Origin of the sequence: Pseudomonas guariconensis (assembly GCF_040822035.1) — a bacterium.
Taxonomy (GTDB): Bacteria; Pseudomonadota; Gammaproteobacteria; order Pseudomonadales; family Pseudomonadaceae; genus Aquipseudomonas; species Aquipseudomonas guariconensis.
Genome location: NZ_CP162012.1, coordinates 2,662,501 through 2,715,868, shown reverse-complemented (window position 1 = coordinate 2,715,868; position 53,368 = coordinate 2,662,501). Strand labels below are relative to the sequence as shown.

Sequence of the window (53,368 nt, the reverse complement as noted above, 5' to 3'; positions counted from 1 at the left end):
CGAGGTCGTCAAAAGCCGATTCTGTGATGTAGCGGTAGATATGGCGCAGATACAGGAAGCCAAACTGAAAGCCCAGGGTTTCACTGAAGTATGCAGTCGGTGTGAAGAAGCCGTATTCCAGATCGATCGCCTGGGCAGGTCCAGAGCCGTGCAAGGGCAGCATGACGTTAGCCGCCCATAGGTCCATGTGGGAGATGCCGTGGTTGTGTAGTTCATGCAACAGCTCGGCGGTGGCCTCGATGACGGTGCGAACGGCTTGTGGGTTGGCCCGGATGAGCGCCATGCCATCGATATGGTCGGCCAGGGATCGGCTGATGATGAAAAAGTCCTTCATCAGGCCGAGCTTGCAACGACTGTAGCCGTAGCCAACCAGAGGCGGAACCCGGGCGCCGCGACGGGTTGCCTCGCGGGTGTTGATCAGCTCTTCCATGGGCCAGTCGTACATGCCATTGCGCTTGGCCGTGAAACGTTGCATGCGCCACTTTTTCTTGAACGAATCAAGCGGCTCGCGCTTGAAGAACAACGCGCTATCGGTGCACTCGAGCGGGGCGCTCATCCGTTTGGCGCCAGAGGGTTGCTCAATCAGGCGTATCAGCGCTTGTCGAGTGGGTGACGGGACGGGTGAGCGAAAATACAGCGTCGTGCGCTGATGTTTCACGCTGTGGCAGAACTCGTTGAAACAAAACTGAGCATTGCGTAACACGCTTCTTCCTTGATGGTGTCAATAGGCTATCAATTTTCGATTTTCACATTTCTTTCACATTTTTCCTATCCCTGGAACACTTTGGTTTTACCTGTCTAGCCACAACCCAGCCAGGCCATGGATAATCCGGCCGTTCAACGACAAGGTGTTGTATCCGTGGAAACGAAAAGCTTGATGGCCGAAGTGTTCTTCAGCCTGCCCACGCATATCTGGGTTCTGCCAGTGGCGGCTGTTATCGCCTATTTCGGATTGAAAATGGCCGAGGCTTCCAGCAAGCGAACGAATGCGCTTCGGCTCGCCACCTATGCAGCCCTGGTGCTGCTGGCAGTGGTCCCCAACGGCATTCATGCCGTCGCTGCTCCTCCTTTGCAAACCACTGGCGGAGCATTGCTACCTAACTATGCAGGGCTGTTCTATCTCGATGCCTTTTTCGTGTTCGCCGGCTGGGCCATCAGTGGCGTGATTCGCACCCGGACGTGAGCCGTGACAAGTGCGATACTGGCTTTTTGACGGGAGGCTCACAACACGGCGCGAACCTTTTCGAGCCGTTGGAGGTCCAGACCCAGGAAGCCGTCAAATCCATTACATAAGGCTTCGTATTGCCCTGTCGTGCACCGCTGGAAGACAAAGCCATGCCTGAAAGAGAAAAGCGCTACCGTGCCTACCACCTTTTGAGAGAACTCGATTCCTTGACCTCCTCGACCATGAACCAGATCGCCTACGGTCGTGTGGGCGGCGCCGAGTGGAAAGGGATGTGCCAGGCGCACCGCAAAGCCTTCGAGGATTGGATGACGTTCGCCGAATCGTTGCTCGAACCGGGCAGCGACAAAACCCCGGACTCTTCCTGACCTTCACGGCAGGTGCAGCACCGGTTGTCCGATTCTCCCCCTTGACCAGTCGTACGTGGTTGCGTGCTGGCAACCATCCGCTATGGTGCCACTACCAACACACATAAGACTAAAGTCGTAGGAGGCGGCATGAGAATTCGCGGTGACGTGTTCTGGTCCTGGGCAGACCCCACTCTTCATCATCGAACGCATGACGAAACGCTCGACAGCGGCTCGTGTATTGACGTGCAGGTTCGATTGTCACGAACCGGTGCGACGCAGATGTTCATCGGCCTTTACGCACCGTCCGGCATGGCCTTGCATGAGGAGGCGTTCGACTCGCGTCCAGGCGAATCGATGACCCGGGCGCTGGCCTGGGGTGTCGGACGCGCCAGGAGGGTGGCAAGCGACCCGGCATTGCAGTCCGGTGGGCGCGCCAGCAAGCCCGCAGTCGTAGCAGTCTGCGGGGGGCGTTGAGTGGTCCACGCGCATGGGGAGCGTCACCGTCTTTGGGCAGACGGTGACGTCCCGTCACGCAGGTCAGTACAACAGCACATTCACCGTGGCGATCACGGTGACCAGAAACAGCACGCCCGCCGCTATTTGTAGCAGCGTCCCGACCACGCGACCGATCCAGGCCCTGAGGGTGCCTTCAATGGCCGGAGCAGGCGGCACGTGCGCTTCACCGCTTGGCAGGGTACTCAGACGCTCGGTGCGTCCGGTAAGCCTGCTGCCGATCTTGCTCATCAGCAACGCCAGGATGAACGCGACCACGCAACCGATCAGGCCATGGCTTTGGATGGTCTGGTAGAGGCTTAGGAGCAGAAACCAGCATTGACGCAGAAACTCAGCCATGGCGGCCACGTTTGTCGGCATACGGTGGGTTTCGGTTTGCCTTGGGTCAGGGCGCCTTTCTGCCGATGACCCTGCAACAACAAACGCGATGTTTAACCCAGAATAGCTATTACTTTGGTATGTGCCAGTTTTCAGACAGTGGCCAATCGGGGACTGTAATTGACTGATGTCGTTACAGATATCCAATTAACCAGTCCAGCGGTAATTCCCAGGGCAAGAAAGCGGATGCACCAAGCAACCTCGAAGGGTAGAGTGCCTTGCACCAGTTTTTTCAAGCGAGCAGCTCCGATGTCCTGCGCCTTTACCTTCATTCAGTCTCCCGTTGGGACCCTCACGCTGGTTGCCCGAGGCGATTGCCTGGCTGCGGTGTTGTGGGAGCAGGAGCGGGAAAACCGTGTGCGTCTGGGCGCACTGCACCGGGACGATGGACATCCGACGCTACGGGAGACAGCTCGGCAGTTAGGCGAGTACTTTGCCGGCAGCCGCCAGGGTTTCGAGCTGCCGCTTGATTTTGTCGGCACGGACTTCCAGCGCCAGGTCTGGGCCGCGCTGCTGACCATCCCCTTCGGGCAGACCCGCAGCTACAGCGATATTGCCCGGCAGATCGGCAACCCAAGCGCCGTGCGGGCAGTAGGAGCGGCCAACGGACGCAACCCGATTTCGATCATCGCTCCGTGCCACCGGGTGATCGGCGCATCTGGCGGTCTGACCGGCTTCGCCGGTGGGCTGCAGGCCAAACAGTACCTGTTGGCCCTTGAAGGACGAGAGAGCCTCGCGTTGGATCTTTGAGCCCGTTCAACTCATCCAGAGCACGATCAGGCAACCAATCACCGCCGCCGCCGTCCCGACCACCAGGCTGTACTGCCGATGAGCACGCCGCGCGTAGGGTTGTGTTTCTCGCAGGAACTCGCCAGGTGTAGGAGCGTCCGGTCGGTGGCGTAGTCCTTCGGCCATCTCGGCCACTCGGCCATGAATCAACAGACCGACCAGGTAATGAGTGCAGGCATAGCAGGCCAGCGCCGTGGCTAAGTACTTCATGGCGCCAGCGCGCCCAAGGTTATGGCTTGGGCAGTCATCGACGTGGTGTCCAGCAGCACCAGCCCCTGGGCGTGCTCATCCAATGCTGCCAAGAGATTCCCTTGGGGGTCCCAGGCGGCGGAATGGCCGGCGCCGACGAAGGTATCGGCCGGCCCTACACAGTTGGCGAGCAACACCGGCATGCCCAGACGCCGGGCAACGTCCGGGTAATGCCGAAAGCCTTCGTCTATGCCCTTGGTTGTCTTGGCCACGCTGACCATATAGATGTCTGCCCCTGCCGAACGAGCCTGCTCGGCATGCTCGATGAACATCGATTCGTAGCAGATGGCCGGTGCGATGCGCTGGTTGCCCACCGTGAACACCAACGGATGCTCGCCAGCGATGAAGAATGGCAGCTCATCATCGTGCAGGCGCTGTTTGGCATAGAAGTGGGGCGGGGCGCCAGGGCGCAGGATCGGCATACCAATGCAAATCCCGGTGGGGGCCAGCAACGGTAGACCGACGGCCACCGCGATGCCATGGCGGTCACAGAGCGCTTGCAGCGGATCGAGCAGGGAGGTGTCCGATGGTTGCGCCAATTGTTGGGCCAGGGTGGGTTCATAGCCGCTCAAGGACAGCTCGGGGAATACCACCAGCTCCGCCCCGCGTGCGACTGCCTGTTCGACGCAGTAGCGGTGACGCTCCAGATTGCCCGGCAGGTCGCCCTTGCCGGAGGCCAGTTGCACAGCACACAGTTTCATGGCGATTCCATCCATGGAGAAAGCGGGAAGGCTGAGAATACTATCGGCCAGCCCGCCCAGGCCACCCCGCGCTGAAGTGATTCAGGAGGCCGGGTGCGGGGCGAAGCGCTGACGGAACCAGTCGGTGAGCATGGCTTTTTCCGCATACAGGCGATCGCTGCTGCTGGCCTGGCGGCCGGGGCGGCTGAGGTACATCTTGTCGCTGACGCGCTCCTGGGCGTGTTTTTCCGGTTGCCCGGGCTGGACGAGGGTGTAGCTCAGGTCGATGCTGGGCCAGGTGATCTCGCGCATGAAGCGCACATCGTAGGCCCGGCTGTGCCACGGCTCGAAGCGCCCGGCCAGGTCGATGTCGCGCACATCGATGCGCAGTTGCTGCCCAGGTTGCAGATAGCGCTGGCCGAGCCTGTGCAGATGCTCGGTGAGGGTCTTGATGACGTACGCATCAGCGCCCCGTTCGTAGCCATGGCTATCGAGGCTGGCATCGCGGAACTGCTCGGGATGATCGAAATGCACGTCCACCTGCGCGGTTGGTGTGCCTTGTGCCATGCTGTTGGAGGCCAGCAGCATCAAGACATAGGAGAGGGTGGTACGCATGATGCACCTCTACGGGCACGGACGGATCGCCTCTCTATTTTACGCCTGCCGCTGGGACAGCAGCAGAGGGTGGAAGCAATGAGCCGTTTTCGGCGGGTGAGTGCCAATAACCGTGGCCGCGATCTGGCCGTGGGCGACATCCATGGTCATTTCGAGCGGTTGCAGCGATGCCTGGACGAGGTGGGATTCGATCCTGAGGTGGATCGGCTGTTCAGCGTGGGCGATCTGGTGGACCGGGGGCCGGCCAGCGAGCAGGCGCTGGACTGGTTGGCGCAACCCTGGTTCCACGCGGTACAGGGCAACCATGAGGCGCTCGCCATCGCCCACCTGCGCGGTGGCAGAGTCGATCTGGAGATGTACCGCTCTGCAGGCGGGGGCTGGTTTCTCGACCTTCCTCGTGCCGAACAACAACGCTACGTCGAAGGCTTCGCGCAGATGCCAGTGGCGATCGAGGTGCAGACGTCGCTTGGGCTGATCGGCCTCTTGCATGCCGATAGCCCATTTCCCGAATGGTCGACGCTCAAGGCTTTTCTAGAGGCTATGGACGATCCTGAAGTCCGAGAAGTCTGCCAATGGTCGCGTCGACGCCTGCGTGAGGGCGACACCGAGCCGGTCGGTGGCTTGCGCGCCTTGCTGGTCGGCCATACCCCAGTGCTGCGGGTCAAGCAGTTGGGCAACGTCTGGCACCTGGACACCGGCGGCTGGGCCAGCGGCTTTTTCAGTGTGGTGGACCTCAGGACGCTGAGCGTGATCAACCCCAGGCCAGGCGCATGAGCACCGCGCTGGCCAGCAGAATCAACAGCACACCGGAAGCACGCTCCAGCCACGGCAAGACTTGGGCGAAGCGCCGCAGCCCCCGGCGATTGCCGATGGCCACCGCCACCAGCAGGTCCCAGCCCAGCACGATTGTGAACATCCACACACCATAGACGAGCTTCCAGCCCGCGCTGCTGGCTGCGAGCATGCTTGCCAGGCTTGCATAGAACAGAGCGTTCTTCGGGTTGAGGATGCCCGAGGTGAAGCCCATTCCCAGGTTCTGTACCCAGCCGTGACCAATACCGACCTCGGCCGATTGCAGGTCGCTGCGCCCGGCATGGCGCAGGAACAGCCCGCCGATATACAGCAAGTAGGCACAGCCGGCCAGTTGCAACGCGATGAACAGCGCGCTGCCCTCCTGCAGAATGGAGACGCCGGTAAAGGCTATGGCGATGAATACGCCGTTGGCCAGGGCGATCCCCAGGCAAGCACCGCTCGCGGTGCGCCAGCCGGCGGTGGCCGAGGCGCGAGCGACGAGGAAGAAATCGGGACCAGGGGAGAGCAGGGCCAGGAAATGGGCTGCGGCGACGACGAGAAATTGCTCCATGGGTAGGCTTCTGTGGCAAGGAAAGCCGCAGTCTGTCGTCCCAAGCCTTGGGCGGTATTGAAGATAATTGCACGGCGTGTGCTCCAGCGCGCGGAGCGGGTGGGTAGGTTTACCCGCGTGCCCCGACGCCATGTCGATATTGTCCGGGGGTCATGCCCGCGTGCGCCTTGAACACCCGCTGGAAGTGGCTCTGGTCGGCAAAGCCCAGGCGATAAGCCACCTGCGCAAGGTCCTGGCCTTGGCCGAGCAACCCCCGCGCCCGGTTGACCCGCTCATTGAGCAGGTAGGCGTGTGGTGTGAGCCCCGTCGCGGCGCGGAACGCCCGGATCAACTGGTATCGCCCCAACCCGACGTGCCCGGCCAGATGCTCCAGGCTGATTTCGGCCAGCTCGCACGTCTGCAGCATGGCAATCAGCTCGCGCAGGGCTGGGGCGCTCAAGGCAGGGGGCGGGGCAGCATCCAGCGTCGCATGCGCTGCAAAGTCGTGGTCACCGATGAAGGCCACCAACGCGGCTTCCTTCTGCGAGGGTGCCGCGTCGGAAAACAACAATGCATTGAGCTGGCAGAACTGCCGATACACTTCAGCCGAACGCGTGATTCGCGCAGGCGCTCCAGGCTCGGCAGCGCTAACGCCTGACTCCAGTCGCAGGCGTCCCAGCCACTGCGCATCCACATGCACCATCTGATAGCTCCAGGCCTGGCCTGACTCGGGATTGCAGGCATGCACCCGCTGTGCCGGGACCAGTACCAAGGTGCCGGGCGTCAGGCGCGCCTGGCCGTCGCCCGCGCCGGTGAACCAGCTGAGGCCGGCATCTACCGCACCGATGGAGAACGTCGGATGGCTATGGGCCTTGTAGCAGGCGCGGCTATGGCAGGCGCGCCGGCTTTCCACGAAGGGCAGGGCCGGGTCGCGCCAGATTTCGCTGTTCGATAGGGTCATGCAGGGCCTGCTTCGCCGAGTGCCGGAGCACGCAGTCTAAACTGCTGGCCACTGTTCCGGCCATTCACTGCGCCACTGTACTTGACGCAATGCACACCCGGCGCGAGGCTGCCGAGGTCCCGAAGGAGAAGAAAAATGGACCTGTCGAGCTTGCTGCTGTTCATCCCCGCCTGTTTCGCCCTGAACATGGCGCCTGGCCCCAACAACCTGTTGTCGCTGCACAACGCCAGCCGCTATGGCCTGCGCACCGCCTGCATGGCCGGCATCGGCCGGTTGCTCGCCTTCAGCGGCATGATCGCCCTGGCTGCCATGGGCTTGGCGGTGGTGTTGCACACCAGCGAATACCTGTTCCTGATCATCAAGGTGCTGGGCGCAGCGTACCTGTTCTACATCGCCTGGCAGCTGTGGCGGGCGCCGGTGGGTGAGGCGGTCGTGGCGAGTGACCATCCACGGGGTACCTGGCGCCTGGCCCGTCAGGAGTTCTGGGTGGCAGCGGGCAACCCGAAAGCCATCCTGATCTTCACTGCATTCCTGCCGCAGTTCGTCTCGGTGGGCAGTGCCATGCCGGTCGCCGAGCAATTCCTCTGGCTGGGCGTTATGTTCCTGCTGCTGGAATGGGCGGCCATCGCGATCTATGCGGGCCTTGGGGCGTACATGCAGCGCTGGTTCGAGCGCCCAGGGCCGCGCCGGGTGTTCAACCGGGTCAGTGCGTCGTTGTTGGGGTGTGCGGGGTTGGGGCTTTTGGCGGCGCGGCGCTGAGGTCAATCGCGATAGAACGTCTGCACCAGGTGATACCCAAACTTGGTCTTGATCGGCCCATGCACCACGCGCAGGGCCTTCTTGAAGATCACCTGGTCGATGGCGCCCACCAACTGGCCTGGGCGGACTTCGCCCAGGTCGCCGCCGCGTTTGCCCGAGGGGCAGGTGGAGAATTTCTTGGCCAGCACGTCGAAGGCTTCGCCCTTGGCGATCCGTTGCTTGAGCTGTTCGGCTTCGGCAGCGGTCTTGACCAGGATGTGGCGGGCTTGGGCTTTCATGGGACACCTGTGCTTCGGGCAAAAAAGGGCGCCATTATGCCTGATCGCGCAGCTCTGCGCGGTCTCGGAATTGCGCCAGGGCTTCGGGGTTGGCCAGGGCGTCGGTGTTCTTCACCGGCAGGCCATGGACCACGTTGCGGATGGCCAGCTCCACCAGCTTGCCGCTGATGGTGCGCGGGATGTCGGTGACCTGAACGATCACGGCCGGAACATGACGGGGCGTGGTGTATTGACGGATCACCTGGCGAATGTGCTGGCGTAGGGCATCGTCCAGTTGCAGCCCCTCGCGCAGGCGCACGAACAGGACTACGCGCACGTCGTTGTGCCAGTCCTGGCCGATGGCGACGCTTTCGACCACTTCTTCGACCTTTTCTACCTGGCGGTAGATTTCCGCCGTGCCGATGCGCACACCGCCGGGGTTGAGCACCGCGTCCGAACGGCCATGGATGATCATGCCGCCCTCAGCGTTCTGCTCGGCGTAATCGCCCTGGGCCCAGACGCCGGGGTACTGACTGAAGTAGGCATCGTGGTAGCGGCTGCCGTCGTTGTCACCCCAGAAGCCCACTGGCATGGACGGGAAGTTGCGGGTGCAGACCAGCTCGCCTTTCTCGCCGATCACGGGCTGGCCGTGCTCGTTCCACACCTCCACAGCCATGCCCAGGCCTTTGCACTGGATCTCGCCACGGCGTACCGGCAGCACGGGGTTGCCGAGCACGAAGCACGAGACGATGTCGGTGCCGCCAGACATCGAAGCCAGGCACAGGTCGGGTTTGATCTTGCGGTAAACGTAGTCGTAGCTGTGGGGCGAGAGCGGTGAGCCGGTGGACATGATCAGGCGCAGGCTGTTCAGGCGATGGCTTTTGGCAGGCTCGAGGCCTTCCTGCTCCAGGGCGGCCAGGTATTTGGCGCTGGTGCCGAAAGCGTGGATGCGTTCGGCGTCGATCAGGTCGAGCAGACGCTGTGGGCCTGGGTGGAAGGGCGAGCCATCGTACAGCACCAGGGTGGCGCCGACCGCCAGGCCGCTGGCTAGCCAGTTCCACATCATCCACCCGCAAGTGGTGTAGTAGAACAAGACGTCGTCGGCCTTGAGGTCGTTGTGCAGGCCGTGCTCCTTCAGGTGTTGCAGCAGTACGCCGCCGGCGCGGTGGACGATGCACTTGGGCACGCCGGTGGTGCCGCTGGAGTAGAGGATGTACAGCGGGTGGTCGAACGGCAGGGCGGTAAAGCGCGGTTCACCACCGGGTTGGTAGAAGTCGCCCCACAGGCTGACGCGCGGGGCAACGAACTCTTCGCGGCGGGTATGCGAGCGGGTGTAGGGCACCACCAGCAGGTGTTCGAGCTGAGGCAGTTGGGCGGTGACCTGGTTGATCTTTTCGACTTGGTCGATGGTCTTGCCGGCGTACTGGTAGCCGGCGCAGGCGATCAGAAGCTTTGGGGCGATCTGACCGAAGCGGTCGATGATGCCGTGAAGGCCGAACTCCGGTGACGAACTGGACCAGATCGCGCCGAGGCTGGTGCAGGCGAGCATGGCGACCAAGGTTTCCCAGGTGTTGGGCATCACCGAAGCGATTCGGTCGCCGGCCTGGATGCCCAGGGCCTGCAGGGCTTTCTGCATGCCGGCCACATGGGCCGCCAATTGTGCGTGGCTCAGCACCTGGCGCTGGCCGTCCTCGCGTACGGCGACCACGGCGGGGCGGTCATCGCGCCGCATCAGCAGGTGTTCGGCGTAGTTCAAGGTGGCACCGGGGAACCAGTGCGCATCCGGCATCTGTGGACCTTCGCTGAGGGCCTGGGCGGGCGGGGTGTGCCACTGGACGTGGAAATAGTCGGAAAGGGTCTGCCAGAAAGCCGGGCGTTGCTCGATGCTCCAGCGGTGCAGCGCGGCGTAGTCATTGAGCTGGAGGTTGTAGCGCAGGTTTACTTGGCGGCGGAAGACGTCCATCCGGCTGGCCTGGATCTGCGCCGTGGAGGGGCGCCAGAGCACATCGTTCATGCCGAAACCTCCCACTTTCGATGGAATCCAGAGCCTGTAGGAGCGGGCGAATCCGCTCCTGCAGGGGCTGCGCCTAAAGTGCCGATGCGCAGCCAAATGGCTTTGGCTTTTACTCCACTTTAGCCTTTTGTACGTCCGGCGATGCCGACCAGATGCGATAACGCACTTCGATGTCCTTGGGCACGTACAGCACGACCGGCAGCTTGCTGTTGTAACGCAACATGAAGCCTTCACCGACCACCGGCACGAAGGCCTCGGTCTTCTTGCCGTCCGGGCAGGCCATCAGTGTGCTGGCGGGGCCACCGACTTTTTCCAGCCGGTAGTAGCTGTAGCCCCAGCCTTCGAGGTTGTGTTCCTCGAGGCTGCCGGCCAGGCGCTGGCGGTTGCAATCGACGGTGAGGGTCTTGCCGGCGAGGATTTCCAGTTGGTAGGCCGACTCGTCGGTTTGGGCCGGCAGGTGGATGACCTGCCGGGTGAAGCCTTTTTCCGCCTCAGGGTAGGGCGCGACGTCTTTGAGCCCGGCGGCCATCACAGGCGCGGCGGCGGCCAAGGTCAGGGAAACAATCGCGGTCAGTGGGAATGGGCGCATAGGGCCTCCTTGCAATTGAAAACGAATGCAAGACCGCGCCAGATCCCGGCTGCCCCTCACTGGGCCAGCCAACCGCCATCGACGTTCCAGGCGGCGCCACGGACCTGGCTACCGGCCTCGCTGCACAGGAACAATACCAGCTCTCCCAAGTGCTGGGGCGTTACAAAGGCCACGGAAGGCTGCTTTTCGGCCAAAAGATCGTGCTGCGCTTGCTGAGGGTCGACACCGGCTGCGGCGCGGTCGTCGATCTGTTTCTGCACCAGAGGGGTCAGTACCCAGCCGGGGCAGATGGCGTTGCACGTGACGTTGCTGGTGGCCGTTTCCAGGCCTACGACTTTGGTCAGGCCAACCACTGCGTGCTTGGCAGCCACGTAGGCGGCCTTGCCGGTGGACCCCACCAGGCCGTGCACCGAGGCAATGTTGACGATCCGCCCCCAGCCACGTGCCCGCATGCCCGGCAAGGCAAGCCGGATGCCGTGGAAGACAGCCGAAAGGTTCAGCGCGATGATCTTGTCCCAGGTCTGCACAGGGAACTGCTCCACCGGCGCCACGTGCTGGATGCCCGCGTTGTTGACCAGGATGTCCACGCCGCCGAACTCGCGCTCGGCCAGGGCGAACAGCGCCTCGATCTGGGCCACGTCAGACAGGTCCGCGGGGTGGTGGATCACCTTGACCCCGTGGCGGGCGATTTCGGCGAGTGCCGAGGCCGGGTCGCCGAAGCCATTGAGCAGGATATTCGCCCCAGCGCCGGCCAGCACCTGGGCGATACCCAGGCCAATGCCGCTGGTGGAGCCGGTGACCAGTGCTGTCTTGCCTTTGAGCGTCATGCAGATCTCCTTAGACGATGCCGGTGGCGTAGAAGGTGGCGATGACCACGAAAACTGCCAGGGTCTTGATCAGGGTAATACCGAAAATGTCCTTGTAGGCCTCGCGGTGGGTCAGCCCGGTGACCGCCAGCAAGGTGATCACCGCGCCGTTGTGCGGCAAGGTATCCATGCCGCCGCTGGCCATGGCGGCCACACGGTGCAGGACCTCCAGCGGGATGTTCGCGGCGTGGGCTGCGGCGATGAAACTTTCGCTCATGGCCGCCAGGGCGATGCTCATGCCTCCGGAGGCGGAGCCGGTGATGCCGGCGAGAAAGGTGACGGTCACAGCCTCATTGACCAGGGGATTTGGGATGGCGCGCAGGGCATCGGCCAATACCAGAAAGCCCGGTAGCGAGGCGATCACCGCGCCGAAGCCATACTCCGAGGCGGTATTCATGGCCGCCAACAGCGCACCGCTGACGGCGCTCTTGGTGCCCTCGGCCAAGCGTTGGCGGATGGCGCCGAAGGCGCATACCAGCACCATCAGGATGCCCACCAGCAAGGCCGCCTGCACTGCCCAGATCGCGGTGAGCTTGGCCACATCGCTTTGCACCGGCGCACTCATGCCTGGCAGCTGCAACGTATGCGTGGCGCCATACCAGTGAGGAATCCAGTGGGTGAACACCAGGTTCATCACGCCCACCATCACCAAAGGCGACAACGCCAGCCAAGGGTTGGGCAGGGCCAGGTCGTCGGCGGTTTCCGGTTCGTTGCGCAGGTCATTGCCATAGCCTTCGCCGGCGCGCTGTGCCTTGTTGCGCTGGCGGCGCAGGTAAAGCATGCCGACGCTGAACACGAACAGTGTGCCGATCAGCCCCAGCCAGGGCGCGGCCCAGGCCGTGGTGTTGAAAAAGGTGCTGGGGATGATGTTCTGGATCTGCGGGGTGCCGGGCAGGGCGTCCATGGTGAAAGAGAACGCGCCCAAGGCGATGGTCGCCGGGATCAGGCGTTTGGGAATGTTGCTCTGGCGGAACATCTCGGCCGCGAACGGGTACACCGCGAACACCACCACGAACAACGATACGCCGCCGTAGGTGAGCAGCGCGCACACCAGAACGATCACCAGCATGGCCTGGCGTGTGCCCAGCAAGCCAATGGCGGCGGCGACGATCGAGCGCGAGAAGCCGGAGAGTTCGATCAGCTTGCCGAACACAGCACCGAGCAAGAACACCGGGAAGTACAACTTGATGAAGCCGACCATTTTTTCCATGAACACGCCCGTGAAGGTCGGGGCCACAGCCGCAGGGTCGGTGAGCAGGACAGCGCCGAGGGCGGCAATGGGGGCGAAGAGAATGACGCTGTAGCCGCGATAGGCAGCCAACATCAACAGGGCCAGGGCAGCGAGGGCGATGAGCACAGTCATCGAGGGTGTCTCCAAGTCGTTGTTTTTATGGTTGACCGAGGAGATAGCGGGATTCGTGCCAGATTTGTAACGTATTGATTTGTAAGTGTTTTATCGAATTATTGCCTGCAGGTGTCTCACAATCGAGACGGTTGGGGCTGCTGCACAGCCTGTCGCAGGCGTTGCCAACGCCCACAACAGGTGGCGCTTCGTCTCTCTCTGCAGGCGCTGGCGAGGCCTGCAATGGACCGCAAAAACGGTCTTACAACAATGTCTCTAGCTAGAGACTTAGGTCTCTTTACAGAGACTGAACCCCCAAGGCGATCATCTTCTTGTACAGCGTAGACCGCCCCAACCCCAGCGCCTTCGCGGCCTGCGGTACATTCCCGGCGCAACTGGCCAGGGCATCGGCGATCAATTTGCGCTCGAATGCCTCGCACGCCTCCCGATACCCCTCAGGTACTGCACCCGCTGGCGCGACGGGGCTCAACGGCCCCAGCGCCGAGCGCACATCGTCCACTCCCAGGCGCGGCTGATCCGCCAGCAGCGTCGCACGCTCCAGCACATTGCGCAGTTCACGGATATTGCCAGGCCAGGCGTGGCGTGCCAGCAATGCCTGGGCGTCGGGCTCGAGCTCGTACTGAGTGCCAAGCTCGGCCAGGATTGCCTCGCACAGCGCCGGCAGATCGCCCAGGCGTTCGCGCAGGGGCGGTACCTCGATGGGCAGCACGTTGAGCCGGTAGTACAGGTCGGCGCGAAACGCGCCGCTGGCCATGGCCGCCTGCAGATCGATGGAGGTGGCGGCAATGATGCGTACGTCGCTGCGCAGCATCTGGTTTGAGCCGACCGGTTCGTATTCCTTCTCCTGCAATACCCGCAGCAGCTTGCTTTGCAGGGCCAATGGCATATCGCCGATCTCGTCGAGAAACAGCGTACCGCCCTCGGCCAATTGCAGCTTGCCGCTGCGCCCCTTGCGGTCGGCCCCGGTGAAGGCGCCAGGAGCGGTGCCGAAGAATTCGGCCTCCAGCAGCGTTTCGGGAATGGCCGCGCTGTTGACGCTGACGAACGCCTTGTGCGCCCGGGCCGAGGCAGCATGGATGGCATGGGCCAGCAGCTCCTTGCCGGTGCCGGTTTCGCCCAGTAGCAATACCGGGGAATCGCTGCCTGCACCACGGCGCGCCCTGCGCTTGGCCTCCAGGCTCGCGGCGCTGGTGCCGACGAACTGGGCGAAGCTGTACTTGGCCTGGCGTGCGCGCAGTTGCGAGCGGGTCGAGGCCAGTTCCTGCTGCATGCTCGCGTAGCGCTTGAGCAGCGGGGAGAGGCTGCGCAGTTCATCGAACAGGGCAAAGCCGATGGCGCCGATCAGCTCGTCGCGATCGTCATGGATGGGCAGGCGCATCACCACCAGCGGCTCGTTGGGTGTGTCGAGCATGTCCAGCAGGATCGGCCGGCCATTGCTTACCACATCGCGCATCAGGCTGCCCGGGATCACCGCCTCGCAGGGCTGGCCAATGGCGCTGGCCGCATCGGGCAGGCCGAAACGCCGGGCGTAGCGCTCGTTCATCCAGACGATCCGTGCCTGGCGATCGACGATCACCGTGCCTTCGCTGGACTGCTCGATGATCTCGAACAGCGAGCGGATCGCCAGTTGCCGAACCTGGGGATAGTCCTTGAGGCTGTCGCTTTCTTGCATGGGCTGGGCCTTTGAAATGCAGTGGCGGTGATTATGACGACTGTCGGCCAGACTGGCGAAGACCCATCGACCGCTAGGCCCGTGGATCGAACGCCTCACGCAGCGCATCGCCAATGAACACCAGCAACGACAAGATCAACGCCAGGGCAAAGAATGCGGTAAAGCCCAGCCATGGCGCCTCCAGATGCTGCTTGCCCTGGGTCACCAGCTCCCCCAGCGAAGCGCTGCCCGCCGGCATGCCGAAGCCAAGAAAATCCAGGGCGGTGAGGGTGGTGATAGCCCCGGTGAGCATGAACGGCACGTAGGTGAGCGTGGCCGTCATCGCGTTGGGCAGAATATGCCTGAGCATCACTTGCCCGTCCGACAGCCCCAGGGCACGCGCGGCCTTGACGTACTCCAGGTTGCGCCCGCGTAGGAATTCGGCGCGTACCACATCCACCAAGGTCAGCCAGGAAAACAGCGCCATGATCCCCAGGAGCCACCAGAAGTCCGGCTCGACAAAGCCACTGAGGATGATCAACAGGTACAGCACCGGCAAACCCGACCAGACCTCCAGCAAACGCTGGCCCAACAAATCCACCCAGCCACCGTAGTACCCCTGCACGGCCCCAGCGGCAATGCCGATCAGTACGCTGAGCACGGTCAAGGCGAAGGCGAACAACAGCGATACCCGTGTGCCGTACAGCACCCTGGCGAGCACATCGCGCCCTTGATCGTCGGTGCCGAGCCAGTTGCTGGTGCTGGGCGGGCTGGGGGTAGGCACCTGCAGGTCGTAGTTGGGCGTGTCGGCACTGAAAGGGATCGGCGCGAACAGCATCCAGCCGCCTTGGCCTGCGATCAACTGGCGTACGTAAGCGCTGCGGTAATCGGGCTGGAACGGCAACTGGCCACCGAACTGTTGCTCGGTGTAACGCTTGAGTGCCGGCGTGTACAGCTCGCCTTTGTAGACGAGCAGCAGCGGTTTGTCGTTGGCCACCAGTTCCGCGCCCAGGCTGAGCACCAGGATAGCGGCGAACAGCCACAGCGAGCACCAACCCAGGCGATTGCGCCGGAAACAGCGCCAACGACGAAGCGCGACGGGCGAAAACATCAGCGGCCCCTTGCATCGAAATCGATGCGCGGGTCGAGCACGGTATAGCTCAGGTCACCGATCAAGCGAATCAACAGCCCTGCCAGGGTGAAGATGAACAGGGTGCCGAACACCACCGGATAATCCCGCGAGACCGCGGCCTCATAGCTCAGTCGGCCCAGGCCATCGAGGGAGAAGATCACCTCGATCAGCAAGGAGCCGGCGAAGAACACCGTGATCAACGCCTGGGGCAGCCCGGCCAGCACCAGCAGCATGGCGTTGCGCAGTACATGCCCGTACAGCACCCGGCGCTCGCTCAGGCCCTTGGCCCGCGCGGTGATCACGTACTGGCGGGAGATCTCGTCGAGAAAGGCATTCTTGGTCAGCAAAGTGAGGGTGGCGAAGCCGCCGATCACCAACGCCCCGACCGGCAGCACCAAGTGCCAGAAATAGTCGGCGACCTTGCCCAGCAGGCTGAGCTGGTCGAAGTTCTCCGAGACCAGCCCGCGCACCGGGAACCAGTTCAGCGAGGTGCCACCGGCGAACAGCACGATCAACAGCAAGGCGAACAGGAACGAGGGCAGGGCATAACCGATGACGATCAGCGCGCTGCTCCAGGCATCGAAGCGGCTACCGTGGCGCACGGCCTTGCGGATACCCAGCGGTATCGACACCAGGTAAGTGATCAAAGTGGCCCACAAGCCGAGCGAGACCGTCACTGGCAGTTTGTCGAGAATCAGGTCGGTGACCTTGGCGCCGCGGAAGAAGCTTTGGCCGAAGTCCAGTCGAGCGTATTGGCCCAGCATCAGCCACAGGCGTTCGGGGGCCGACTTGTCGAAGCCATACTGGCGCTTGATCTCTTCGATGAGTTTGGGGTCCAGGCCGCGGCTTGCGCGGGACTCGCCATGCACAGTCTCGACCCGCGCCCCCGGCGTGCCGCCACCGATACCTTGCAGACGCGCCACGGCCTGTTCCACCGGCCCGCCGGGGGCGGCCTGGACGATCACGAAGTTGACCAGCAGGATCGCCAGCAAAGTCGGGATGATCAGCAACAGGCGACGCAGGATATAGGCTGTCATGGGCTGGCCTTCTGGCGCTCGGCCATCTGTGCGTTGGTCAGCGGCGTCGGGCTGATCTCCCACCAAGTATCCAGGCCTTCATCGTAGGCCGGCTGGACCTTGGGCAGGCCGAAGCGGTTCCACCAGACGGTCGAACTGCCCGGTGGGTAGTAGTTGGGAATCCAGTAGTAGTTCCATTGCAGCACCCGGTCCAGAGCATGGGCGTGGCGCAGCATGTCGGGCTGGGTGTCGGCCCGCACGAGGCCGTCGAGCAGGGTATCGACGGCCGGGTCGCGCAGCACCATGAAATTGTTCGACCCGGGGTCTTCGGCCGAGGCCGAGCCGAAGTAGTTGTACAACTCGCTGCCCGGGGAGAGCGTGACCGGATAGCCGGTGACGATCATGTCGTAGTCGCGGGCCATCAGGCGGTTGACGTACTGGGCGGAGTCGACATTGCGGATGTTCAGGGTGATGCCGATCTGCGCCAGGTTGCGTTTCCAGGGCAGCAGCAGGCGTTCGAGCCCCGACTGGCCATTGAGAAAGGTGAAGCTCAGCGGCTCACCGTTGGCGTTCACCAACCGATCACCGTCGGGGCGCCAGCCGGCGGCCTCGAGCAGGGCCAGGGCCTGCAGCTGTTGGGGGCGGATGATGCCCGAACCGTCGGTCACCGGCGCGCTATAGACCTGGCTGAAGACTTCATCGGGGATTTGGCCGCGCAACGGTTCGAGCAGTTTCAGTTCCTGGGCGTCGGGCAAGGCGCGGGCGGCCAGCGGGGTATTGGAGAACACGCTTTGCTGACGGATGTACAGGTTGCGCATCATCTGCCGGTTGCTCCATTCGAAGTCCCAGAGCATGGCCAGTGCCTGGCGCACGCGCCGATCCTGGAACATCGGCTGCTTCAGGTTGAACACGAAGCCCTGGGCCGTCTGAGGCTTGGACGGGCCGAGGTGGGCGCGTTGCAGGCGCCCATCGTCCAGCGCGTCACCCTTGTAGCCCAAGGTGAAGGCCGTGGCGGAGAACTCGCGGTTGTAGTCGAACCCGCCGCCGCGCAACACCTGGCGGGCGACTTCTGTGTCGCCGAAATACTCGATGCGGATGCTTTGGAAATTGTAGCGGCCTCGACTGGCCGGCAGGCTGGCGGCCCACCAGGTGGGGTCGCGCTCGAACGTGATGCTGCGGCCATTGTCGATCCGGCCGATGCGGTAGGGCCCGCTGCCGACGGGTCTGTCGAAGCCGGCGCCGTTGGCGAAATCGCGGTGCTGCCAGTCGTGCTCGGGCAGCACCGGGAGGGTGGCGAGGTCCAGGGCCAAGGTGCGGCCATGGGGTTGTTTGAAATCGAAACGCACCTGCCGCGGACCCTCGATCGTGAGCTGGGTGACCTCGGCGAACTGGGTGCGATAGCGCAGACTGCCTTTGTTCATCAGCAGGTCGAAGGTAAAGCGCACGTCCTCGGCGCGCACCGGCTTGCCATCGGCGAACGTCGCGCGCGGGTCGATCTCAACGCGCAGCCAGGCGTCCTCTGGGCCACGCTCCATGCGCCGAGCAATCAAACCATAGACGGTGTAGGGCTCATCGAATGAGCGCTGCGCCAGAGGCGCATACAACCAGCCATCGACTTCGCTGACACCGATGCCTTTATCGATGTACGGCAGGACATGGTCGAACTGCCCGATCTCCAGGGCTGAACGCCGCAGGCTGCCACCCTTGGGGGCATCGGGGTTGACGTAGTCGAAGTGGCGGAAGGATTCGGGATAACGCGGGGCCTCACCGTAGGCAGTGAGTGCGTGGGTGGGGGCGGCGTGGGCTGCGAGGGCCGTGCACAGCAAGAGCAGACCCCACATGCACTGTGGGAGCAGGCTTGCCCGCGAAGGCGTCCGTGCTGGCAACCCGGTTGCCGACGGGACGACGTTCGCGGGCAAGCCCGCGCCCACAGAGGACATCACCGGGACCGCAGGCTCAGTCCTGACGGCTGGTCACTTCGAGCAGGTGGTAGCCGAACTGGGTCTTGACCGGGCCTTGCACGGTGTTGACCGGGGCGCTGAAGACGACGGTGTCGAATTCCTTGACCATCTGGCCTGGGCCGAAGGAGCCCAGGTCGCCGCCTTGGCGGCTGGATGGGCAAGTGGAGTTGGCCTTGGCGACTTCGGCGAAGTCGGCACCAGCTTCGATCTGTGCTTTGAGTTCGTTGCACTTCTCGAGGCTGCTGACCAGGATGTGGCGGGCGGTGGCACGGGCCATGGGGGGACTACTCCTTGGGTGAAAAAAACAAGCCTAGCGCACTTGTTTGGCAAATGTCTCGCCAGGCTTGGTGTTCCTGTCACAAACGCTCGGCCGCCCGGCGCAGCAGCGCCTCGGTGGCGTCCCAACCCAGGCAGCCGTCGGTGATCGACACGCCGTACTTGAGCGGGCCCTTGCCCAGGGCCTGACAGCCATCGAACAGGTGGCCTTCGAGCATCATGCCGATGATCGCCCGGTCACCCTGCAGGCGCTGCTCCAGCACATCCTCGAATACCGCAGGCTGGCGGGCCGGGTCCTTGCTGCTGTTGGCGTGGCTGCAATCGACCAGGACACGCCCGGTCAGGCCGGCCTTGGACAGGCCCTGGCGTGCCTGGGCAATGCTCGTGGCATCGTAGTTCGGGCCCTGGTGGCCGCCGCGCAGGACCAGGTGGGTGTCAGGGTTGCCCAAGGTTTCGATGATCGCCGGGTAGCCTTGGGCATCCATGCCGAAATGGCGGTGCGGGTGGGCGGCGCTGCGCATGGCGTCGCAGGCGATGCCGACGCCCCCCTCGGTGCCATTCTTGAAGCCCACGGGCAGTGCCAGGCCGCTGACCATTTCGCGGTGGATCTGCGATTCGGTGGTACGCGCGCCGATGGCGGCCCAGCTGAGCAGGTCGTCGAAGTAGCCGGCGGCCATCGGTTGCAGCAACTCGGTGGCGATTGGCAGGCCGCGCTCGATCATGTTCAGTATCAGCCCGCGAGACAGCGCGAGGCCGCCATGCATGTCATCGCTGCCGTCCAGGTGCGGATCGTAGGCCAGGCCTTTCCAGCCGACCGTGGTACGGGGTTTTTCGACGTAGGCGCGCATCACCAGCAGCAGTTTGTCATCGACTTCGCGGCTCAGGGCGGCCAGGCGGTCGGCGTATTCCAGGGCCGAACGTGGATCATGGATCGAGCATGGGCCGACGATCACCAGCAGGCGCGGGTCGAGGCCGTCGAGGATGGCGCGCACGGCTTGGCGATGTTGCTGGACTTGCTGGGTCAGGGCAGTGCTCAGCGGCATTTGCTGCTTGAGCAGGTGCGGTGAGGGCAGACGTTGGCTGACGGCGGTGTTGGCAGCCTGGGGTTGGGTCAGGGGCAGGGCGAGGTTCGACGATTGCATGGCGTTTTTCCCTGGGCGGACGGCGGGTTCAGGCCCGCGTGGTCGGCCCTATCGAGGTGTTCGACAGATATTCGGTTTATGACTGCGTGCAGCATTGCCACCAGTGGACGACCGAACGGAGGCGGCAGGCTGGCCCGAACGGGATTGGCTAAATCGCCAGGCGTAGGTGTCGGCGTAGTAATAAGCGATGGTGTTCATGTCTGTTTCCTCAATGTGAATCGGTGTTTTCTAGAAGCCTGAAACGCAAAACCCCCGGTCGGGGGGCCGACCGGGGGTTTGAGTATTCTCGTGTTCGGCGGCCCCTCGAAGGTGGGCGCCGTGTGGGTATCAGCGGCGCCTAGTGGCTAAACCAATACCCAAAATAAAAGCTGGCAACGGCCTGGCAGCCAGCAACGGCCAGCACTGGGCGCGCGGTGCGACCGGTGAGGTTGGCGTGGTTGCGGATGCTGTGGGTCATGTTGCTCTCCAATGAATGAGCCCGAGCTTACTGCACCTCAAACAGGATGTTCAATGACTAAATGCTATGGCTCCGATCATTTTTGCAGCCCATCCAAGGCTCGGTCAGCAAGCGGAGCTGGCGAAGCCTGCGATGGGCCGCATCCCTCTATGAAACTCAAAGGGCGTAATGCTTGAGTTCCCGCGCAATCAGCATTCTCTGGATCTCGCTCGACCCCTCGTAGATCTGCGTGATCCGCGCATCACGGTAGTAACGCTCAACCGGATAGTCCTCCAGATAGCCGTAGCCGCCATGCACCTGGATGGCCATGGAGCACACGCGCTCGGCCATTTCCGAGGCGAACAGCTTGGCCTGGGAGGCTTCGGACAGACACGGCTTGCCGGCACTGCGCAGGCGTGCGGCATGCAGGATCAACAGGCGCGTAGCGTTGATCTGCACCTGCATGTCCGCCAGCAGGTTGGCGATGCTCTGGTGTTCGTTGATCGGCTTGCCGAACTGAATGCGGTCGCGCGAATAGACCAGGGCCGCTTCGAATGCCGCCCGGGCGATACCCAGCGCCTGCGCTGCGATGCCGATGCGTCCGCCCTCGAGATTGGACAATGCGATGGCCAGGCCCTTGCCCCGTTCGCCCAGGATGTTGGCGGCGGGGATACGGCAATTGTCGAGGGTCACCGCGCAGGTATCGGAGGCGCGGATCCCCATCTTGTGCTCGCTGCGGTCCACCTTGAAACCCGGGTTGTCGGTCGGCACCAGGAAGGCCGACAGGCCTTTCTTGCCAGCCTCAGGGTCGGTCACGGCAAAGACGATGGCCAGCCCTGCGCGGCGGGCATTGCTGACGAACTGCTTGGCGCCGTTGATGACCCAATGGCCGTCGACCAGCTCCGCGCGGGTGCGCAGGTTGTGGGCTTCGGAACCGGCCTGGGGCTCGGTGAGGCAGAAGCAGCCGATCACCTCGCCGCTGGCCAGGCGCGGCAGCCAGGCCTGTTGCTGTTCGGGCGTGCCATAAGCCAGCAGCGGGCCACAGCCAACCGAGTTGTGGATGCTCATCATCGCGCCGGTGGCGCCGTCACCAGCGGCGATCTCTTCCACGGCCAGGGCATAGGCCACGTAGTCGGTATAGCTACCACCGAAGCCTTCCGGCACGACCATGCCGAGCAGGCCCAGCTCGCCCATCTTGCGCACCACGGCATCGTCGATCCAGGCGGCCTTTTCCCAGGCCTGGGCATTGGGCGCGATTTCGCCACGGGCAAAATCCCGGGCCATGTCGCGGATCATGATCTGCTCTTCGCTCAGTTCCAGGTCTTGCATCTGTGTACTCCCCGGCTCACAGGCCTTCGAAGAATTGGTTCACCCGCTTGGGATCGAGCCCGGTGAGGGTCGGCGGGTTCCAGCGTGGCTGCTTGTCCTTGTCGATGATCAGGGCGCGCACGCCCTCGATGATGTCGCCGTACTCGAACCACTGACGGTCCAGGTGCAGCTCCATTGCAAAGCATTCCTCCAGGCTCAGGTGGCGGCCGCGACGCAGCATCTCCAATGTAACGGCCATGGCCAGGGGCGAGCGGCTTTCCAGCTGATCGGCGGTGGCCAAGGCCCATTGGTGGCTGTCGCCGATGCTCACGGTGCGCAGTTGCTCGAGCATGCTGGGCACGTCGGGCAGGGCGAAGAAATGGTCGATCACAGGGCGCAAACGGGCCAGCGGGGCATCGTCGAGTGTCTGGGTACCGAGCTTGGCCAGCAGGCCCTGGAGGTCCTTGAGGGGGTGGTCGCCGAATGTCAGTTTGTCCAGGCCAGCGTCCAGGGCGGCGATCTTGTCGCTCTCCAGGAACCAGTCGGCCAGGCCACAGTACAGCGCGTCGGCGGCCTGGATCTGTGCGCCGCTCACGCCCAGGTAGGTGCCCAGCTCGCCGGGTACGCGCGAAAGGAAGTAACTGCCGCCGACATCGGGGAAATAACCGATGGCCACTTCCGGCATGCCCAGGCGGCTGCGCTCGGTGACGACGCGCATGTCGGCGCCTTGGGCCAGGCCCATGCCTCCGCCGAGGGTGAAGCCGTCCATCAGAACCAGCACCGGCTTGCGGTAGTGGTGGATGCACAGGTCGAGGGCATATTCCTCGACGAAGAAGTCTTGATACAGGCTGCTGCCGGCCCTGTAGCTGTCGTGCAGCGAGCGGATGTCGCCGCCGGCGCAGAAGCCCTTGGGCCCTTCGCCGCGCAGCACCACGGCATGGACCTGGGGATCGGCCGCCCATTGGTCCAGGTGATGCTGCAGGCTGCGCACCATGTCGAGGGTGAGGGCGTTGAGGCCGGCAGGGCGGTTGAGCGTCAGATGGCCGATGTGATTGCGGATTTCGGCCAGGACATGGGCCTCGGAATGAGCGTGCGCGGTCATGATCGCGGTCTCCCTGCTTTGTTATTGATTTTCCAAGTGAAGTCTGGAAGTTGCGCTGGAGGATCGCAGGATCCTGTCATGCGAATATGCCATGCACAATTGGTAAATCTGCAGTGGGTTTCTGCATTTTTACCTGATGCGCTGCTTCCAGAGGCGTTTCTCCACAGCAAGCAGGGCCGTCTCAGTCGCCGGTCGCTTGCTTCGGGGTGTTGCCTGCAACCTCGGTTTGCGGCCGTGTGCGGCTGACCCACCAGCCGAACACGGCGGCGGTGAAGAACATGATCAGGCTATAGAGCGCTGCAGGCACGGCCATGGTCGGGTTGTTGAGCAGCGACGGGCTCAAGGCCAGCGCGATGGCCAGGGTACCGTTATGGATGCCGATTTCCATGCCGATAGCGATCGCCTGACGCCGTGGAATGTTCAGCAGACGCGGGACCCAGTAGCCCACGCCGAGGCTCAGCAGGTTGAACAGCAGCGCCGCGCCACCGACCACCGGCGCGTACTGGACGACGGTCTGCCAGTCCTTGGCCAAGGCCAGCGCGATGGTGAAGGCCAGAAACAGCGCTGCCACCAGTTTCATGGGTTTTTCCATCCGGGCGGCGAATGTGGGCGCGGCGCGGCGGATCAGCATGCCCAAGGCGACCGGCAGCAGGACAATGGCGAACACCTGCATGACTTTGGCAAATTGCAGGGGAATGGCCTGGTCCGAGGCCATGAACCAGGCCAGCGACAGATTCACCAGCAGCGGCATGGTCAGGATGGCGATCAGCGAGTTGACCGCCGTGAGGGTGATGTTCAATGCCACATCGCCGTGGGCCAGATGACTGAACAGGTTGGCCGTGGTCCCGCCCGGGGAGGCGGCCAGCAGCATCAGGCCTACCGCCAGGGCCGACTCGAGGCCAAAACCATTGGCGATCAGAAAACACACCAGCGGCAGCAGCACGATCTGGCAGGCCAGGCCGATGATCACAGGTCTTGGGTATTTCACCACCCGGGTGAAATCGGCCAGGGTCAACGACAACCCCAGACCCAGCATGATGATCCCCAGGGCGATGGGCAGGATAGCGGTGAGCAACGGCGAGGCGGTCATGGTGGCATTCCTTTGGCAAGTTCAAAGGAGTCTAGCCGCAAGTTGGCGACAGCCCGATTGCAGGCCAAACGGCGATCACCGAGGCGATTTGCCGCTTGAAGCTTGCCTGCCGCCCCTCTAGCATGCCCGTTTTTACCGAGGATTAGCCCCCTATGCCGTTCCAGCAAGGTCTGCTCGCCAAACCCGTGCCGGCCCACGCCCGTCACCTGTTCTTCTCCCTGCACTCGGTCGAGGCGCTGCCCGCCGTGCTGGACGCCTTGCTGCCGCAAGTCGATGGGCAGAGCTTGATCCTTGGTGTGGGTACCCCCTTGGTCAAGGCGCTGGGCCGCGACGTACCGGGCCTGCGTGCCTTCCCGCAGTTGGATGCCGTGGTCGAGAACCCCAGCACCCAGCACGCCCTGTGGTTGTGGTTGCGCGGCGCGGAGCGAGGCGAGCTGTTCCTGCAGGCCCAGGCGTTGGAGCAGACGTTGGCCCCGGCGCTGCGCCTGGTCGATAGCGTCGACGGTTTCCTGCACCGCGGTGGCCATGACCTGAGCGGCTATGAAGACGGCACCGAGAACCCGGTGGATGACGACGCCGTCGAGGCTGCCATCGTCGCCAGCGAGCAGCCGGGTCTTGCCGGCTCCAGCTTTGCTGCGTTCCAGCTGTGGAAGCACGACCTGAACTACTTCAAGTCGCTGCCCCAGCAAGAGCAGGACAACATCATTGGCCGTCGCATGAGCGACAACGAAGAGCTGGATGACGCCCCCGCATCGGCCCACGTCAAACGCACCGCCCAGGAAAGCTTCGCCCCCGAAGCGTTCGTCGTGCGTCGCTCGGTGGCCTGGGCGGACGAGCGTGGCGCCGGCCTTGCCTTCGTGGCCCTGGGCCATTCGCTGGATGCCTTCGAGGTGCAGCTGCGACGCATGAGCGGGCTGGAGGATGGCATCATCGATGGCCTGTACCGCTTCAGCCGTCCGCTGACCGGTGGCTACTACTGGTGCCCGCCGATGGGCGAGGCGGGGCTGGATCTGAGCCTGTTGCTGCAGGCCTGACGGCAATGGCCGCCGGCGAAGCCCGGCGGCCTTTCGTTACGCGCATCCTCCATCGGTGAATTGCGCCTCTTCGCACTCTCTAGCGGCTTCCCCCTGCACAGAAACAAGCTTGGCGCGCCAAATAAGCGCTCGCCGCTTATTTAATGCCACCGGTCTGGCAAGTGTCCTAATAAAGCGAATCCCCTTAAGTGGCCGTACTCCCACGTTATGTACGGCCCGGCGCCGTGCATCCCTTCAGCCACAAAGGTGAAAGACCATGGCTAACAAAGAGACCAGCAAAAGCGGCAGCCAGGGCGGATCGAAAAACCCAGGCAACTTCGCTAACGACCGGGAGAAAGCCTCCGAAGCCGGCCGCAAAGGCGGGCAGCAATCCGGCGGTGGCCGGTCGAGCGACTCCAGCCGCAAGGGCGGCCGCTCGTAAGCAAGGCAACGCAGTGCCGGGCCTGCCTGGCACTGCGATCAACTGGCCAGGAGGACACGCCATGCGAATAGCTCCAATGCTTTGCCTGTTGGGCGGCCTGACGCTGCTCGGCGGCTGTTTCGATCGCGACGACGACCACCCGGCGAAGGATGCTGACCCCAGCAAGCCTTCGTTGCAAATGCAACAACCTGACAAGTCGGCCACCGAGCCTGCTCCCCAATCGCAACCGATGCCATCCCAGGATCCAGACAATTGATCGCGAGGAGTAAGGCATGAGGGTGATGACCTGCGAGACCACCGTCCCGGTGATGCCGGCCCCGAGCCAGAGCCTGGAGCGGCGCTACCAGGCCTTGTTGGCGGGGCGATGCACCGATGGCCAGCAGTGGCTGGAAGACCAACTCGATCGCGCCGACGCGCTGTCGGATGATCTGCCTGCTTCTCCTGCGCAGCTGGACCACTGGTCCGCCTGCCGTGCCGCCAGCGTGGCCGAGCAGTACGCGCTGTATCTTCAGGCACGGCGTCAAGGGGGGCCGCGCCGATACTTTGCCAATCGATCCCAGGCTTTGTGGTTTTTGCAACAGGTTGCGCCGACCAAGGCTGTCGACGGTGCTTGGCTGCAGGGTGTCCTGCATCATTGGCATGACCCGCGCTACCACGGCCTCATTCGTACCTACCTCGAAGAACTCGGCGAGGGCGACCCGCGTTGTAATCACGTGCTGATCTACCAGCGGCTGCTCAGTCGTGTGGGGTGTCAGGAGCTGTTGCCCTTGCCCTCGGCGCGTTATCTGCAGGGCGCTTTGCAATTGGCTTTGGGACAGCACTTCGATGCCTTCCTGCCTGAGGTGATCGGCTACAACCTGGGCTACGAGCAACCCCCGTTGCACCTGTTGATCACCACCCATGAACTGGCGGAATTGGGCATCGATGGCCACTATTTTCAGCTGCATGTGACCATCGACAATGCCGCCAGCGGTCATGCCCGCAAGGCGATCCATGCGCTACGCCAACTCTGGCCGGGGCAAGAGGGTGAGGCGTTCTACCGACGCGTCCGGCGTGGCTATCGCCTGAACGACCTGGACACCGACACGCCCAGCCTGATCGCCAGCTTCGACCTGGAGGGCGAACTGCTCGCTGCCTTGGAGCGCAAGCGCCTGTTCGGTCAGCGCATGCATTCAGACCATTGCCGGTTGCAGGGGCGCACCCTCAACCAGTGGCTGAGCGCTCCGGGCGCCATGCCGGGCTTGCTCAAAGCGTTCGAGCAGCACGGTTGGGTGCGCCGCGGCAAAGATCCAGCCAACAGCCGCTTGTGGAAATTGATCGAGGGGCCTGACGCGGCCATGTTCGGCGTGTTCAGCGCCTACGAGAAGCAACTGTGGCACGACTGGATCGCCCAGCACTGGGAAGGCAACGCTGTGCGTCGCGTACTGCCAGGCAGTTGGCAGCTCGACTTCGCTCCGGATGATGCGTCGCTCGACCAGGCGCCGGTGCAAGACCTGATTGCGCGCATGGCCGGCAATGGCCACGCCTCGCCCGAGGGGCTGCGCGCCACCCGCGCCTACATCCAGGCCACTGGCCTTGCCCAGGAGGAGCCCTACTGATGCAACTGAACCCGGAACAGGTCCAGGCCGATCAAGCCCTGCTGCAACTGGGGCGGCGCCTGCGCGCGGACGGTTATCGCTTCACCTGCGTGACCCCTGCAACCCATGCCCGCAACAACGCCCGTGAAGGCAGCGAGCGGGCCCGCACGCTGCGCGACGTCTTCGGTTGGAGCCGGCCATTTGCGCCTGGGTTGATCTCGGCCGATGAGTTGCAGCAGTTGCAGGCGGCCCAAGTGTTGACGGGCGAGGGCGATCTGCTGCGCAGCACCGTGCGCTGGTCGAGCCTGGACGACTTGCTGCTGGTGCATTCGGCGTTTCCCACCGACGCCAGTGATGCGGTGTTCTTCGGCCCGGACAGCTACCGCTTCGCCCAGGTCATTCATGACCACCTGCAGCGCACCCCGAAACCCGTGCAACATGCCGTGGACATCGGCTGCGGCACCGGCGTCGGCGCCTTGCTCATCGCCCGTGCCGCGCAGCATGCGCAGGTCAGCGCGGTGGACATCAACCCGCTGGCCTTGCGCTACACCGCCATCAACGCGGCGCTGGCCGGTGTGGGCAATCTCTCGGTGGAGCCGAGCGACCTACTCGACGGTATCAGCGGCACATTCGACCTGATCGTGGCCAACCCGCCTTATATGCTCGATGCCAGCGAACGCGTGTATCGCCATGGTGGCGGGGCGCTGGGCGCGCAGTTGTCCTTGCGCATCGTCGAACAGGCATGTGAGCGCCTCAGTCCAGCAGGCACTTTGCTGCTCTATACGGGGGTGGCCATCGTCGAGGGACGCGATGCCTTGCTCGAAGCCATCCGCCTGCGCCTGGCAGGGCCGCAATGGAGCTGGGTATACCGGGAAGTGGATCCGGACGTGTTCGGCGAACAATTGCTGGAACCGGGCTACGAACGGGTCGAGCGTATCGCCGCGGTGGCCCTGACCGTGACACGCAATGGGTGAGGGCGTGCAGCAGCCTTTGAGTTTTGGCATCGAGGAGGAATACCTGCTGGTGGACCTGCGCAGCGCGCGGGTGCTGGCCACCCCTTCGCTAGCGGTGGCCAGGCGCTGCCGAGAAGTCATGGGCAAGTATTTTGCCGAGGAGATGTTTCGCAGCCAGATCGAAGTCGCCTCGCCGGTGTTCACCCACCTGCACGAGGCGCAGGGCTTTCTGCTCGACAGCCGGCAGCGCCTTGGCAAGGCATTGGCCCAGGAAGGTGTTGGCCTTTACTGCGCCGCCAGCCATCCCAGCGCCCAGTGGTTGCGCCAGCGCGCCCGGACCACACCGCACTATCGCCAAGTGTTCGATGACTACCAGCACGTGGCCCGGCGCAGCCTGTTGTCCGGGCTGCATGTTCATGTGGGCGTGCCCCCCGGGTGCGATCGGATTCAGTTGATCAATCGCTTGCTGTACTGGCTGCCGCTGTTTCTGGTGCTGAGCACTTCATCGCCCTTGTGGGGCGGCCAGGATACCGGCTTCATGAGCTATCGACGGGTGATCTGCGCCGAGTGGCCGCACATGGAGCTGCCGGAGCCATTGGCGGATTGGGAGGCGTACCAGCGCTACCGGGCTTTGCTGGAGCGTACCGGTGCTTTGGCAAAGGAAGGGGACTTCTGGTGGGCGATTCGCCCGTCGCGGCGGTTTCCCACGGTGGAGTTGCGCATCTGCGACGCCTGTCCACGGCTGGAGGATGTGCTGTGTATCGCTGGCCTGTTCCGTCACCTGGTACAAGGCCTGGCGGTGGACCACTACGACGCCACGCCGGTCAACCGTGAAGTGCGCTGGATCACCCAGGAAAACTATTGGCGGGCCAAGCGCCATGGTCGGCACGGGCAGTTCATTGGCGTCCACGATCAGGCGCAGGTGACTGCCGAGGGCTGGCTGGCCCAGCTGCTGGCGCAGTTCCCGGCGGACACGCTGGATGCCCAGCGTGCAGCGCTTGAGGCCCAGCGCATCCTGCGCGAAGGCACCAGCGCCGACCGCCAGCTCCATTGCCTGGAGCAGGCCCGAAGTGGCGGGCGCGATGTGCGCCAGGCCCTGCATGCGGTGGTCGATCAGGTGTTGGCAGAAGGCGCCCAGCAGAGCGCTTCGAACCCCGTTGGCGGGTAAACCTGCGAAGAAGACGCTGGATGTCTAAGCAAACGCCAGAGATCTGGCTTATTGCTCTTTGATGATCGAGATCTTGCCGTTGCGTTCGACAATGGCGTAGCGGATCTGCTCTACCGTCTCGATACCCTGGCTGTCGCGCGCCGATTCGAGGACATCATCCTCGGTCAGGCGGGCCTTGCGCATTCGCCCATGCAAAAAACGCCCGTGCTCGACCACCAGCGTGGCATGGCCATCCAGCACCCGGGCCAGGCGCCTGGAATTGAGCTTGGCCAGTGACAGCCCGACGTCCAGCACGATCAAGGTGGCGATCACCAGCATGGCATTGATGAAGGAAAAGTCTTCGCCCAACAAGGCCTGCTGGGTCGCTTCGCCGATGATCATCAACAAGACGAAATCGAAGGTGGTCAGGTCGCTCAGGGAGCGGCGACCGGCGATGCGAAACAGCAGCATCAAGGCAAGGTACATGCCGGCGGCGCGCAGAATCGAGTCCATGGCTGCCCCCTAGGGATAGATGAAACTGGAAAAGTGCACCACGCTGTCCGGCCCCAGGCTCACACGGCCTTCCAGGCTCCCAGGCGTGTCGGCGCGCAGGGTCAGATACAACGTCGCGGTGCCATCGGTGCCGGTCTCCAGCTGCAGCGCAAGCCCCTGGCCCTCGGACCGGGAGCGCAACGGTTGGGGCTGCAGGGTCTCGAGGCTCGCTTCGCGAAACAGCTCTCCATCCAGCAGGACCTGTACCTGCCCGTTGTGCGGGCCACGTACCGTGATCTTCAGGTGTTCCGTCACGCCGCTGCGGCTCAAGCGCGCGTATTGCACCTGCACACGTCCGTCGGCGCTGCTGGCTTGGCCCTGGCTCAACGGGCCACGGCCAAACAGCCCCGCCAGGGCCAGCAGCATCACCAAGGACAACACGTACCAGCCGACCCGCTCGAAGCGCCAGACCCGCTGCTGCATGGCCATGTTTTCCTCGACCGGCTGGTGCCGTGAGCGCTGTTCATCCTCGGTCATGGTCAAGACTCCGCTCAGGCGCGTTCGCCGCGCAACCAGCGTTCGTGATAGTGCAGCAGCCGCGTCAGGCCATACAGCGCGCCCTGGCGCAACACTTCGGTGCGATCGCCGAAAAAGCGCTGGCTGCGGGTGAACACGGCAATCGATTCATCCTGAAACGCCCAGGCAAAGCACAAGGTGCCTGGTGCGATACCGTCGGTGCCGTCCGGGCCGGCCACGCCGGTGGTGGCGATGGCCACGTTGGCAGTGCTGTCCTTGAGCGCGCCGAGGGCCATTTCCCAGGCCACGGCCTCGCTGGTCAGGCCGTAGCGTTCGATGGTCACCGGGCTCACCCCAAGCAGCCGTTGCTTGGCCTTGGGTGAATAGACCACGTAGCCGCTTTCCAGCGATTCGCCCACGCCGGGATGTTCCGCTAGCAACGCGACCATGCGCCCGGCGGTGCAGGATTCGGCGGTGGTCAGCACCAGGGCGTGTCGTTTCAGGTAATCCAATACGTGCTGCACAGGGTCTTCGCGCATCGGGGTTGCCTCGTTGGAGCCTTTTGCGATGGACGCCGGGCTCGGGCAAATGGTTCAGACCGTTGCGCCTTACCACCCGTCGGTGCGTATGACGGGCCGAACAAACCTTCGATCCTGACGCCGCCTCGAAAGCTTTAGTGACCCATCGATTGGCCAAGTGAGGAGGCGCACCATGCCCAACAAACCCCGCGACCAGTTCAGCATGCAGAACCCGCTGACTCAGTATCCGCACCCTCCATTCCCCGACCAGACCCAGGCCCCACCGGGGCTGGATGCGAGCATGCAGCCCAAGCCCGACCACGGCGAGGACACCTACAAAGGCTTCGGCCGCCTGGCCGGACGCAAGGCGCTGATCACCGGTGCCGACTCTGGGATCGGCCGCGCCGTGGCGATCGCCTTTGCCCGCGAGGGAGCTGATATCGCACTCAATTACATGCCCATCGAGCAGGCCGACGCACGCGAAGTGATCAAGCTGATCGAGGCCGAAGGGCGCAAGGCCATCGCTCTGCCGGGCGATCTGAAAGACCAGCGTTTCTGCAGCGAACTGGTCGATCAGGCCCACGAGCAGTTGGGTGGCCTGGACATCCTGGTCAACGTCGCCGGCAAGCAGGAGGCTCGCAAGGACATTAGCCAGATCAGCCACGAGCAGTTCGATCACACGCTCAAGACCAATGTCTATGCGTTGTTCTGGCTGTGCCAGGCAGCGGTGCCGTTGATGCCGGCCGGCGCGACCATCATCAACACCGCCTCGATCCAGTCCTACCAGCCGTCGGCCACCTTGCTGGACTACGCCACCACCAAGGCCGCCATCGTGGCCTTCACCAAGGCTTTGGCCAAGCAGGTCATCGAGCGTGGCATCCGGGTCAATGCCGTCGCCCCTGGGCCGATCTGGACCGTGTTGCAACCCAGCGGTGGCCAGCCCCCGGAGAAAATCCCAGAGTTCGGCTCGCAGACCCCGATGAAGCGCCCCGGCCAGCCAGCGGAGTGCGCGCCGCTGTATGTGCTGCTGGCTTCCCAGGAGTCGAGCTACATCACAGGTGAGGTGTTCGGTGTCACTGGCGGCAACCCGCTTCCATGAGCCGGCGCGAGTAAACCTTCCCGGCGCCGTGCAGTCCTTGAAAGTAAGGGCCCTGTAGGTGCTTAGGGCCAAGGAGGTGGCTGATGAGCTTCATCTGCCTGTTGCGCGGCTGCCAGTGGGGCGCCGTCCTGACCTGTGAATTCCCCGGGCTGCAGTGCCAATGCTGCGAGCGCTGTGGCGCGTTGCGCTACTGCCGGCCCGGTCAACCGTTTGAACCTGGAACCTAGGAGCTAAGCCATGGCCCGGGCAATCTGGAAAGGCGCGATCAGTTTCGGTCTGGTGCACATCCCGGTCAGCCTCAACACGGCGGTGCGCACCGAGCGCGTCGACTTCGACTGGCTGGACAAACGCAGCATGGAGCCGGTGGGCTACAAGCGCGTGAACAAGGTCACCGGCAAGGAAATCGACAAGGAACACATCGTCAAGGGCGTGGAGTACGAAAAAGGCCGTTATGTGGTCATCAGCGAGGAGGAAATCCGTAACGCCCGTCCCGAGGCGACCCAGACGATCGACATCTTCTCGTTCGTCGATGCCTCCGACATCCCGTTGCAACACTTCGACACCCCGTACTACCTGAGCCCCGACCGGCGCGGCGGTAAGGTCTACGCCCTGTTGCGCGAGACCCTGGAGAGCACCGGCAAAGTGGCCTTGGCCACCGTGGTGCTGCATACCCGTCAGCACCTGGCACTGCTGCGGCCGCTGGACGAGGCACTGGTGATGATTACCTTGCGCTGGCCTGAAGAGGTCCGTGGCCTGGAGACCTTGGAACTGGACAAAAGCGTCACCGATGCCAAGGTCGACAAGCGCGAGCTGGACATGGCCAAGCGCCTGGTCGAAGACATGAGCGGGCCGTGGACGCCTGAGAACTATCACGATGCGTTTCGCCAGACCATCCTGGACCTGGTCGAGGAAAAAGCCGCCAAGGGCAAGATCAGCGTGGTGGAGAAGGGCGAAGGCGCGGCGGTGCAGAAGGGGGCCGATATCGTCGACCTTACCGAACTGCTCAAGCGCAGCCTCGGTGGTGGCAAGAAAGCCGCACCGGAGAAAAAACCGGCCAAGCGTTCGCGCAAGGCTTCCTGAACGAGGGCCGCATCGCGGTCCATCGCAGGCTACGCCAGCGCCCACGACAGCTGAGTTCGCGCACCTTCGTGGCGAGGCCTGAGATGGTGCGCGAAGTGGCCCTCGTCATCCTGGGACCGAACCCTCCAGGCTCGCCAGGTAATCCCCAAACCCTTCTCGGGCCCTGCTATCGCGCCGGCTGCTGGTGGCCACGCTATGTCGGGCCGTCCAGACGATCTGCGCGCCGCTGGCCTCCAGCGCCCGCACCAGTTGTACATCCTCATGGGCGGGCAACGGCGCGAACCCGCCTGCGCGCTCATATGCTTGGGCACATACACCCAGGTTGGCGCCATGGACATGCCGGTGGTCCTCCCTGGCTTCGTAGCGGCTGCGGTAGTGCTGACGCAAGGCTGCGCTTTGCCATGGCTGCCAGCGCTCGACGTGCACGGTGCCGCACACTGCATCGGCTGAGAATTGCAGTTGAGACAGTAGCCAGTGCGCCGGTACCCGGCTGTCGGCATCGGTGAAGGCTAGCCATTGCGCGCCACGTTCGAGCATCCATGCCGCGCCCGTGCGGCGGGCGATGCCGACGTTGCCCGCATCCACCGCCAGGGTTGCCACACCATGGCGGAACGCAATCGCGGCACTGGCGTCGTTGCAACGGTCGAGCACCACCAGTATCTGCACCGTGCGGCCAGTGCGTTCGGCCTCGAGGGCGGCGCGTTTCACCGCGCGCAGGCAATGCCCCAGGCGCCGCGCCTCGTTGTGGGCGGGGATGACTACGCCGATCATGGGCAGGTCTCGTCCAGGTCCACCACGCTGGGCTGGCACGACCAATATTCGAGCAGAAAATCCGCCTCTTCATGACGCAACACTGGGTACAGCGGCAGGTGACGGGCGATCAGCTCGTGCACTTCGCGACCATCCTGCGGGCAGCCGGCGATCGGGTGGCGCCAATGGCAGGCGAGCAAGCCGCCGTCATGGCTGAGGCTGGCCATCGATTGTTCGATTACCTGCAGCCAGTCGGTCGGGTCCAGGTAATAGCCGATCTCGCTCAGGACGATCAGGTCGAACTGGCCGCCGGGCCAATCGCCCGGCAGGCGGCCTTGTTCGACCTGAACGTGGGTGGCAGTCGCCAGGCGTTCGCGTGCAAGGCTCACGGCCGTGGCGTCGATGTCCTGGCACAGGAGCGTGGCGCAACGCTCAGCCAGCAGAATGCTCAGCTCGCCGTTTGCGCAGGCGGGCTCGAAGATGCGCCGATAACACTGTTGCGGCAGGCTGGCGAGCACCAGCTCGCGCTTGCGCCGCTCGTACCAGCGGGTGCGGAAGGCCCAAGGGTCGTCGCTGGTGGCGTACAGGTCGGCGAAATACTGCGCATCGAGGCTCATGGCGACTCCGTTTCCATTCAAAGCAGAACCAGTTCAAAAGGCTGCAACAGGCACTCCAGCAAGGTGGGCTTCAATACTGGCGCTCGTTCGCCGTCAGGCTGCAGTTGGCTCAGGTGCGCGGACAGCGCTTGGCGCTTGCGGGCCAGGCGGGTTTCATCCAGTGCGATGCGGTGAGCACGCGGCCAAGGCAGGCTAGGATCGTCTGCGCGGGCCCAATGCCACGCCCAGATAGGCACCTCGGCCAGTTGTACCTTGCGGGCTTGGCAGGCCTGGGCGGCAGCGCGACCGACTGCTTCGTGATCGGCATGCCCGTCACCGCGCCAAGTCGTCAACAGCAGGTCGTCGGCCTTGAGCAGCTGGCTAAGGTGATTGACCAGAAAGGCTTCGTCGCGGGGCACTGCACCGTCCTTCAGGTGCAGGCGCTGCCAGTCCAGCTGTGCAAGATCAAGGCCCAGCAGCTGCAGAGCCTGACGGCTTTCCAGCGGCCGATGCCGGCGCAGGCGGTGCTCGGTCCACTGGCTGGAGCCGGGGTGACTGGCCTCGCCGTCGGTGACGGAGATCAACAGCAAGTCGTGCTCGCGCCCGGCGAAACCTGCGAGCAGGCCACCGGCCATTAGGATTTCGTCGTCCGGGTGAGGGGCCACCAGTACCAGGCGTCGCCCGGGTGGGCACAGTTGATCGGGCGCGATCCACGTGGCCCGGGCCAGATGCGCGGCCTGTTGCCACTGACGCCAGGGTGTGCCGCTGCTGTTACTGATCGGGTCGTCGGTCATAGCTGCCATGCTCCGGCCGGCACTTGGGCCAGTTGTTGCCCGAGCGCTGCCAGGTCTCGTTCGGCATGGCTCTGGCGCAGGTACACCGGCAGGTCGGCGCTCAACCGGGCGAAGTGGCTGCTGCGGCAAAAGGGTGTGGCACCCAATGCTCGGCCTACATGGTGGATGACCTGCTCGACCGCGTGCTCGACCTGGGCGCGGGTGCGGCGCACCTCGAAGCTGGCGTCGGCGGTCGGCTGCCGGTCGATCCATCCGGCGCATTCGCGCAGCGCAGCGCGAGCACCGTATAGCGCGGCATCCACCGCACCCAGGTGTGCCTGGGCGTGGGCGTCCGGTGTCGGCTTGCGGCAATGCTCGCGCAGGTAATCCGCCAAGGCCTCGGCTGCGCCGTACCAGCAGGCGGCGATCCCCGCGCCGCCGTGCCAGAACCCAGGACGCTGGAGGTATTGCCCGGGGCGGCCCACGGCAATCCCCGGTGCATCGTCGAACCTGATCTCCACGCTGGTCGTGGTGGCCATGCCCACGGCTTGCCATTGTTCCACCTGGATACGCTGGTTGGGATGGGCCAGTTCGATCGCTACCAGCTGCGGTTGGCCGTCATCACCCCAGGCCGTGATCAGTGCCCGGTCGATCTGCAACGCACCGGAACACCAGGCTTTACATCCACCCAGTCGTACCTGATCGTCATGACGGGCGAGGATGCGGGCCCGGGCATCCGGCGGCTCTGCGGCCCACACGCCCCAGACGCCGTCGCCGACCAGGTGCGGCGCACCACATTCGGCGAGGATCGCCAGGGCATCGGTGTGCCCTTCGTAGAGCTTGGCCAGGGCCAGGTCGCAGCCGGCAATGCGGGCGAGTGTCTGCCAGCGCTGTAGCGTGTGTCCTTGACCGGGCAGTGGCAGCAGGTCGAGATGATCGGCCTGCAAGGCCTGCATCAGCACAGGCAACTGGGTATCGAGGTTCAACGCCTGGGGGCGTTCGGTGAACGTGCGCAGCAGGCGGTCGAGGTTGGTCAGGTCGAAATCCTGGACGATGCTCATGTACTGGGCTCCCCCGTGGTGTTCTTCTTCCAGCCGCGCAGGTTCATGGCGCACAGGCAGAACTGCAGCACGATCAAGGCCCAGGCCTGTACTTGCCAACCCCAGATCACCCACAGCACGTTGCTGCTGATGAAGCAGCAGAAGCCCGCCCGGCGTCGACGTGGCTGACGGGAACCGATGCACCAGGCGGCCAGCACGGTCAGCAGCATGGCGGGCCATTGCAGAAGGTCGAGCAGTACCGCCATCAGTTCAGCCCCATCTGCTTGCGCATGCGAGCGGTGATCGACTGGCGTGTCTTGGCAAGATCCGCCCAAGGGTCGTCGACTTCCGCCAGACGCTCGGCCAGGTTGCCGATGTGCCATTGGTTGGCGCCCTTGAGCTGGGGTAACTCCTCGCGCCAGATCGGTACAGACACCGGCAGGCCCTCGCGGGCGCGCAGGGAATAAGCGCTGACCGTGGTCGCGCCTTTGCCGTTGCGCAGGTAGTCGATGAAGATGCGCCCGACCCGGTTCTTGGGGCCGGACACTGCGCTCAGGCGCTCGGGGAAGAGCCGGGCCAGGTATTGGACGATGGCGTGGCTGAAGTCTTTCACCTCATCCCAGCCTGCGCGGCGCGTCAGCGGCACCACCAGGTGCATGCCTTTGCCACCGCTGGTCTTAAGAAACACTTTCAGCCCCAGTTCGTCGAGCAGGGTGAGGGTCAGTTGCGTGGCTTCCAGCATGGCCTTCCAAGGCAGCGCCGGGTCCGGGTCCAGGTCGAGGACGAAGCGATCGGGTTTGTCGAAGTCCTTGTCGGTGCCGTTCCAGGTGTGCAGTTCGAGCATGTTCATCTGCACCGCCCCCAGAAGGCTTTCGGCACTGTTGAGAATCATTGCCGCTTGACCAGCCTGGGCCTTGCTGTAGCTGACCACGTCTGGAATGTGCAGTTGCCCGGCGTTTTTCTGGAAGAACAGCTCGCCGCCCAGGCCCTCTGGGGCACGCACAAGGGCTACGGGGCGATCCTTGAGCTGCGGCAGGATCCACGGCGCGACCTGGGCGTAGTATTCGGCGACCTGGCGCTTGGTCACGCCGCGGCTGGCATCGATCACCCGGTCCGGATGGGTCAGGCGCAGGTCACCGAGCGTGGTCTCGGGTGAGGGCTTGGCGACGCGGGTCTTGGGCATGGCGCGCTCCAGGTCGATGGCGGTGGCGGGTTTGTCATCGCGCAGGCCATGGAACACCGAGTGGCGCACCACGCCGTCACGGGTCATCTGGGCATAGGCGACCTCGGCCAGCAGCTGGGGTTTGAGCCAGTGCACTCCGCGGGCATCGGCACCGGTCGGCGGCTTGGCCAGGGCGGGCTTGTCCACCTCCAGCGGCTTGAGTCGGGCGTGGATGCTGTCCAGTGTGGTGGTGCTAAAGCCGGTGCCGACCTTGCCGGCGTAACGCAGCTGGCCGCTGTCGTTGTCGTGCAGGGCAAGCAGCAGCGCGCCAAAGCCGTTGCGACTGCCCTTGGGCTCGGTATAGCCGACAACCACGAACTCCTGGCGTTGCTTGCACTTGAGCTTGATCCAGTCGCTGCTGCGCCGGCCGCTATAGGGGCTGTCGGCGCGCTTGCCGATCAGGCCTTCGAGCTCCAGGCGACAGGCGCTGTCGAGCAGCGAGTCGACGGGCTGGTCGAAGTCGGCCGAATATTTCACCTGCTCCGACTCACGGCCCTCCAGCAATTGCCGCAAGGTCTCGCGTCGATCCTGCAACGGCACTTGGCGCAGGTCCTGGCCGCCGAGAAAGGGCAGGTCGAACACGTAATAGGTGATGCGCTCGTCATGCTCGGTATCGAAGGCGTTCTGAAGGGCCTGGAAGTCGGCCAGGCCGTTTTCCCCGGCGACCACCACCTCGCCATCGAGCCAGGCGGACTTGAGCTTTAGATCGCGCAGGGCCTGCACCTGGTGCGGCATCTTCGCGCTCCAATCGTGGCCATTGCGGGTGAACAGGCGCACGTCCGACCCCTCGATACGGGCAAGGATGCGGTAGCCGTCGAACTTGACCTCGTAGCGCCAGTCGCCGACCGGCGGAGCATCCACCAGCGTCGCCAGTTGCGGTTGCAGATGGTCGGGCAACTCGGCTTTCTTGGCGTTGGCTACCCGTGTTCGGGGGCTGGCCGCGCGCTTGGCTGGCGTTGCCTGGGCCTTGGCCCGACGCGGCAGCAATGTGCGCTCGCTGAGGACGCTGTCGGGCTGGGCTTCGACGATGCTGTAGTCGCTTTCGCTGCGGGCTTGGTCGTCGTCGGACTTGACCAGCATCCACTGCTCCTTCTTGCCGGCCAGGTGGGTGCGGAACAGGTTCCAGACCCCGGCGAGCTTCTCGCCTTGCAGGCGGAAACGCAGCTTGCCCTTGGCATAGGCACTGCGAGGATCACCCTCCGGCTCCCAGACACCCCGGTCCCAGACGATCACATCGCCGGCCCCGTAGTGCCCTTCGGGGATATGACCTTCGAAATCGGCGTAGTCGAGCGGGTGGTCCTCCACATGGATGGCCAGGCGCCGAACCTTTGGGTCCAGCGAGGGGCCCTTGGGAATGGCCCAGCTCTTGAGGGTGCCGTCCAGCTCCAGGCGAAAGTCATAGTGCAGATGGCTGGCGTCGTGTTTCTGGATGCAGTACTGCAAGGCATGCGCCGGCCTGCCTCGGCGTCGGGTGCCGGCCGGCTCGGGCGTGGCGTTGAAGTCGCGCTTGCGCTGGTACTCCTGCAGGGGCTTGGCCATGGCGGGCTCCGGGAGGTTCGCGGGTCTCTAGATGTGGGAGGGAGCGTTACGCTTGAGAGTTCAGATTTTTTACCGCGGCTGCGCCGCCGGGCAGAAAGTCTGAATCATTGTCCAGCCCCGGCAGTCGACCGCATGAACCCACCTGACGGAGAACCCAGATGCCCCAGCCAGACGATCCGAAAACCAGGACCCCGGTTGAAATCGACGATACCGAGGACCGGATGGGCAGTGTGCGTGAGCTGGATTTCAGCGACCGCCAAGACGAGCGCGAAGGCCGCGCGGGGGACGAGCGCCCGGCCCAAGAAGTCGCCCAGGAATACCCACCAGAACGCGTGGCCGAAAGCGGCATGACCGGCGGCGAAGCCCTGAGCGACAGCCTCCATGAAGACAACGTCACCCTCGACGACCTGAGCCCGGACACGCTCTACGACCAGACCGGCGCCCGTGACCCGCACGAACCCGGTGCCGGCGGGCCGGCAGACAAGACCCTGCGCAGAGTGCAAGAGCACGAGATCGGTGGCGGCATTGGCCTGGACGAGGCCGAACTGGCCCGCTCCGCACCCCTGGATGGCGAGCCGTGGACCGACGAGGTTTCGCCGACCGATGAAGACGATGAAAGGAGCTGACCATGACCGAGCAACGTTGTGCCTGTAATCATTGTTCCTGCACCGTGGATGCCAATGCGATCCTGCAGGATGACAAAGCCTACTGCTGCGAAGCCTGCGCCACCGGTCACCGCAATGGCGAGCCATGCCGCATGGCCGATTGCAACTGTGCCGAGATGGTCCAGCCCAAGGAAACCAACGTGGATAACGCGCTGGACGAAACCTTCCCGGCCAGCGATCCGATCTCGCCTTGACCGTCGTGGGGGCCGCCAGGCGGCCCCCTTGCTCAGGCCGCCCGCCGCAACGCGTCGATCAGCTCAGCCTTGCGCATGGTCGAGCGCCCCGGGATGTGCTGCTTGCGCGCTCGGTCCATCAGTTCGGTCTTGGTCATGTCTTCCAACTGCTGCCCAGGCCGAGGCACGCCACGGCGCGTTGCCGCAGCGCGTTTGGCCGACGATTCACGGGACTTTTGCTTGGCCTGAGGGCTTTTCTTCTGGCCGGAGCCGCCCTTGCGCTCCCCACCGCCCGACTGTTTGTTGACCGTGGCCCAGGCGCGGGACTCGGCTTCGTCCTTGGACACGCCCTTGGCTTCGTAGCTTTCCTCGATGTGCTCGGCCTTGCGTTTCTGTTTGTCGGTGTATTTGTCTTTGTCTCCACGTGGCATGGCGGTTATCTCCCTGGTGATGGAAATCGCTGTCGACTACTACGGCTGAACGCTCGCCAAGCCCCGTCGTTCCTCGGTTTCGACCGACGGTCAATGGGTTTGCCAGATCCCGTCATTGCGTTCGCAGTCGGCGCGTGCCTGGCCCAGGCTCGGTGTGTCGTAGTAGTAGGTGATCACTCGGGCGTCCTTGGGCAGGGCCGGGCGTGTCGAAGGTTGGTCGCGCCCGGCAGCGTTGGGGTTGGCCAACGACTCTTGAGTCAGCGGCGCGATGCAACTACCGACGCTGCCATCGGCGCAGCGGGCGACGGAGCGCTTCTGGGTACTGAGCATGTCCTTGCTCTCGTTGCTGCACGACCAGGCGATAGCTTCGGCGGGCATGTTGCTGTAGCTGTAGCAGGTGTGCCGCTCCACAGGCTTTACCGCGTCGCTGGAGGAGCGGGTGAGCACGTCGCAGGCCTCGGCCAGCGCCTGGGTGCTCGCCAGGCTGGCGAGCATCAACAGCACAAAGGGAAAACGCATCGGACACCTCCCGGCCCGGGGGCCTTCGTCAGGTCTTGCGCAAGGCGGCCTTGCCACGTTGGCGCAGGGTCTTGGCGCGTTTTTCCAGCACCAGGTAGATGACCAACGCCACCAACAAGGGAATCAGGTAGTAAAGGGTGCGATAGCCCAGCAGTGCGGCCACCAGGCTGCCTTGGCCGAGCTGGCCATGCAGCAGCGCGAGGAACACCGCCTCCAGCACACCGAGCCCGGCGGGAATGTGCGCGACCACCCCAGCCACGCAACTGATCAGCAGAATGCCAAGGATCGATGGGTAGAACAGGTCATGGGGTAGCAGCCAGTAAATCAGTGCCGCCATCAACGCCCAGTTGCTCATGCCCAAGGCCACCTGGCACAGCGCCAGGCGCAGGGAGGGCAGGGTCAGCTCGTGGCCACGCAGGCTCCAAGTGCGGCGTTTGGCGAAGCCGCAGGCCAGCAAGTAGCCCAGCGCTAGAGCCAGCAAGGCGATGCCGATCAGTTGTAGCCCGGTGGCGCCTACCGCCCAGTTTTCCGGGAGCTTGACTAGGCGCAGGGCGAACACGCTGCCGGCCAGCAGCATGTAGCCGACCCAGTTGGTCAACAGGCCCAAGGTGAGGATTCGGGTAATGGTCGGTGTGTCCAGGCCCAGCCGGCTGTACAGCCGATAGCGCAGCGCCACGCCGCCGACCCAGGTAGTGAAATTGAGGTTGAAGGCGTAGCACACGAACGCCACCGGCAACACCTGGCGCGCTGGCAGGTGGTGCCCGGTGTAGGCGCGGCCCAGCAGGTCATAGCTGGCGAACGCCAGGTAGCTGGTGAACGCTAGCACCAGGCCTACGGCCAAAGTGCCGGGTTTGTAGGCCAACAGCGACTGACGCACTTCGTTCCAGTCCAGGTTGCGCGCAAGGCTGTAGAGCAGCACGGGTATCAGGACGACGAACAACAGGGTCAGCAGGCGCTTGCCCCAGGTGTGCCAGGCTTTGCGTTCCATCAGGTGTTGCCCTCGTGATAGGTGCCTGAAGCCTGCGCGCCCGGTGTCACCGATTGCAGTTTCTGGCGGTGGGCAGGGAACCAGCCGGCAATCTTCGGGAAACGCCGGATCACGTGGAAGCACAGGAAGATCAGCGGTGCCCGCCACCAATAGCCTCGCACCATGCGCTCCAACGTCACCGCCTTGCAGTGCTGATGGGCCAGTTCGTCAAGGTGCTGGTAAAGCCGCTGGTTGAAGGTGCGGTCGCGGATCAGCAGGTTCGCTTCCAAGTTGAACGACAGGCTCAGCGGATCGAGGTTGCTCGAACCCACCGTGGCCCACTGGTCGTCGACCAGCGCGACCTTGCCATGCAGCGGGCGCTGGCAGTACTCGTGGATCTTCACGCCGTCGCGCAGCAGGTAGTTGTACAGCAGGCGCGACAAGGCCCGGACCCAACGCATGTCAGGCTGACCCTGCAGGATCAGCCTGACCTCGACGCCACGCCGGGCGGCATTGCGCAGCTCGCGCATCAAGCGGTAACCGGGGAAGAAATAGGCATTGGCCACCACGATACGCTGACGCGCCAGACGAAAGCCTTCGAGGTAGTAGGCCTCGATGTCGTTGCGGTGGCGGCCATTGTCGCGCTCCACCAGCACGGCGCTGGCCGGACCGCAAGGGTCGGTGACAGGCCGTACCTGGCTCGGTGGTTCCAGCACCGGGGACAACAAACGACGACTCGACGCATGCACCTGGGCGACCACCGGGCCTGTGACCTCCACGGCGTAATCCTGCTTGGCCATGGGGCCGAAGTCGCCCAGGTGATCGGCGCTGTAGTTGATGCCGCCGATGAACGCCCGCTCACCGTCGATCACGACGATCTTGCGGTGCAGGCGGCGGAACAGGTTGGTGCGCATGCCCGCCAGGCGCGGCTGTGGGTCAAAGGCATGAAAGCGGACACCGGCTTCGGTCATCGCCGAGATGAAGGCGTCCGGCAGGTCGGCCGTGCCGTAGCCATCGGCGGCGATTTCCACGCGAACACCGCGCCGGGCGGCATCGATCAGCACTTGCTGAAGCCGTTGGCCGACCTTGTCGTCATAGATGATGAAGGTCTCCAGCAGGATCTCTTCCCGGGCCTGGGTCATGGCCTGGAACACCCGTTCGTAGTAGGCCTCGCCGTTGATCAGCAGCTCGACCTGGTTGCCATCCACCCAAGGCCGCTTCATAGGCTGATCTGCGCGGCGAGTGGGGCGTGGTCGGAGAGATGCGACCACGGGTATTTGGACAACACCTGGGCTTTGCTCGAGGTGGCGTTGCGCAAGTAGATGCGGTCCAGGCGCAGCAATGGCAGGCGCGCCGGGAAGCTGCGGGCGGGTGTACCGAACGCCTCCACCAGGCGCTGCGAGAGCAGCGCATCGGCCTTGCGCCGCCAGTCGTTGAAATCCCCGGCAACGATCACCGGGGCGTCAGGCGGCAGGCTGTCGAGCAGCTCCAGCAGCAGGCGTACCTGGTTCTGCCGATGGGCCTCGCGCAGCCCCAGGTGCACGCACACCGCATGCACCTCTTCGTGTCCGGGCACTTCCAGCTGGCAATGCAGCAGGCCGCGTTGTTCGTTGCCGGCAATGGAGACGTCGAGGTTGTGGTAGCGGGTAATGGGGAATTTGGACAACAACGCGTTGCCGTGGTCGCCATGGGGGTAAACCGCGTTGCGACCATAGGCGAACTGCGGCCACATGCTGTCGGCGAGGAATTCATATTGCGGTGTCACCGGCCAGGCGGGGTGTCGCTCGGCGTGGTGCTGATGACTGCCGTGGACTTCCTGGAGAAACACCAGGTCGGCACCGGTGGCGCGCACCGCCTCGCGCAGTTCGGGCAGGATGAAGCGCCGGTTGAACAGGGTAAAGCCTTTGTGCACGTTGATCGTCAGCACGTTCAGCTGGCGCACGGCAGTGACCTTGTCGATGATGCAGCGGGGAGCAGGCATGGTCTTGTTCACAGTTCGACCTCCGGTTCCACCCCGGGCTCGGTCACCAGCTCGCCGGCAAGGCCGAGCTTTTCCAGCAGCCGCCGGGCGTCGTAGGGGGCATGGACTTTCTGGTCATTGTCGAAATAGCAGTAGATGTCCCGCGAGGCTCGCTTGTGCGGCGCGCGCTGGACGATCAACTCGGCGTCATCGGGCTGGCCACCCTGGCTCCAAGCCAGGATGCGTGTCTTCCAGCGCCGCAAGGCTCGGGCGGTATAGCCGCTGCTGTAGAGCTCCACGTCCCCGTGCAGGCGCATGTAGACGAAATCGGCGGTGACATCCTCGGCATAGGGCCACTTGCCGGCGCTGTCGGCCACCACCAGCGCCACGTTGTGGGCGCGCAGCAATTCGACGAAACCTTCGCAGAGAAAACTCGGGTGACGGATCTCCACCGCGTGGCGCAGCGGTGCATTGCCGTCGATATCGGTGCCGCCGTTGTCGCGCAGGCGTTCGGCGCAGTGTTTGGCACAGGCACGGGCTGCGGCGCGATCGTGGGGCAACTGTTGGAAAAATTCGGCAAAACGTGCTTCGTCGTACTTCATACTCGCAGGGAACTGCCAAAGCACCGGGCCGAGCTTGTCGCCCAGCAACAATGGGCCTGATGCGAAGAAGTTGGCCAGCGGCTCTTCGATCTCCTTGAGCCTGCGTACATGGGTGATGTAGCGCGGCGCCTTGACCGAAAAGACGAAGTCATCAGGTGTCTCGTCGCGCCAGTTGCAATAGCGCTCGGGCGTTTGCAGGGCATAGAACGAGCCATTGATCTCGATGCTGTTGACCGCACGCGAGGCGAACGCCAGTTCGTCGTCCTGACGTAGGCCTTTGGGGTAGAAGTCCTTGCGCCATGGGCCATAGCGCCAGCCGGAAATACCGATACGGATATCGCTCACGGTGCCTTCCTTCGCTCAGGGTGGTTTTGCGCGACGTGTGCCGCATCACTCTTGATGTGCGACCGGCAAGCCCTGGCGAGGGTTCAGGATGTTTGACGAGTGGCGCACGCTAGCTCAGCAAAGGGTGCAGGGCGCGGAATCCTTCGGCTTCTTCGACCAGCCAGTCATGCACGGCGCGTGCGCCTGGCTGGCTCAGCCCGCCAGGCGGGTAATGGAGCATGTAGCGCTTGTGGTTGGCGATCGGCACGCCGAAGGGCACGATCAGTGCGCCCCGCTCCAGCTCGTCGTTGAGCAGGGTGCGCCGGGCAATGGCCACACCGACGCCGGCGATGGCGGCCTCGATGGTCAAGTGGTTGCGATTGAAGGTGTGTCCACGTCGCACATCCAGGCTGCCGGCGCCGATGCCTTCGAGGTAGAACTCCCATTCGGCATATTCCGAGCTGCCACGCCAGGCGGTGATGTCGTGCAGTAACGGGTAGTGCACAAGGTCTGCCGGGCCATGCAGCGGCGGGCGGCCACGCAGCAGGGCGGGGGAGCAGACCGGAAAGATCTGCTCGTCGAGCAGGGGTGTCGAGAGCATGCCGGGGTAGCTGCCATCGTTGAGGTCGATGGCCAGGTCGAAATCCTCTGGGTTCAGGGCTTGGTTGCTGTCCTCGGCCACCAGGCGCAATTCGATGTCCGGGTAGCGCTGCTGGAAGCGGGGCAGGCGAGGGGTGAGCCATTTGGCGAGGAACGAGGGGATCGAACGCAGGCGCAGGGTGCCGCGGATTTCGCCGGCGTCCAGACGCAGCAGTTCGGCCTCGATGTTGCCATAGGCCTCGGCCACGGTCTGCGCCAGGCGCTGGCCTTCAGCGCTCAGCTCCACGCCCCGAGCCCGACGCAGGAACAACCGATAGCCCAGGCGCTCTTCCAGTTGGCGCATCTGCTGGCTCACCGCACCGGGGGTGATGTGCAACTCCTGCGCGCAGCGGGTGAACGACAGATGCCGTGCCGCGCAGGAGAACACATGCAGCCAGACGAACATCTGGCCATTGAGTTGTCGCTTCATCGTTTAGCCTTGCTAAAGCCTTGCTTAGGAACTTTCGTTGGTCATTACCCGACGGACGAGTCAGTATCACGCAATATCGCAGTCTCGTTCAATTTTCTCGGAGGGGCGGTCGACGGCTAAACGGCCCGTCACGCCCAGGTATTAGCATGGCTATCAGTGTTTTCGACCTCTTCAAAATCGGCATTGGCCCGTCCAGTTCCCACACCGTGGGCCCGATGCGCGCGGCGGCGACTTTCGCCCAGGCGCTTCGCGAACGGGGTGTGCTGACGCAGGTGACGCGGGTCGAGGTGCGGCTGTATGGCTCGCTGTCGGCGACGGGCGTCGGCCATGCCACCGACCGCGCCTGCTTGCTCGGATTGATGGGCCAATGGCCAGATCGCATCGATCCGCAGAGCATCGAGCCGCGCATCGCACAGGTGTTGCAGGAGCAGTGTCTGATACTCGATGGCAGCCATCCCGTAGCGTTCGAGTATGCCCGGGACCTGCTGCTGCTCGACGAGAGCCTGCCTTACCACCCTAATGCCATGAGTCTGGAGGCGTTCACCGAACAGGGCAGCCTGTTCTCCCAGACCTATTACTCCGTCGGCGGTGGCTTCATCGTCGAACAGGCCGAAATCGATGCGCCCCAAGGCGATACCGACCTGGTCAAATTGCCCTATGAATTCAACAGCGCGGCTGAGCTGCTGGCCCTGTGCAAGGCCCACCAACTCAGCGTTGGCCAGCTGATGATGGCCAACGAGTGTGCCTGGCGGCCTGAGGCCGAAGTCCGGGAGGGGCTGCTGAAGATCTGGGCAGCGATGGGCGAATGCGTGAACAACGGCCTGCGCAACGAAGGCATCCTGCCAGGCGGGCTGCAGGTCAAGCGCCGGGCAGCCAAACTGCACCGCAGCCTGCAGGAGCTGGGCAAGCCCAATGTCATCGGCTCGACCTTGAGCGCCATGGAGTGGGTCAACCTGTATGCCCTGGCGGTCAATGAAGAAAACGCCGCAGGCGGGCGCATGGTCACCGCGCCCACCAACGGCGCGGCGGGGATCATTCCGGCGGTTCTGCACTACTACATGAAATTCAACCCAGGCGCCTGCGATGACGATGTGGTCGCGTTCCTGCTGGCGGCCGCGGCGGTGGGCATCCTGTGCAAGAAGAACGCGTCGATTTCCGGCGCGGAAGTCGGCTGCCAGGGCGAGGTCGGCTCAGCCTGCTCCATGGCGGCAGCGGGCCTGGCCGAAGTGCTGGGCGCTACGCCCGCGCAACTGGAGAACGCCGCCGAAATCGCACTGGAGCACAACCTGGGGCTGACCTGCGACCCGGTCGGTGGCCTGGTCCAGGTACCGTGCATCGAGCGCAACGCCATTGCCGCAGTCAAGGCGATCAACGCGGTACAGATGGCCCTGCGTGGCGACGGCGAGCACTTCATCTCCCTGGACCGGGTGATCCGCACACTGCGTGACACCGGCGCTGACATGCATGCCAACTACAAGGAAACCTCCCGCGGCGGGCTGGCCGTGGCGTTTGTCGAGTGCTGAGGCAAACCCTGCATCCAGCTTTGTTCGCGGGTAAACCCGCCGCCACAGGGATTGCGCAAGTCTAGAAAGCGGCGCAATCCCGGTGAGCCCAGCTTTACCCGCGACTGTTCGCTCTCCCAGATACGGGACTACTTGAGCAATACCCGGCGCTTGGTCAGCTCCCCGTCGTCCCCGCCCGGCCAGTGCAGCTCCACCAACACCTCGGTCTGGCTACCGTCCAACGAGGGCCGCACCTGAAGCATGGCGAAGTTCTTCGAGCCGGCCATGGCGTACCAGCGCTCGCAGACGATGTCCTTGACGCCGGGCATGCTACCGCCTGCGCTGATCGCGAGCTTCAGCACGCCAGGGGCCGGCATGCGAGAGATGGCACTGGAGGTGACCTGGAACACCTTGGCAGCCGGATAGCGCTTGTGCAGCAAGCGGAACACTGCCGCGCAATGTACATCGCCGCTAAGGAACACCACCGGCTTTGCGCTGTTGCCCAATGCCTCGAACACCGCATCCAGCAAGCGTTTGCGTTCGCCCTGGTTGCTTTCATGGTCCCATTCGTCCATGCAATCGTCCTTGAACGATCCGATGTCGGCGTAGTTGGTCACGGCGTTGCGCCAGTGCATGACCGGCACCGGTGACACCACGAACACTGCGTCGGCTTTTTGCACCGGTGCGCTCTTGAGCCAGGTGGCAAAGCGCGCCATCTGCTCGCTGCCAAGCAACTTGCAGGGGTCTTTGGCCTCGATGTCGTGATGGCCGCGCATGTCCAGCACATAGAACGCCGACTTGCCTTGCTCGAAGGCATAGTCCCACTGGCAGGCGTCGGGATTGTCCAAGTCGATCGGCGTGGGTGGGTTGTGGCTGTGCTCGTACTCGTAGTACACCCGGCAAGCGGCGCGCCACATGAGATCCACCAGCATTTGGTTGGTCGTGGTGTTGTTGCTGCGCTCGAACAGCAGCGAGATGCGTTTGCGCCGTTCGACTTTGGTCAGCGAGCCCCAGCCGTCCATGATTTCGTGATCGTCCCAGATCATGTACTGGGGCAGGCGTTCATAGATCTCCCGCTGGGCCGGCACGTTCCAGTAGACCCGGTAGAACCAGCGGTAAAGGTTGCATAGGTAGCGCTCGATGCCCGCCTTGTCGTAACCCTTGCCTGTGCCCTTGCTGTACGCCTGCAGCAGTTCGTCCTTGTTGTCCTTGAGCCATTCCCAGATATCCAGGAAGCCGTTCTTCTTGTTGGTGTCCACGTACACCTGGTCGCCACCGCCGATGACGAAGCTGGCGCGCTGGTCGGCCAGTTGCTGATGCATCAGCGGCCAGGCACCGGCACTGCCGTCGGCACTGATCGGGTCGTGGCAGCTATAGAACCCGAAGGTGAGGGTGTCGGACGCCTTCGGAGGGGTAACGAAGAAGCGCGGCCGATCGCCGCCGATCTCGGTGCGCCGACCGATCTTGCCGGCGTCGGTTTCGTCGCTGATCAGCGCGTAGTAATAGGTAGTGCCGGGCTTCAGACCAGTGACGTCGAAGACGCCGGTGACATCGGTGTCGAAGTTCAGCGTCTTGGCCTGCAGATAAACAGGCGTGACGCCTTGGTCTTTGAAATACCGAGGGACGGGCAACTCGCCCAGGCGGACCATGTCGCCGCGCATCGGCTCGGTGGTGACCGCCAGGTACCAAGTGCCTGGCCGGTACAGGCGTACCCACAGGCGGGTACTGCTGGGTGTGGTGGCGCCGATCAGGGCGGCGCTGGAAAGTTTGGGGTATTTGCTTTCGTTGGAGGTGGGGTCAAGCAGGGGCATGGATCCATCCTGGGTTCTCACGGTGTTACCGGCCAGTAAAGCCGAGTTTTGCCGTTTCGCTCGTTCCGGAACTGGCCGGTGTCATGCCAATGTTCAATGCCAACCCCCCACGTCATGGGCAAGCCCACAAATCGGGTGCAAGTCGCCCAGGCCTGCACCTGATCTGCGGGGCTCTAGAGGGCGGTCAACCCAGCACTTCCCGCAACCGGTACCACAGCATCCCCAGGGCCAGCAGCGGCGAGCGCAGGGCCTTGCCGCCGGGGAAGGTCAGGTGGGGCACGGCGCTGAACACATCAAGACCCTGGCTGTGGCCCACGGCGATGGATTCGGCCAGCAGTTTGGCGGTCCAGTGGGTGACATTCAGGCCATGGCCGGAATATCCCTGGGCGTAGTAAACGTTTGGATGCTGGTTCAACCTGCCGACCTGGGGAAAGCGGTTGGCGGTGATGCCGATCATGCCGCCCCACTGGTAATCGATGCGCACCTCGCCCAGTTGCGGGAATACCTTGAGCACCTTGGGCCGCATGTAGGCCGCGATGTCCTTGGGATCGCGGCCGGAGTAGTGGCAGGCGCCGCCGAACAGCAGGCGGCGGTCGGCGGTAAGACGGTAGTAGTCCAGGCCGACCTTCTGGTCGCACAGCGCCATGTTCTGCGGGATCAGCGCCTTGGCGACGTGCTCGGGCAGGGGTTCGGTGGCGACCACGTAACTGCCGGCCGGCAGCACCTTGCCGCTCAGGCGCGGTTCCAGCTCGTCTAGGTGCGCATTACAGCCGAGCACCAGGCTGTTGGCGCGTACCTTGCCGCGCGCGCAGTGCAGGGTCACGGTGGGGCCGTGCTCGATGCGCTGCACTGGGCTCTGCTCGAAAATGCGCACGCCCAGTTGCTCGGCCGCGCGGGCTTCGCCTTGGACCAGGTCAAGCGGATGCAGGTGACCCGAGCCCATGTCCACCAGGCCGCCGGCGTACTGGTCGCTGGCGACCACCTCGCGGATTCGCTCGGGGCCGACCAGGCGGGTTTCGTGGCGGTAGCCCAGCGCGGCCAGATCGTCCTGCTCGTCCTTGAAGGCGGCGAACTGCGCGGCGGTGTTGGCCAGTTCGCAGAAGCCCCAGCGTAGGTCGCACTCGATGCCGTAGCGGGCAATGCGATCGGCCACCAGCTCCACCGAATCGATGCCGGCCTGCTTGAGGTAGCGCACGCCATCCTGACCGACGAAGCGGGCGAAGCCGCTGACGTCATGGCCAATGCCGCGGATCAATTGCCCGCCGTTGCGCCCGCTGGCGCCCCAGCCGATGCGCCGGGCTTCGAGCAGGATCACCGAAAGGCCATGCTCGGCGAGCTCCAGCGCAGTGTTGACCCCCGTCAGGCCGCCGCCGACCACGCAGACATCTGCGCTCAGCTCGCCTTCGAGCGTGGGGTAGGGCGTCGAGCTGCGTGCGGTGGCAGCGTAGTAGGACGCGGTGTGTTGGGTAGTAGGCATGGCTCGTGCTCGGCTCAGCGGTTGGACTTGATCTTGCTCCAGGAGCGGGTCATGACGCGCATGATCTTGGGGCTCGGGGTGCTGGAGACATACAGCTTGTCCAGCACGTCCTGGGACGGATAGATCTCGGGGTTGTGGACCAGGGAGGCGTCCATGTAGGCCTTGGCGTCCGGGTTGGCGTTGGCGTAGCCGACGGTGGCGCTGACCTTGGCGATCACTTGCGGGTCGAGCAGGTAGTTGATGAAGGCCAGGGCCTGCTCGGGGTTGCTGCTGTCCTTGGGGATGGCCAGCAGGTCGAACCACAAGTTGCTGCCTTCTTTGGGAATGCTGTAGGCGATCTTCACGCCATTGTTGGCTTCCACCGCGCGGCTGGCGGCCTGGAACACGTCGCCCGAGTAGCCGAAGGCCACGCAGACATCGCCGTTGGCCAGGTCCGAGACGTACTTGGAGGAGTGGAAGTAGGTGACATAAGGGCGCAGCTGCATCAGGCGCGCTTCGGCCTTGGCGTAGTCGGCGGTGCTTTCGCTACGCGGGTCCATGCCCAGGTAGTTGAGCACGGCTGGAAAGAGTTCGTCAGGCGAGTCCATGAAGGCTACGCCGCACTGCTTGAGCTTCTTGAGGTTCTCCGGCTCGAACAGCACCGCCCAGGAATCGACCTTGTCGATGCCCAGCACTGCCTTGACCTTCTCGACGTTGTAGCCGATGCCGTTGGTGCCCCACAGGTAGGGCACCGCGTAACGGTTGCCCGGATCGTTCTGCTCCAGTTGCTTGAGCAGCACGGGATCCAGGTGTTTCCAGTTCGGCAGTTTGTCGCGCTCCAGCGGCATGAAGGCGTCGGCCTGGGCCTGGCGCGCCAGGAAATGGTTGGAAGGCACGACCACATCGTAGCCGGTGCGTCCGGCCAGCAGCTTGCCTTCGAGGGTTTCGTTGGAATCGAACACGTCATAGACCACTTTGATGCCACTGCTGGCCTGGAAGTCGGCCAGGGTGGTGTCACCGATGTAGTCGGTCCAGTTGTATACGCTGACGCTCGGCTGGGCCTGGACGGCGGCGCCGAACACCAGGGCGAATGCAGCGGGAATCAGGGTTTGCAAATGACGCATGTCGACACCTCGTTGGTCTTGTTCTTTGAATGCGGTGTAACAAAGGTTTCACTGCCCAAGGGCAGCACGTAGTCCCGTGGGCGCGGGGGCACCCGTGAATGCGATGGCACACACACCGGTGCCTTCGCAGGTGACCCCGTGCCCACGGACGTGACAGGAATCAGACGCTCAGCAGCAGGAACTCACGCTCCCAGGAGCTGATCACACGCTTGAAGTTCTCGTGCTCGGCGCGCTTGACCGCCACATAGCCCTGGACGAACTGACGTCCCAGGTATTCGTGCAGGGTCTGACAGTCTTCCATGTGCTGCAGGGCATCTTCGATGGTGATCGGCAGGCGTAGGTTGCGCCGCTCGTAGGCGCGGCCTTGCACCGGCGCGCTCGGCTCGATCTTCTCGACCATGCCCAGGTAGCCGCACAGCAAGCTCGCGGCGATCGCCAGGTACGGGTTGGCGTCGGCACCCGGCAGGCGGTTTTCCACACGCATGGCCTCGGGGCTGGAGGTCGGTACGCGCAGGCCTGCGGTGCGGTTTTCCTCGCCCCACTCGACGTTCACCGGTGCCGAGGTGTCCGGCAGGAAGCGGCGGAACGAGTTGACGTTCGGCGCGAACATCGGCAGCACCTTGGGAATGTACTTCTGCAGGCCGCCGATGTGGTGCAGGAACAGCTCGCTCATGCTGCCGTCTTCATTGGCGAAGATCGGCTTGCCGGTGGCGATGTCGACCACGCTCTGGTGCAGGTGCATGGCGCTACCCGGCTCGTCGGTGATCGGCTTGGCCATGAACGTGGCAGTGACGTTGTGCTTGAGCGCGGCCTCACGCATGGTGCGCTTGAACACGGTGATCTGGTCGGCCAGATCCAGTGCGTCGCCGTGACGGAAGTTGATTTCCATCTGCGCCGGGCCGTCTTCGTGGATCAACGTGTCCAGGTCCAGGCCCTGGATTTCGCACCAGTCGTAGACGTCTTCGAACAGCGGATCGAATTCGTTGGCCGCGTCGATGGAGAACGACTGGCGGCCGCTTTCGGCACGCCCCGAACGCCCCAGTGGGACTTGCAGCGGCAGGTCCGGGTCTTCGCAGCGCTGAGTCAGGTAGAACTCCATTTCAGGTGCCACGATCGGCTGCCAGCCCTTGTCGGCGTACAGCTTCAGGACCTTTTTGAGCACGTTGCGCGGCGACAGCTCGATCGGGTTGCCGTGCTTGTCGAAGGTGTCGTGAATGACGATAGCAGTCGGCTCGATGGCCCACGGAATCTGGTACACCGCCGAAGGGTCGGGGCGGCAAACCATGTCGATGTCGGCCGCATCGAGCAGGTCGTAGTAGATGTCGTCATCGACGTAGTCGCCAGTGACCGTCTGCAGCAGCACGCTCTCCGGCAGGCGCATACCGCGCTCGTGGAGGAACTTGGCAGTCGGCGCGATCTTGCCGCGGGCGATGCCGGTCAGGTCGCTGATCACACATTCGACTTCGGTGATCCGGTGTTCTTTCAGCCAGGTGGACAGCTGATCGAAGGGGGCGTTCATACAGACCTCTTGGTTGGGTTTTATGGGCGAGTCCGCGTTGGAATCTTCCCAGGCGACGCGCTGAGGACTATCTTGGTCGCAGCCCCCAGGGGTCATCTATCCATTTTCTTCGGCAACAAATGCACCAAAAGAGTGCATAAGGGACACGCGCGTGACAACGCCCAATGCCTTGCAGGTCCAGGCTTTCCACACCAACGATGTGACCGAACAGGTGCGCGCGACCCCTGGCTGGCAGCAGCAATACCGGCAAATGTCCCCAGGGCATTTCAACGGCCAGTTGCGCTGCCTGGGGCTCGATGGCGTGGAGGTCTACGAAGAACGCCTCAATACTCGAGTGGAGCAGTTCTTCCGCGCTCCGAGCGGGTCGCTGGCGTTCTGCTTCGACCGCAGCGAGAACAGCCTGTACCTGCTCAACGAGGACAGCCGCAACATCTGGATCACCCCCGAGAACTACCAAGAGGTGGCCG

At 63.9% G+C, this 53,368-nt stretch carries 60 protein-coding genes (2 of these 60 running past the window's edge); 19 read left to right on the top strand and 41 right to left on the bottom strand.

Annotated elements, in window-relative coordinates:
• Positions 1-703: the 5' portion of a lipopolysaccharide kinase InaA family protein gene (locus tag AB1N67_RS12460; RefSeq protein ID WP_367863016.1), read on the bottom strand. It extends 137 nt beyond the left edge of the window; only the first 703 of its 840 coding nucleotides appear in the window; it begins with the start codon at positions 701-703; its stop codon lies beyond the left edge, outside the window.
• Positions 704-886: 183 nt separating this feature from the next.
• Here AB1N67_RS12460 and AB1N67_RS12455 point away from each other — a divergent pair, with 183 nt between their 5' ends.
• The 3 genes from AB1N67_RS12455 (at position 887) to AB1N67_RS12445 (ending at position 2,007) form a co-directional block, all read left to right on the top strand.
• The gene (locus AB1N67_RS12455; RefSeq protein ID WP_090343064.1) at positions 887-1,183 is read left to right on the top strand and encodes a hypothetical protein; all 297 of its coding nucleotides are present in this window, start codon (positions 887-889) and stop codon (positions 1,181-1,183) included.
• A 152-nt stretch (positions 1,184-1,335) separates the two neighbouring features.
• Positions 1,336-1,551 (top strand): hypothetical protein, encoded by a 216-nt coding sequence (locus tag AB1N67_RS12450; RefSeq protein WP_043211886.1) that lies wholly within the window; start codon positions 1,336-1,338, stop codon positions 1,549-1,551.
• A gap of 129 nt (positions 1,552-1,680) precedes the next feature.
• A complete protein-coding gene (locus tag AB1N67_RS12445; protein WP_052352471.1) occupies positions 1,681-2,007 on the top strand; it encodes a hypothetical protein in 327 nt (108 codons plus the stop codon).
• Positions 2,008-2,070: 63 nt separating this feature from the next.
• Here AB1N67_RS12445 and AB1N67_RS12440 read toward each other — a convergent pair whose 3' ends face one another.
• Positions 2,071-2,385, bottom strand: a complete 315-nt coding sequence (locus AB1N67_RS12440) for a hypothetical protein (RefSeq protein ID WP_253131710.1) — start codon at positions 2,383-2,385, stop codon at positions 2,071-2,073.
• Positions 2,386-2,673: 288 nt separating this feature from the next.
• Between AB1N67_RS12440 and AB1N67_RS12435 the strand changes: the two genes are divergently transcribed.
• Complete coding sequence (locus AB1N67_RS12435) at positions 2,674-3,174, top strand: methylated-DNA--[protein]-cysteine S-methyltransferase (RefSeq protein ID WP_043211889.1); 501 nt, start codon at positions 2,674-2,676, stop codon at positions 3,172-3,174.
• A gap of 6 nt (positions 3,175-3,180) precedes the next feature.
• Here the strand turns inward: AB1N67_RS12435 and AB1N67_RS12430 are convergent, their stop codons facing one another.
• From AB1N67_RS12430 to AB1N67_RS12420, 3 genes are all read right to left on the bottom strand, one after another.
• A complete protein-coding gene (locus AB1N67_RS12430) occupies positions 3,181-3,423 on the bottom strand; it encodes a hypothetical protein (protein WP_080642107.1) in 243 nt (80 codons plus the stop codon).
• Positions 3,420-4,163, bottom strand: a complete 744-nt coding sequence (locus AB1N67_RS12425) for a carbon-nitrogen hydrolase family protein (protein ID WP_102082065.1) — start codon at positions 4,161-4,163, stop codon at positions 3,420-3,422. The genes AB1N67_RS12430 and AB1N67_RS12425 overlap by 4 nt, the downstream gene beginning before the upstream one ends.
• 81 nt (positions 4,164-4,244) lie before the next feature.
• Entirely contained in the window at positions 4,245-4,757 is a 513-nt protein-coding gene (locus AB1N67_RS12420) for a DUF3016 domain-containing protein (protein WP_182943171.1), read from the bottom strand.
• A gap of 78 nt (positions 4,758-4,835) precedes the next feature.
• Here AB1N67_RS12420 and AB1N67_RS12415 point away from each other — a divergent pair, with 78 nt between their 5' ends.
• Positions 4,836-5,531, top strand: a complete 696-nt coding sequence (locus AB1N67_RS12415) for a metallophosphoesterase (RefSeq protein ID WP_367863015.1) — start codon at positions 4,836-4,838, stop codon at positions 5,529-5,531.
• Here AB1N67_RS12415 and AB1N67_RS12410 read toward each other — a convergent pair.
• Both AB1N67_RS12410 and AB1N67_RS12405 read right to left on the bottom strand, forming a co-directional pair.
• Positions 5,509-6,120: a LysE family translocator gene (locus tag AB1N67_RS12410; protein ID WP_367863014.1), complete on the bottom strand. Its 612-nt coding sequence runs from the start codon at positions 6,118-6,120 to the stop codon at positions 5,509-5,511. The two genes, AB1N67_RS12415 and AB1N67_RS12410, sit on opposite strands and share 23 nt — an antisense overlap.
• A gap of 109 nt (positions 6,121-6,229) precedes the next feature.
• Entirely contained in the window at positions 6,230-7,060 is an 831-nt protein-coding gene (locus AB1N67_RS12405) for an AraC family transcriptional regulator (protein WP_102082063.1), read from the bottom strand.
• 135 nt (positions 7,061-7,195) lie between these two features.
• Between AB1N67_RS12405 and AB1N67_RS12400 the strand changes: the two genes are divergently transcribed.
• Positions 7,196-7,819 (top strand): LysE family translocator, encoded by a 624-nt coding sequence (locus AB1N67_RS12400; RefSeq protein WP_043211899.1) that lies wholly within the window; start codon positions 7,196-7,198, stop codon positions 7,817-7,819.
• A 2-nt stretch (positions 7,820-7,821) separates the two neighbouring features.
• Here AB1N67_RS12400 and AB1N67_RS12395 read toward each other — a convergent pair whose 3' ends face one another.
• From AB1N67_RS12395 to AB1N67_RS12330, 14 genes are all read right to left on the bottom strand, one after another.
• Positions 7,822-8,097 (bottom strand): peptidylprolyl isomerase, encoded by a 276-nt coding sequence (locus AB1N67_RS12395; RefSeq protein ID WP_043211902.1) that lies wholly within the window; start codon positions 8,095-8,097, stop codon positions 7,822-7,824.
• 34 nt (positions 8,098-8,131) lie between these two features.
• Complete coding sequence (locus AB1N67_RS12390) at positions 8,132-10,090, bottom strand: acetoacetate--CoA ligase (protein ID WP_367863013.1); 1,959 nt, start codon at positions 10,088-10,090, stop codon at positions 8,132-8,134.
• Positions 10,091-10,199: 109 nt separating this feature from the next.
• Entirely contained in the window at positions 10,200-10,679 is a 480-nt protein-coding gene (eco, locus tag AB1N67_RS12385; RefSeq protein ID WP_197852913.1) for a serine protease inhibitor ecotin, read from the bottom strand.
• A 56-nt stretch (positions 10,680-10,735) separates the two neighbouring features.
• Entirely contained in the window at positions 10,736-11,506 is a 771-nt protein-coding gene (hbdH, locus tag AB1N67_RS12380; RefSeq protein ID WP_367863012.1) for a 3-hydroxybutyrate dehydrogenase, read from the bottom strand.
• Positions 11,507-11,516: 10 nt separating this feature from the next.
• Positions 11,517-12,908, bottom strand: coding sequence for a GntP family permease (locus tag AB1N67_RS12375; protein WP_367863011.1), 1,392 nt, complete (start codon positions 12,906-12,908; stop codon positions 11,517-11,519).
• A 277-nt stretch (positions 12,909-13,185) separates the two neighbouring features.
• On the bottom strand, positions 13,186-14,580 hold the full coding sequence (locus AB1N67_RS12370; protein ID WP_367863010.1) for a sigma-54 interaction domain-containing protein: 1,395 nt from the start codon (positions 14,578-14,580) through the stop codon (positions 13,186-13,188).
• 73 nt (positions 14,581-14,653) lie between these two features.
• Complete coding sequence (locus tag AB1N67_RS12365) at positions 14,654-15,670, bottom strand: ABC transporter permease (RefSeq protein ID WP_043214529.1); 1,017 nt, start codon at positions 15,668-15,670, stop codon at positions 14,654-14,656.
• Entirely contained in the window at positions 15,670-16,728 is a 1,059-nt protein-coding gene (locus AB1N67_RS12360) for a microcin C ABC transporter permease YejB (protein WP_090342928.1), read from the bottom strand. The genes AB1N67_RS12365 and AB1N67_RS12360 overlap by 1 nt, the downstream gene beginning before the upstream one ends.
• A complete protein-coding gene (locus tag AB1N67_RS12355; protein ID WP_182943179.1) occupies positions 16,725-18,647 on the bottom strand; it encodes an extracellular solute-binding protein in 1,923 nt (640 codons plus the stop codon). Before AB1N67_RS12355 ends, AB1N67_RS12360 begins: the two co-directional genes overlap by 4 nt.
• 16 nt (positions 18,648-18,663) lie before the next feature.
• Positions 18,664-18,945: a peptidylprolyl isomerase gene (locus tag AB1N67_RS12350; RefSeq protein WP_043214523.1), complete on the bottom strand. Its 282-nt coding sequence runs from the start codon at positions 18,943-18,945 to the stop codon at positions 18,664-18,666.
• A 79-nt stretch (positions 18,946-19,024) separates the two neighbouring features.
• On the bottom strand, positions 19,025-20,086 hold the full coding sequence (locus AB1N67_RS12345; protein ID WP_367863009.1) for a 3-deoxy-7-phosphoheptulonate synthase: 1,062 nt from the start codon (positions 20,084-20,086) through the stop codon (positions 19,025-19,027).
• A gap of 613 nt (positions 20,087-20,699) precedes the next feature.
• The gene (locus tag AB1N67_RS12340) at positions 20,700-21,851 is read right to left on the bottom strand and encodes an acyl-CoA dehydrogenase family protein (protein WP_317847892.1); all 1,152 of its coding nucleotides are present in this window, start codon (positions 21,849-21,851) and stop codon (positions 20,700-20,702) included.
• 16 nt (positions 21,852-21,867) lie between these two features.
• A complete protein-coding gene (locus AB1N67_RS12335) occupies positions 21,868-22,932 on the bottom strand; it encodes an enoyl-CoA hydratase/isomerase family protein (RefSeq protein ID WP_182815164.1) in 1,065 nt (354 codons plus the stop codon).
• A 181-nt stretch (positions 22,933-23,113) separates the two neighbouring features.
• Complete coding sequence (locus AB1N67_RS12330) at positions 23,114-24,022, bottom strand: bile acid:sodium symporter family protein (RefSeq protein ID WP_090342920.1); 909 nt, start codon at positions 24,020-24,022, stop codon at positions 23,114-23,116.
• 152 nt (positions 24,023-24,174) lie between these two features.
• Between AB1N67_RS12330 and AB1N67_RS12325 the strand changes: the two genes are divergently transcribed.
• The 6 genes from AB1N67_RS12325 (at position 24,175) to AB1N67_RS12300 (ending at position 29,175) form a co-directional block, all read left to right on the top strand.
• Positions 24,175-25,056: a Dyp-type peroxidase gene (locus AB1N67_RS12325; protein WP_043214515.1), complete on the top strand. Its 882-nt coding sequence runs from the start codon at positions 24,175-24,177 to the stop codon at positions 25,054-25,056.
• A gap of 256 nt (positions 25,057-25,312) precedes the next feature.
• Positions 25,313-25,477, top strand: coding sequence for a KGG domain-containing protein (locus tag AB1N67_RS12320; RefSeq protein ID WP_043214513.1), 165 nt, complete (start codon positions 25,313-25,315; stop codon positions 25,475-25,477).
• A gap of 61 nt (positions 25,478-25,538) precedes the next feature.
• Positions 25,539-25,733, top strand: coding sequence for a hypothetical protein (locus AB1N67_RS12315; RefSeq protein WP_043214511.1), 195 nt, complete (start codon positions 25,539-25,541; stop codon positions 25,731-25,733).
• 16 nt (positions 25,734-25,749) lie between these two features.
• On the top strand, positions 25,750-27,075 hold the full coding sequence (locus AB1N67_RS12310; protein ID WP_367863008.1) for an iron-containing redox enzyme family protein: 1,326 nt from the start codon (positions 25,750-25,752) through the stop codon (positions 27,073-27,075).
• Positions 27,075-28,028 (top strand): class I SAM-dependent methyltransferase, encoded by a 954-nt coding sequence (locus AB1N67_RS12305; protein ID WP_043214506.1) that lies wholly within the window; start codon positions 27,075-27,077, stop codon positions 28,026-28,028. Before AB1N67_RS12310 ends, AB1N67_RS12305 begins: the two co-directional genes overlap by 1 nt.
• Positions 28,029-28,032: 4 nt before the next feature.
• Entirely contained in the window at positions 28,033-29,175 is a 1,143-nt protein-coding gene (locus AB1N67_RS12300) for a carboxylate-amine ligase (RefSeq protein ID WP_090343061.1), read from the top strand.
• 48 nt (positions 29,176-29,223) lie between these two features.
• Here the strand turns inward: AB1N67_RS12300 and AB1N67_RS12295 are convergent, their stop codons facing one another.
• Genes AB1N67_RS12295 through AB1N67_RS12285 form a run of 3 tightly spaced genes read right to left on the bottom strand, consistent with a single transcriptional unit; the run spans position 29,224 to position 30,701 of the window.
• The gene (locus AB1N67_RS12295) at positions 29,224-29,667 is read right to left on the bottom strand and encodes a DUF421 domain-containing protein (protein WP_043214504.1); all 444 of its coding nucleotides are present in this window, start codon (positions 29,665-29,667) and stop codon (positions 29,224-29,226) included.
• A gap of 9 nt (positions 29,668-29,676) precedes the next feature.
• The gene (locus AB1N67_RS12290) at positions 29,677-30,183 is read right to left on the bottom strand and encodes a hypothetical protein (RefSeq protein ID WP_043214501.1); all 507 of its coding nucleotides are present in this window, start codon (positions 30,181-30,183) and stop codon (positions 29,677-29,679) included.
• A gap of 14 nt (positions 30,184-30,197) precedes the next feature.
• Positions 30,198-30,701, bottom strand: coding sequence for a CinA family protein (locus AB1N67_RS12285; RefSeq protein ID WP_043214498.1), 504 nt, complete (start codon positions 30,699-30,701; stop codon positions 30,198-30,200).
• 172 nt (positions 30,702-30,873) lie between these two features.
• Here AB1N67_RS12285 and AB1N67_RS12280 point away from each other — a divergent pair, with 172 nt between their 5' ends.
• From AB1N67_RS12280 to AB1N67_RS12270, 3 genes are all read left to right on the top strand, one after another.
• Positions 30,874-31,779: an SDR family oxidoreductase gene (locus tag AB1N67_RS12280; RefSeq protein ID WP_182815158.1), complete on the top strand. Its 906-nt coding sequence runs from the start codon at positions 30,874-30,876 to the stop codon at positions 31,777-31,779.
• 83 nt (positions 31,780-31,862) lie between these two features.
• Positions 31,863-32,006: a PSPA7_2676 family Cys-rich small protein gene (locus AB1N67_RS12275; RefSeq protein ID WP_279614947.1), complete on the top strand. Its 144-nt coding sequence runs from the start codon at positions 31,863-31,865 to the stop codon at positions 32,004-32,006.
• 10 nt (positions 32,007-32,016) lie between these two features.
• Complete coding sequence (locus AB1N67_RS12270) at positions 32,017-32,859, top strand: Ku protein (protein ID WP_367863007.1); 843 nt, start codon at positions 32,017-32,019, stop codon at positions 32,857-32,859.
• Between the two features lie 105 nt (positions 32,860-32,964).
• Here AB1N67_RS12270 and AB1N67_RS12265 read toward each other — a convergent pair whose 3' ends face one another.
• The 6 genes from AB1N67_RS12265 to ligD are packed head-to-tail and all read right to left on the bottom strand — an operon-like array spanning position 32,965 to position 38,779.
• A complete protein-coding gene (locus AB1N67_RS12265; protein WP_090342908.1) occupies positions 32,965-33,630 on the bottom strand; it encodes a glycosyltransferase family 2 protein in 666 nt (221 codons plus the stop codon).
• The gene (locus AB1N67_RS12260) at positions 33,627-34,226 is read right to left on the bottom strand and encodes a bifunctional 2-polyprenyl-6-hydroxyphenol methylase/3-demethylubiquinol 3-O-methyltransferase UbiG (RefSeq protein ID WP_197852887.1); all 600 of its coding nucleotides are present in this window, start codon (positions 34,224-34,226) and stop codon (positions 33,627-33,629) included. Before AB1N67_RS12260 ends, AB1N67_RS12265 begins: the two co-directional genes overlap by 4 nt.
• A gap of 17 nt (positions 34,227-34,243) precedes the next feature.
• Positions 34,244-34,999 carry a PIG-L deacetylase family protein gene (locus AB1N67_RS12255; protein ID WP_043214491.1) on the bottom strand — a complete coding sequence of 252 codons (756 nt, stop codon included), beginning with the start codon at positions 34,997-34,999 and terminating at the stop codon, positions 34,244-34,246.
• Positions 34,996-36,039 carry an acyl-CoA dehydrogenase gene (locus AB1N67_RS12250; protein WP_043214489.1) on the bottom strand — a complete coding sequence of 348 codons (1,044 nt, stop codon included), beginning with the start codon at positions 36,037-36,039 and terminating at the stop codon, positions 34,996-34,998. The genes AB1N67_RS12255 and AB1N67_RS12250 overlap by 4 nt, the downstream gene beginning before the upstream one ends.
• Positions 36,036-36,284: a hypothetical protein gene (locus tag AB1N67_RS12245; protein WP_043214486.1), complete on the bottom strand. Its 249-nt coding sequence runs from the start codon at positions 36,282-36,284 to the stop codon at positions 36,036-36,038. The genes AB1N67_RS12250 and AB1N67_RS12245 overlap by 4 nt, the downstream gene beginning before the upstream one ends.
• Positions 36,284-38,779, bottom strand: coding sequence for a DNA ligase D (gene ligD / locus AB1N67_RS12240; protein ID WP_367863006.1), 2,496 nt, complete (start codon positions 38,777-38,779; stop codon positions 36,284-36,286). Before ligD ends, AB1N67_RS12245 begins: the two co-directional genes overlap by 1 nt.
• A gap of 158 nt (positions 38,780-38,937) precedes the next feature.
• Here ligD and AB1N67_RS12235 point away from each other — a divergent pair, with 158 nt between their 5' ends.
• Positions 38,938-39,405: a hypothetical protein gene (locus tag AB1N67_RS12235; protein ID WP_043210599.1), complete on the top strand. Its 468-nt coding sequence runs from the start codon at positions 38,938-38,940 to the stop codon at positions 39,403-39,405.
• 2 nt (positions 39,406-39,407) lie between these two features.
• Positions 39,408-39,638, top strand: coding sequence for a metallothionein (locus AB1N67_RS12230; protein ID WP_043210595.1), 231 nt, complete (start codon positions 39,408-39,410; stop codon positions 39,636-39,638).
• A 32-nt stretch (positions 39,639-39,670) separates the two neighbouring features.
• On the opposite strand, the gene AB1N67_RS12225 is transcribed toward AB1N67_RS12230, so the two are convergent.
• The 7 genes from AB1N67_RS12225 to AB1N67_RS12195 form a co-directional block, all read right to left on the bottom strand.
• A complete protein-coding gene (locus AB1N67_RS12225; RefSeq protein WP_043210592.1) occupies positions 39,671-40,048 on the bottom strand; it encodes a Rho termination factor N-terminal domain-containing protein in 378 nt (125 codons plus the stop codon).
• A 90-nt stretch (positions 40,049-40,138) separates the two neighbouring features.
• Positions 40,139-40,567, bottom strand: a complete 429-nt coding sequence (locus tag AB1N67_RS12220) for a hypothetical protein (RefSeq protein ID WP_043210590.1) — start codon at positions 40,565-40,567, stop codon at positions 40,139-40,141.
• A gap of 28 nt (positions 40,568-40,595) precedes the next feature.
• Positions 40,596-41,555: a lysylphosphatidylglycerol synthase domain-containing protein gene (locus AB1N67_RS12215; protein WP_090342902.1), complete on the bottom strand. Its 960-nt coding sequence runs from the start codon at positions 41,553-41,555 to the stop codon at positions 40,596-40,598.
• A complete protein-coding gene (gene clsB / locus AB1N67_RS12210; RefSeq protein WP_043210587.1) occupies positions 41,555-42,757 on the bottom strand; it encodes a cardiolipin synthase ClsB in 1,203 nt (400 codons plus the stop codon). The genes AB1N67_RS12215 and clsB overlap by 1 nt, the downstream gene beginning before the upstream one ends.
• The gene (locus AB1N67_RS12205) at positions 42,754-43,527 is read right to left on the bottom strand and encodes an endonuclease/exonuclease/phosphatase family protein (protein WP_043210585.1); all 774 of its coding nucleotides are present in this window, start codon (positions 43,525-43,527) and stop codon (positions 42,754-42,756) included. Before AB1N67_RS12205 ends, clsB begins: the two co-directional genes overlap by 4 nt.
• Complete coding sequence (locus AB1N67_RS12200; protein ID WP_043210583.1) at positions 43,524-44,441, bottom strand: DUF72 domain-containing protein; 918 nt, start codon at positions 44,439-44,441, stop codon at positions 43,524-43,526. The genes AB1N67_RS12205 and AB1N67_RS12200 overlap by 4 nt, the downstream gene beginning before the upstream one ends.
• A gap of 109 nt (positions 44,442-44,550) precedes the next feature.
• Positions 44,551-45,489 (bottom strand): LysR substrate-binding domain-containing protein, encoded by a 939-nt coding sequence (locus tag AB1N67_RS12195; protein ID WP_043210581.1) that lies wholly within the window; start codon positions 45,487-45,489, stop codon positions 44,551-44,553.
• 146 nt (positions 45,490-45,635) lie between these two features.
• Between AB1N67_RS12195 and AB1N67_RS12190 the strand changes: the two genes are divergently transcribed.
• Entirely contained in the window at positions 45,636-47,012 is a 1,377-nt protein-coding gene (locus AB1N67_RS12190) for an L-serine ammonia-lyase (RefSeq protein ID WP_043210579.1), read from the top strand.
• A gap of 128 nt (positions 47,013-47,140) precedes the next feature.
• Here the strand turns inward: AB1N67_RS12190 and AB1N67_RS12185 are convergent, their stop codons facing one another.
• The 4 genes from AB1N67_RS12185 to AB1N67_RS12170 form a co-directional block, all read right to left on the bottom strand.
• Positions 47,141-48,802, bottom strand: coding sequence for an alkaline phosphatase D family protein (locus AB1N67_RS12185; RefSeq protein ID WP_367863005.1), 1,662 nt, complete (start codon positions 48,800-48,802; stop codon positions 47,141-47,143).
• A gap of 184 nt (positions 48,803-48,986) precedes the next feature.
• Positions 48,987-50,279 carry an NAD(P)/FAD-dependent oxidoreductase gene (locus tag AB1N67_RS12180; RefSeq protein WP_367863004.1) on the bottom strand — a complete coding sequence of 431 codons (1,293 nt, stop codon included), beginning with the start codon at positions 50,277-50,279 and terminating at the stop codon, positions 48,987-48,989.
• 14 nt (positions 50,280-50,293) lie between these two features.
• Complete coding sequence (locus AB1N67_RS12175; protein WP_367863003.1) at positions 50,294-51,382, bottom strand: polyamine ABC transporter substrate-binding protein; 1,089 nt, start codon at positions 51,380-51,382, stop codon at positions 50,294-50,296.
• 160 nt (positions 51,383-51,542) lie between these two features.
• Positions 51,543-52,901, bottom strand: coding sequence for a glutamine synthetase family protein (locus AB1N67_RS12170; protein WP_043210572.1), 1,359 nt, complete (start codon positions 52,899-52,901; stop codon positions 51,543-51,545).
• A gap of 151 nt (positions 52,902-53,052) precedes the next feature.
• On the opposite strand from AB1N67_RS12170, the gene AB1N67_RS12165 reads away from it, so the two are divergent.
• Positions 53,053-53,368: the start of a helix-turn-helix domain-containing protein gene (locus AB1N67_RS12165; RefSeq protein ID WP_043210571.1), read on the top strand. It continues 590 nt past the right edge of the window; the window shows 316 of its 906 coding nt (coding positions 1-316); its start codon is at positions 53,053-53,055; its stop codon lies off the right edge, out of view.

What these genes read in the sequence shown, in the direction of transcription:
- AB1N67_RS12375 (WP_367863011.1), bottom strand. Translation starts at nt 12,908, where the DNA reads ATGACTGTGCTCATCGCCCTCGCTGCCCTGGCCCTGTTGATGTTGGCT.
- AB1N67_RS12285 (WP_043214498.1), bottom strand. Translation starts at nt 30,701, where the DNA reads ATGCGCGAAGACCCTGTGCAGCACGTATTGGATTACCTGAAACGACAC.
- AB1N67_RS12425 (WP_102082065.1), bottom strand. Translation starts at nt 4,163, where the DNA reads ATGAAACTGTGTGCTGTGCAACTGGCCTCCGGCAAGGGCGACCTGCCG.
- AB1N67_RS12305 (WP_043214506.1), top strand. Translation starts at nt 27,075, where the DNA reads ATGCAACTGAACCCGGAACAGGTCCAGGCCGATCAAGCCCTGCTGCAA.
- AB1N67_RS12225 (WP_043210592.1), bottom strand. Translation starts at nt 40,048, where the DNA reads ATGCCACGTGGAGACAAAGACAAATACACCGACAAACAGAAACGCAAG.
- AB1N67_RS12415 (WP_367863015.1), top strand. Translation starts at nt 4,836, where the DNA reads ATGAGCCGTTTTCGGCGGGTGAGTGCCAATAACCGTGGCCGCGATCTG.
- AB1N67_RS12275 (WP_279614947.1), top strand. Translation starts at nt 31,863, where the DNA reads ATGAGCTTCATCTGCCTGTTGCGCGGCTGCCAGTGGGGCGCCGTCCTG.
- AB1N67_RS12180 (WP_367863004.1), bottom strand. Translation starts at nt 50,279, where the DNA reads ATGCCTACTACCCAACACACCGCGTCCTACTACGCTGCCACCGCACGC.
- AB1N67_RS12365 (WP_043214529.1), bottom strand. Translation starts at nt 15,670, where the DNA reads ATGTTTTCGCCCGTCGCGCTTCGTCGTTGGCGCTGTTTCCGGCGCAAT.
- AB1N67_RS12250 (WP_043214489.1), bottom strand. Translation starts at nt 36,039, where the DNA reads ATGAGCATCGTCCAGGATTTCGACCTGACCAACCTCGACCGCCTGCTG.
- AB1N67_RS12335 (WP_182815164.1), bottom strand. Translation starts at nt 22,932, where the DNA reads ATGACCGCGCACGCTCATTCCGAGGCCCATGTCCTGGCCGAAATCCGC.
- AB1N67_RS12325 (WP_043214515.1), top strand. Translation starts at nt 24,175, where the DNA reads ATGCCGTTCCAGCAAGGTCTGCTCGCCAAACCCGTGCCGGCCCACGCC.
- AB1N67_RS12280 (WP_182815158.1), top strand. Translation starts at nt 30,874, where the DNA reads ATGCCCAACAAACCCCGCGACCAGTTCAGCATGCAGAACCCGCTGACT.
- AB1N67_RS12330 (WP_090342920.1), bottom strand. Translation starts at nt 24,022, where the DNA reads ATGACCGCCTCGCCGTTGCTCACCGCTATCCTGCCCATCGCCCTGGGG.
- AB1N67_RS12410 (WP_367863014.1), bottom strand. Translation starts at nt 6,120, where the DNA reads ATGGAGCAATTTCTCGTCGTCGCCGCAGCCCATTTCCTGGCCCTGCTC.
- AB1N67_RS12265 (WP_090342908.1), bottom strand. Translation starts at nt 33,630, where the DNA reads ATGATCGGCGTAGTCATCCCCGCCCACAACGAGGCGCGGCGCCTGGGG.
- AB1N67_RS12260 (WP_197852887.1), bottom strand. Translation starts at nt 34,226, where the DNA reads ATGAGCCTCGATGCGCAGTATTTCGCCGACCTGTACGCCACCAGCGAC.
- AB1N67_RS12350 (WP_043214523.1), bottom strand. Translation starts at nt 18,945, where the DNA reads ATGGCCCGTGCCACCGCCCGCCACATCCTGGTCAGCAGCCTCGAGAAG.
- AB1N67_RS12340 (WP_317847892.1), bottom strand. Translation starts at nt 21,851, where the DNA reads ATGCAAGACCTGGAACTGAGCGAAGAGCAGATCATGATCCGCGACATG.
- AB1N67_RS12255 (WP_043214491.1), bottom strand. Translation starts at nt 34,999, where the DNA reads ATGACCGACGACCCGATCAGTAACAGCAGCGGCACACCCTGGCGTCAG.
- AB1N67_RS12310 (WP_367863008.1), top strand. Translation starts at nt 25,750, where the DNA reads ATGAGGGTGATGACCTGCGAGACCACCGTCCCGGTGATGCCGGCCCCG.
- AB1N67_RS12355 (WP_182943179.1), bottom strand. Translation starts at nt 18,647, where the DNA reads ATGTCCTCTGTGGGCGCGGGCTTGCCCGCGAACGTCGTCCCGTCGGCA.
- AB1N67_RS12195 (WP_043210581.1), bottom strand. Translation starts at nt 45,489, where the DNA reads ATGAAGCGACAACTCAATGGCCAGATGTTCGTCTGGCTGCATGTGTTC.
- clsB (WP_043210587.1), bottom strand. Translation starts at nt 42,757, where the DNA reads ATGAAGCGGCCTTGGGTGGATGGCAACCAGGTCGAGCTGCTGATCAAC.
- AB1N67_RS12440 (WP_253131710.1), bottom strand. Translation starts at nt 2,385, where the DNA reads ATGGCTGAGTTTCTGCGTCAATGCTGGTTTCTGCTCCTAAGCCTCTAC.
- AB1N67_RS12345 (WP_367863009.1), bottom strand. Translation starts at nt 20,086, where the DNA reads ATGCAATCGTCGAACCTCGCCCTGCCCCTGACCCAACCCCAGGCTGCC.
- eco (WP_197852913.1), bottom strand. Translation starts at nt 10,679, where the DNA reads ATGCGCCCATTCCCACTGACCGCGATTGTTTCCCTGACCTTGGCCGCC.
- AB1N67_RS12215 (WP_090342902.1), bottom strand. Translation starts at nt 41,555, where the DNA reads ATGGAACGCAAAGCCTGGCACACCTGGGGCAAGCGCCTGCTGACCCTG.
- AB1N67_RS12400 (WP_043211899.1), top strand. Translation starts at nt 7,196, where the DNA reads ATGGACCTGTCGAGCTTGCTGCTGTTCATCCCCGCCTGTTTCGCCCTG.
- hbdH (WP_367863012.1), bottom strand. Translation starts at nt 11,506, where the DNA reads ATGACGCTCAAAGGCAAGACAGCACTGGTCACCGGCTCCACCAGCGGC.
- AB1N67_RS12230 (WP_043210595.1), top strand. Translation starts at nt 39,408, where the DNA reads ATGACCGAGCAACGTTGTGCCTGTAATCATTGTTCCTGCACCGTGGAT.
- AB1N67_RS12395 (WP_043211902.1), bottom strand. Translation starts at nt 8,097, where the DNA reads ATGAAAGCCCAAGCCCGCCACATCCTGGTCAAGACCGCTGCCGAAGCC.
- AB1N67_RS12450 (WP_043211886.1), top strand. Translation starts at nt 1,336, where the DNA reads ATGCCTGAAAGAGAAAAGCGCTACCGTGCCTACCACCTTTTGAGAGAA.
- AB1N67_RS12290 (WP_043214501.1), bottom strand. Translation starts at nt 30,183, where the DNA reads ATGACCGAGGATGAACAGCGCTCACGGCACCAGCCGGTCGAGGAAAAC.
- AB1N67_RS12320 (WP_043214513.1), top strand. Translation starts at nt 25,313, where the DNA reads ATGGCTAACAAAGAGACCAGCAAAAGCGGCAGCCAGGGCGGATCGAAA.
- AB1N67_RS12430 (WP_080642107.1), bottom strand. Translation starts at nt 3,423, where the DNA reads ATGAAGTACTTAGCCACGGCGCTGGCCTGCTATGCCTGCACTCATTAC.
- AB1N67_RS12405 (WP_102082063.1), bottom strand. Translation starts at nt 7,060, where the DNA reads ATGACCCTATCGAACAGCGAAATCTGGCGCGACCCGGCCCTGCCCTTC.
- AB1N67_RS12435 (WP_043211889.1), top strand. Translation starts at nt 2,674, where the DNA reads ATGTCCTGCGCCTTTACCTTCATTCAGTCTCCCGTTGGGACCCTCACG.
- AB1N67_RS12220 (WP_043210590.1), bottom strand. Translation starts at nt 40,567, where the DNA reads ATGCGTTTTCCCTTTGTGCTGTTGATGCTCGCCAGCCTGGCGAGCACC.
- AB1N67_RS12315 (WP_043214511.1), top strand. Translation starts at nt 25,539, where the DNA reads ATGCGAATAGCTCCAATGCTTTGCCTGTTGGGCGGCCTGACGCTGCTC.
- AB1N67_RS12295 (WP_043214504.1), bottom strand. Translation starts at nt 29,667, where the DNA reads ATGGACTCGATTCTGCGCGCCGCCGGCATGTACCTTGCCTTGATGCTG.
- AB1N67_RS12370 (WP_367863010.1), bottom strand. Translation starts at nt 14,580, where the DNA reads ATGCAAGAAAGCGACAGCCTCAAGGACTATCCCCAGGTTCGGCAACTG.
- AB1N67_RS12445 (WP_052352471.1), top strand. Translation starts at nt 1,681, where the DNA reads ATGAGAATTCGCGGTGACGTGTTCTGGTCCTGGGCAGACCCCACTCTT.
- AB1N67_RS12185 (WP_367863005.1), bottom strand. Translation starts at nt 48,802, where the DNA reads ATGCCCCTGCTTGACCCCACCTCCAACGAAAGCAAATACCCCAAACTT.
- AB1N67_RS12175 (WP_367863003.1), bottom strand. Translation starts at nt 51,382, where the DNA reads ATGCGTCATTTGCAAACCCTGATTCCCGCTGCATTCGCCCTGGTGTTC.
- AB1N67_RS12360 (WP_090342928.1), bottom strand. Translation starts at nt 16,728, where the DNA reads ATGACAGCCTATATCCTGCGTCGCCTGTTGCTGATCATCCCGACTTTG.
- ligD (WP_367863006.1), bottom strand. Translation starts at nt 38,779, where the DNA reads ATGGCCAAGCCCCTGCAGGAGTACCAGCGCAAGCGCGACTTCAACGCC.
- AB1N67_RS12390 (WP_367863013.1), bottom strand. Translation starts at nt 10,090, where the DNA reads ATGAACGATGTGCTCTGGCGCCCCTCCACGGCGCAGATCCAGGCCAGC.
- AB1N67_RS12420 (WP_182943171.1), bottom strand. Translation starts at nt 4,757, where the DNA reads ATGCGTACCACCCTCTCCTATGTCTTGATGCTGCTGGCCTCCAACAGC.
- AB1N67_RS12190 (WP_043210579.1), top strand. Translation starts at nt 45,636, where the DNA reads ATGGCTATCAGTGTTTTCGACCTCTTCAAAATCGGCATTGGCCCGTCC.
- AB1N67_RS12170 (WP_043210572.1), bottom strand. Translation starts at nt 52,901, where the DNA reads ATGAACGCCCCCTTCGATCAGCTGTCCACCTGGCTGAAAGAACACCGG.
- AB1N67_RS12245 (WP_043214486.1), bottom strand. Translation starts at nt 36,284, where the DNA reads ATGGCGGTACTGCTCGACCTTCTGCAATGGCCCGCCATGCTGCTGACC.
- AB1N67_RS12270 (WP_367863007.1), top strand. Translation starts at nt 32,017, where the DNA reads ATGGCCCGGGCAATCTGGAAAGGCGCGATCAGTTTCGGTCTGGTGCAC.
- AB1N67_RS12235 (WP_043210599.1), top strand. Translation starts at nt 38,938, where the DNA reads ATGCCCCAGCCAGACGATCCGAAAACCAGGACCCCGGTTGAAATCGAC.